The 57,671-nt window shown below is 44.2% G+C and carries 52 protein-coding genes and 1 pseudogene (2 of these 53 running past the window's edge); 39 read left to right on the top strand and 14 right to left on the bottom strand.

Translation table 11 applies throughout. The annotated features are described in order from the left end of the window. From MFP28_RS10325 to dtd, 3 genes are all read left to right on the top strand, one after another. On the top strand, window positions 1-243 hold the 3' portion of the coding sequence (locus MFP28_RS10325) for a DUF1310 family protein (RefSeq protein ID WP_002907403.1). 150 nt of this gene lie to the left of the window's left edge; only the last 243 of its 393 coding nucleotides appear in the window; the start codon falls outside the window, past its left edge; it ends in the stop codon at window positions 241-243. Window positions 244-510: 267 nt separating this feature from the next. Beyond that, window positions 511-2,730: a RelA/SpoT family protein gene (locus MFP28_RS10320; RefSeq protein ID WP_002907401.1), complete on the top strand. Its 2,220-nt coding sequence runs from the start codon at window positions 511-513 to the stop codon at window positions 2,728-2,730. A gap of 56 nt (window positions 2,731-2,786) precedes the next feature. Then, on the top strand, window positions 2,787-3,230 hold the full coding sequence (gene dtd / locus MFP28_RS10315; protein ID WP_002907400.1) for a D-aminoacyl-tRNA deacylase: 444 nt from the start codon (window positions 2,787-2,789) through the stop codon (window positions 3,228-3,230). A gap of 93 nt (window positions 3,231-3,323) precedes the next feature. On the opposite strand, the gene MFP28_RS10310 is transcribed toward dtd, so the two are convergent. Beyond that, entirely contained in the window at window positions 3,324-4,121 is a 798-nt protein-coding gene (locus MFP28_RS10310; protein ID WP_002907398.1) for a DUF4037 domain-containing protein, read from the bottom strand. A gap of 492 nt (window positions 4,122-4,613) precedes the next feature. Here MFP28_RS10310 and MFP28_RS10305 point away from each other — a divergent pair, with 492 nt between their 5' ends. Continuing rightward, window positions 4,614-5,228: a CPBP family intramembrane glutamic endopeptidase gene (locus MFP28_RS10305; protein WP_002907397.1), complete on the top strand. Its 615-nt coding sequence runs from the start codon at window positions 4,614-4,616 to the stop codon at window positions 5,226-5,228. 113 nt (window positions 5,229-5,341) lie between these two features. Here the strand turns inward: MFP28_RS10305 and MFP28_RS10300 are convergent, their stop codons facing one another. The 3 genes from MFP28_RS10300 to MFP28_RS10290 all read right to left on the bottom strand — a co-directional run bounded on the left by MFP28_RS10300 (window position 5,342) and on the right by MFP28_RS10290 (window position 6,974). Next, entirely contained in the window at window positions 5,342-5,767 is a 426-nt protein-coding gene (locus MFP28_RS10300; protein WP_002907396.1) for an EVE domain-containing protein, read from the bottom strand. After that, window positions 5,760-6,221 carry a MarR family winged helix-turn-helix transcriptional regulator gene (locus MFP28_RS10295; protein ID WP_002907394.1) on the bottom strand — a complete coding sequence of 154 codons (462 nt, stop codon included), beginning with the start codon at window positions 6,219-6,221 and terminating at the stop codon, window positions 5,760-5,762. The genes MFP28_RS10300 and MFP28_RS10295 overlap by 8 nt, the downstream gene beginning before the upstream one ends. 105 nt (window positions 6,222-6,326) lie before the next feature. Beyond that, window positions 6,327-6,974, bottom strand: coding sequence for a metal-dependent transcriptional regulator (locus tag MFP28_RS10290; protein WP_002907393.1), 648 nt, complete (start codon window positions 6,972-6,974; stop codon window positions 6,327-6,329). 99 nt (window positions 6,975-7,073) lie between these two features. On the opposite strand from MFP28_RS10290, the pseudogene MFP28_RS10285 reads away from it, so the two are divergent. The 3 genes and pseudogenes from MFP28_RS10285 to MFP28_RS10275 all read left to right on the top strand — a co-directional run. After that, window positions 7,074-7,565 (top strand): annotated as a pseudogene (locus tag MFP28_RS10285) (C39 family peptidase); the annotation flags it as partial. 278 nt (window positions 7,566-7,843) lie between these two features. Further along, the gene (locus MFP28_RS10280; RefSeq protein ID WP_002907385.1) at window positions 7,844-10,084 is read left to right on the top strand and encodes an SEC10/PgrA surface exclusion domain-containing protein; all 2,241 of its coding nucleotides are present in this window, start codon (window positions 7,844-7,846) and stop codon (window positions 10,082-10,084) included. Window positions 10,085-10,370: 286 nt separating this feature from the next. Next, window positions 10,371-11,468 carry a DUF3114 domain-containing protein gene (locus MFP28_RS10275; RefSeq protein ID WP_002907383.1) on the top strand — a complete coding sequence of 366 codons (1,098 nt, stop codon included), beginning with the start codon at window positions 10,371-10,373 and terminating at the stop codon, window positions 11,466-11,468. Between the two features lie 20 nt (window positions 11,469-11,488). Here MFP28_RS10275 and tpx read toward each other — a convergent pair whose 3' ends face one another. The 4 genes from tpx to MFP28_RS10255 all read right to left on the bottom strand — a co-directional run bounded on the left by tpx (window position 11,489) and on the right by MFP28_RS10255 (window position 14,650). Then, window positions 11,489-11,980: a thiol peroxidase gene (gene tpx, locus MFP28_RS10270; RefSeq protein WP_002896683.1), complete on the bottom strand. Its 492-nt coding sequence runs from the start codon at window positions 11,978-11,980 to the stop codon at window positions 11,489-11,491. 151 nt (window positions 11,981-12,131) lie between these two features. Then, entirely contained in the window at window positions 12,132-13,061 is a 930-nt protein-coding gene (gene ssaB, locus MFP28_RS10265; RefSeq protein WP_002907381.1) for a metal ABC transporter substrate-binding lipoprotein/adhesin SsaB, read from the bottom strand. Between the two features lie 19 nt (window positions 13,062-13,080). After that, window positions 13,081-13,929, bottom strand: a complete 849-nt coding sequence (locus tag MFP28_RS10260; protein WP_032913327.1) for a metal ABC transporter permease — start codon at window positions 13,927-13,929, stop codon at window positions 13,081-13,083. 1 nt (window position 13,930) lies between these two features. Continuing rightward, on the bottom strand, window positions 13,931-14,650 hold the full coding sequence (locus tag MFP28_RS10255) for a metal ABC transporter ATP-binding protein (RefSeq protein WP_032916105.1): 720 nt from the start codon (window positions 14,648-14,650) through the stop codon (window positions 13,931-13,933). Window positions 14,651-14,799: 149 nt separating this feature from the next. Between MFP28_RS10255 and MFP28_RS10250 the strand changes: the two genes are divergently transcribed. Together MFP28_RS10250 and MFP28_RS10245 are read left to right on the top strand one after the other, a co-directional pair. Continuing rightward, the gene (locus MFP28_RS10250) at window positions 14,800-16,692 is read left to right on the top strand and encodes a M13 family metallopeptidase (protein ID WP_002907379.1); all 1,893 of its coding nucleotides are present in this window, start codon (window positions 14,800-14,802) and stop codon (window positions 16,690-16,692) included. Between the two features lie 232 nt (window positions 16,693-16,924). Beyond that, window positions 16,925-17,821, top strand: coding sequence for a PEP phosphonomutase (locus MFP28_RS10245; RefSeq protein WP_002907378.1), 897 nt, complete (start codon window positions 16,925-16,927; stop codon window positions 17,819-17,821). A 90-nt stretch (window positions 17,822-17,911) separates the two neighbouring features. On the opposite strand, the gene MFP28_RS10240 is transcribed toward MFP28_RS10245, so the two are convergent. Continuing rightward, entirely contained in the window at window positions 17,912-19,108 is a 1,197-nt protein-coding gene (locus MFP28_RS10240) for an ROK family protein (RefSeq protein ID WP_002907377.1), read from the bottom strand. 204 nt (window positions 19,109-19,312) lie between these two features. On the opposite strand from MFP28_RS10240, the gene MFP28_RS10235 reads away from it, so the two are divergent. The 6 genes from MFP28_RS10235 (at window position 19,313) to MFP28_RS10210 (ending at window position 25,575) form a co-directional block, all read left to right on the top strand. Further along, on the top strand, window positions 19,313-19,630 hold the full coding sequence (locus MFP28_RS10235) for a PTS sugar transporter subunit IIB (protein WP_080556482.1): 318 nt from the start codon (window positions 19,313-19,315) through the stop codon (window positions 19,628-19,630). An 8-nt stretch (window positions 19,631-19,638) separates the two neighbouring features. Continuing rightward, window positions 19,639-19,956, top strand: a complete 318-nt coding sequence (locus tag MFP28_RS10230; protein ID WP_002907375.1) for a PTS lactose/cellobiose transporter subunit IIA — start codon at window positions 19,639-19,641, stop codon at window positions 19,954-19,956. A 5-nt stretch (window positions 19,957-19,961) separates the two neighbouring features. Then, window positions 19,962-21,323, top strand: a complete 1,362-nt coding sequence (locus MFP28_RS10225) for a PTS sugar transporter subunit IIC (protein ID WP_002907374.1) — start codon at window positions 19,962-19,964, stop codon at window positions 21,321-21,323. After that, the gene (locus tag MFP28_RS10220) at window positions 21,324-23,102 is read left to right on the top strand and encodes a glycoside hydrolase family 35 protein (protein ID WP_002907372.1); all 1,779 of its coding nucleotides are present in this window, start codon (window positions 21,324-21,326) and stop codon (window positions 23,100-23,102) included. A gap of 9 nt (window positions 23,103-23,111) precedes the next feature. Beyond that, window positions 23,112-24,041, top strand: a complete 930-nt coding sequence (locus MFP28_RS10215; protein ID WP_002907371.1) for an aldo/keto reductase — start codon at window positions 23,112-23,114, stop codon at window positions 24,039-24,041. A gap of 118 nt (window positions 24,042-24,159) precedes the next feature. Next, window positions 24,160-25,575, top strand: a complete 1,416-nt coding sequence (locus MFP28_RS10210; protein WP_002907369.1) for an LPXTG cell wall anchor domain-containing protein — start codon at window positions 24,160-24,162, stop codon at window positions 25,573-25,575. A gap of 79 nt (window positions 25,576-25,654) precedes the next feature. Here MFP28_RS10210 and MFP28_RS10205 read toward each other — a convergent pair whose 3' ends face one another. Next, window positions 25,655-26,596 (bottom strand): nuclease-related domain-containing protein, encoded by a 942-nt coding sequence (locus MFP28_RS10205; RefSeq protein ID WP_002907367.1) that lies wholly within the window; start codon window positions 26,594-26,596, stop codon window positions 25,655-25,657. Window positions 26,597-26,806: 210 nt separating this feature from the next. On the opposite strand from MFP28_RS10205, the gene MFP28_RS10200 reads away from it, so the two are divergent. Further along, the gene (locus tag MFP28_RS10200) at window positions 26,807-27,676 is read left to right on the top strand and encodes a glycosyltransferase family 2 protein (RefSeq protein WP_002907366.1); all 870 of its coding nucleotides are present in this window, start codon (window positions 26,807-26,809) and stop codon (window positions 27,674-27,676) included. A gap of 71 nt (window positions 27,677-27,747) precedes the next feature. Here MFP28_RS10200 and MFP28_RS10195 read toward each other — a convergent pair whose 3' ends face one another. Next, window positions 27,748-28,524, bottom strand: coding sequence for a glycyl-radical enzyme activating protein (locus MFP28_RS10195; RefSeq protein ID WP_032916103.1), 777 nt, complete (start codon window positions 28,522-28,524; stop codon window positions 27,748-27,750). A 124-nt stretch (window positions 28,525-28,648) separates the two neighbouring features. Between MFP28_RS10195 and MFP28_RS10190 the strand changes: the two genes are divergently transcribed. The 21 genes from MFP28_RS10190 to MFP28_RS10090 all read left to right on the top strand — a co-directional run bounded on the left by MFP28_RS10190 (window position 28,649) and on the right by MFP28_RS10090 (window position 53,248). Then, entirely contained in the window at window positions 28,649-29,392 is a 744-nt protein-coding gene (locus tag MFP28_RS10190; RefSeq protein WP_002907363.1) for a DeoR/GlpR family DNA-binding transcription regulator, read from the top strand. Between the two features lie 16 nt (window positions 29,393-29,408). Then, window positions 29,409-30,380, top strand: a complete 972-nt coding sequence (locus MFP28_RS10185) for a sugar-binding transcriptional regulator (RefSeq protein ID WP_002907362.1) — start codon at window positions 29,409-29,411, stop codon at window positions 30,378-30,380. Between the two features lie 102 nt (window positions 30,381-30,482). Then, entirely contained in the window at window positions 30,483-30,974 is a 492-nt protein-coding gene (locus tag MFP28_RS10180) for a hypothetical protein (RefSeq protein WP_002907361.1), read from the top strand. A gap of 333 nt (window positions 30,975-31,307) precedes the next feature. After that, window positions 31,308-31,631: a PTS lactose/cellobiose transporter subunit IIA gene (locus MFP28_RS10175; protein ID WP_002907360.1), complete on the top strand. Its 324-nt coding sequence runs from the start codon at window positions 31,308-31,310 to the stop codon at window positions 31,629-31,631. A gap of 20 nt (window positions 31,632-31,651) precedes the next feature. After that, entirely contained in the window at window positions 31,652-31,963 is a 312-nt protein-coding gene (locus MFP28_RS10170; protein WP_032916294.1) for a PTS sugar transporter subunit IIB, read from the top strand. A 17-nt stretch (window positions 31,964-31,980) separates the two neighbouring features. Then, complete coding sequence (locus tag MFP28_RS10165) at window positions 31,981-33,282, top strand: PTS sugar transporter subunit IIC (protein WP_002907358.1); 1,302 nt, start codon at window positions 31,981-31,983, stop codon at window positions 33,280-33,282. Window positions 33,283-33,450: 168 nt separating this feature from the next. After that, window positions 33,451-35,892, top strand: a complete 2,442-nt coding sequence (locus MFP28_RS10160) for a glycyl radical protein (RefSeq protein ID WP_002907357.1) — start codon at window positions 33,451-33,453, stop codon at window positions 35,890-35,892. A 14-nt stretch (window positions 35,893-35,906) separates the two neighbouring features. Next, window positions 35,907-36,575, top strand: a complete 669-nt coding sequence (locus tag MFP28_RS10155) for a fructose-6-phosphate aldolase (protein WP_002907356.1) — start codon at window positions 35,907-35,909, stop codon at window positions 36,573-36,575. 45 nt (window positions 36,576-36,620) lie between these two features. Next, complete coding sequence (locus MFP28_RS10150; RefSeq protein ID WP_002907355.1) at window positions 36,621-37,715, top strand: glycerol dehydrogenase; 1,095 nt, start codon at window positions 36,621-36,623, stop codon at window positions 37,713-37,715. A gap of 165 nt (window positions 37,716-37,880) precedes the next feature. After that, complete coding sequence (gene leuS / locus MFP28_RS10145) at window positions 37,881-40,382, top strand: leucine--tRNA ligase (RefSeq protein ID WP_032916098.1); 2,502 nt, start codon at window positions 37,881-37,883, stop codon at window positions 40,380-40,382. A 178-nt stretch (window positions 40,383-40,560) separates the two neighbouring features. After that, window positions 40,561-41,250 carry a VIT1/CCC1 transporter family protein gene (locus tag MFP28_RS10140; RefSeq protein ID WP_002907353.1) on the top strand — a complete coding sequence of 230 codons (690 nt, stop codon included), beginning with the start codon at window positions 40,561-40,563 and terminating at the stop codon, window positions 41,248-41,250. A 246-nt stretch (window positions 41,251-41,496) separates the two neighbouring features. Further along, complete coding sequence (locus MFP28_RS10135) at window positions 41,497-42,693, top strand: phosphoglycerate kinase (protein WP_002907352.1); 1,197 nt, start codon at window positions 41,497-41,499, stop codon at window positions 42,691-42,693. A gap of 319 nt (window positions 42,694-43,012) precedes the next feature. Beyond that, window positions 43,013-47,578, top strand: a complete 4,566-nt coding sequence (locus MFP28_RS10130; protein ID WP_002907350.1) for an antigen I/II family LPXTG-anchored adhesin — start codon at window positions 43,013-43,015, stop codon at window positions 47,576-47,578. Between the two features lie 171 nt (window positions 47,579-47,749). Next, window positions 47,750-48,415, top strand: coding sequence for a COG3942 and LysM peptidoglycan-binding domain-containing protein (locus tag MFP28_RS10125; protein WP_002907349.1), 666 nt, complete (start codon window positions 47,750-47,752; stop codon window positions 48,413-48,415). A gap of 177 nt (window positions 48,416-48,592) precedes the next feature. Continuing rightward, on the top strand, window positions 48,593-49,117 hold the full coding sequence (locus MFP28_RS10120) for an FUSC family protein (RefSeq protein ID WP_002898470.1): 525 nt from the start codon (window positions 48,593-48,595) through the stop codon (window positions 49,115-49,117). Between the two features lie 79 nt (window positions 49,118-49,196). Then, complete coding sequence (locus tag MFP28_RS10115) at window positions 49,197-49,562, top strand: MerR family transcriptional regulator (RefSeq protein ID WP_002907348.1); 366 nt, start codon at window positions 49,197-49,199, stop codon at window positions 49,560-49,562. 31 nt (window positions 49,563-49,593) lie between these two features. Then, window positions 49,594-50,940, top strand: coding sequence for a type I glutamate--ammonia ligase (gene glnA / locus MFP28_RS10110; RefSeq protein WP_002896640.1), 1,347 nt, complete (start codon window positions 49,594-49,596; stop codon window positions 50,938-50,940). 54 nt (window positions 50,941-50,994) lie between these two features. Continuing rightward, window positions 50,995-51,414 carry a GNAT family N-acetyltransferase gene (locus MFP28_RS10105; RefSeq protein ID WP_002907347.1) on the top strand — a complete coding sequence of 140 codons (420 nt, stop codon included), beginning with the start codon at window positions 50,995-50,997 and terminating at the stop codon, window positions 51,412-51,414. Window positions 51,415-51,503: 89 nt separating this feature from the next. After that, window positions 51,504-51,923, top strand: a complete 420-nt coding sequence (locus tag MFP28_RS10100; protein ID WP_002907345.1) for a VOC family protein — start codon at window positions 51,504-51,506, stop codon at window positions 51,921-51,923. Then, window positions 51,916-52,503 carry a TetR/AcrR family transcriptional regulator gene (locus tag MFP28_RS10095; protein ID WP_002907344.1) on the top strand — a complete coding sequence of 196 codons (588 nt, stop codon included), beginning with the start codon at window positions 51,916-51,918 and terminating at the stop codon, window positions 52,501-52,503. The genes MFP28_RS10100 and MFP28_RS10095 overlap by 8 nt, the downstream gene beginning before the upstream one ends. Next, entirely contained in the window at window positions 52,487-53,248 is a 762-nt protein-coding gene (locus MFP28_RS10090; protein WP_002907343.1) for a DNA alkylation repair protein, read from the top strand. Before MFP28_RS10095 ends, MFP28_RS10090 begins: the two co-directional genes overlap by 17 nt. A gap of 12 nt (window positions 53,249-53,260) precedes the next feature. Here the strand turns inward: MFP28_RS10090 and rnjA are convergent, their stop codons facing one another. From rnjA to MFP28_RS10075, 3 genes are all read right to left on the bottom strand, one after another. Further along, complete coding sequence (gene rnjA, locus MFP28_RS10085; RefSeq protein WP_002898451.1) at window positions 53,261-54,943, bottom strand: ribonuclease J1; 1,683 nt, start codon at window positions 54,941-54,943, stop codon at window positions 53,261-53,263. A 3-nt stretch (window positions 54,944-54,946) separates the two neighbouring features. Further along, window positions 54,947-55,177, bottom strand: a complete 231-nt coding sequence (locus MFP28_RS10080; RefSeq protein ID WP_002907342.1) for a DNA-dependent RNA polymerase subunit epsilon — start codon at window positions 55,175-55,177, stop codon at window positions 54,947-54,949. 347 nt (window positions 55,178-55,524) lie between these two features. Beyond that, window positions 55,525-56,577, bottom strand: coding sequence for an SDR family oxidoreductase (locus tag MFP28_RS10075; RefSeq protein ID WP_032916093.1), 1,053 nt, complete (start codon window positions 56,575-56,577; stop codon window positions 55,525-55,527). 132 nt (window positions 56,578-56,709) lie between these two features. Here MFP28_RS10075 and MFP28_RS10070 point away from each other — a divergent pair, with 132 nt between their 5' ends. Both MFP28_RS10070 and tsaB read left to right on the top strand, forming a co-directional pair. Continuing rightward, window positions 56,710-57,174, top strand: coding sequence for a MarR family winged helix-turn-helix transcriptional regulator (locus tag MFP28_RS10070; protein ID WP_000225125.1), 465 nt, complete (start codon window positions 56,710-56,712; stop codon window positions 57,172-57,174). A 9-nt stretch (window positions 57,175-57,183) separates the two neighbouring features. Beyond that, window positions 57,184-57,671, top strand: the 5' portion of a protein-coding gene (tsaB, locus tag MFP28_RS10065) for a tRNA (adenosine(37)-N6)-threonylcarbamoyltransferase complex dimerization subunit type 1 TsaB (protein ID WP_002907340.1). 199 nt of this gene lie beyond the right edge of the window; 488 of the gene's 687 nt are visible here — the first part of the coding sequence; its start codon is at window positions 57,184-57,186; its stop codon lies off the right edge, out of view.

The raw sequence follows: 57,671 nt of genomic DNA, 5'->3' as shown, positions 1-57,671 counted from the left end.
GAAAAGAAATTAAAAAAATTAGACCCTCATGCTTTAACGGATAAGGGGAAGATTCGCTCTTATAAAATAGATGACAAGACCATCCGTCATAATCCTATGAGCGGAATCATGTTTCATATTGTGATTAACAAAAACCGAGATATTATAGGTAAGTTTGGCATTCAAAAATATGGGGAAGACGAACCAATTAGTACAGTGGGAATGTCAAAATCAAAGAAATTTCAAGATTTACTTAAGGAGTGATTTCGATGTTTTACAATGATGAAGAAAAGAATAAGATTGCTTGGCAAGAATATACTAGTTATAAAATCGGTGACAAGTCAAAGAAAGTGCCCAGCAAAAGAGAAGTGGTATTCAGGAATTGCAGGATAATAAGTAAGGCTTTGTTTTTACCAGCCTCATACCGGATAACTCCCGCCCGTTTAAGGCGGGGTTTTATATGAACCGTCTTCTAGGTTTTCATATCGGGCTAAAAGTGATAAAATAGTAGGCAGGAATTGGAGAGACGAGATGCCAAAAGAAGTGAATTTGACGGGCGATCAGGTATTGGCCCTTACGAGAAAATATCTGGCTGCGGAGGATGTGGCCTTTATACAGAAAGCTCTGATCTATGCGATTGACTGTCACAGTGGGCAGTTTCGTAGGTCGGGTGAGCCTTATATCGTGCATCCTATTCAGGTGGCAGGGATTTTGGCCACACTCAAGCTAGATGCGGTAACGGTTGCCTGCGGCTTCCTGCATGATGTGGTTGAGGATACCCGTGCGACGCTGGATGATTTGGAAAGAGAGTTTGGGACGGATGTGCGCGTGATTGTGGATGGGGTTACCAAGCTGGGTAAGGTCAAATACAAATCTCACGAGGAGCAGCTGGCAGAAAATCACCGTAAGATGCTGATGGCCATGTCAGAGGATATCCGGGTTATTTTGGTCAAACTGGCAGACCGTCTCCACAATATGCGGACGCTCAAGCATCTGCGCAAGGATAAGCAGGAGAGGATTTCCCGAGAAACAATGGAAATCTACGCACCCTTGGCTCACCGCCTGGGGATTTCCAGTGTCAAGTGGGAACTAGAAGATTTGTCTTTCCGTTATCTCAATGAAGTGGAATTTTACAAAATTTCCCACATGATGAAGGAGAAGCGTCGGGAGCGTGAAGAACTGGTAGAAGAGGTGGTTCAGAAGATTGAGACCTATGCTTGCGAGCGCAATCTGCACGGTAAGATTTATGGCCGGCCCAAGCATATCTACTCGATCTATCGCAAGATGCAGGACAAGAAGAAACGTTTTGATGAGATTTATGATTTAATCGCTATTCGCTGTATCTTGGATACTCAAAGTGATGTTTATGCTATGCTGGGCTACATTCATGAGCTTTGGCGGCCGATGCCGGGGCGGTTCAAGGATTATATTGCCAATCGCAAGGCCAATGGTTACCAGTCTATCCATACGACCGTTTATGGCCCCAAAGGTCCGATTGAGTTTCAGATTCGGACCAAGGAAATGCATGAGGTCGCTGAGTATGGGGTTGCGGCTCACTGGGCTTACAAGAAAGGGGTCAAGGGACAGGTAGACAGCAAAGAATCAGCTATCGGGATGAACTGGATCAAGGAGCTGATGGAGCTGCAAGACCAGTCTAACAATGCCAAGGACTTCGTTGACTCGGTCAAGGAGAGCTATCTGGCTGAGGAAATCTACGTCTTCACACCGGATGGAGCAGTGCGCTCTCTGCCTAAGGACTCGGGCCCGATTGACTTTGCCTATGAGATCCATACCAAGGTCGGTGAGAAAGCCACAGGAGCCAAGGTCAATGGCCGCATGGTGCCCCTGACAACCAAGCTCAGGACAGGGGATCAGGTGGAAATCATCACCAATGCTAACTCCTTCGGACCGAGCCGCGACTGGCTCAATATTGTCAAGACTAGCAAGGCCAGAAATAAAATCCGTCAGTTCTTTAAAAATCAAGACAAGGAGCTGTCTATCTCCAAAGGGCGGGAGCTCTTGCAGGCTCAATTCCAAGAGCATGGCTATGTAGCTAATAAGTACATGGACAAGAAGCACATGGAAGAAGTGCTGCAGAAGACAAGTTATAAGACTGAAGAGGCGCTTTTTGCGGCGATTGGCTTCGGTGAGATTGGTGCCATTAGTATTTTCAATCGTTTGACAGAAAAAGAGCGCCGTGAGGAAGAGCGGGCCAAGGCCAGAGCAGAAGCAGAGGAATTGGTTAAGGGCGGCGAGGTCAAGGTCGAAAACAAAAAAGACACCCTCAAGGTCAAGCACGAAGGCGGTGTAGTCATTCAGGGGGCGTCTGGCCTCCTCATCCGGATTGCCAAGTGCTGTAATCCTGTACCGGGTGATGATATTGTCGGCTATATTACCAAAGGACGCGGTGTAGCCATTCACCGGCAGGACTGCATGAATCTCAAGGCTCAGGAAAATTACGAGCAGCGGCTGATTGATGTGGAATGGGAAGACAACAACACGACCAAAGAGTACACGGCTCACATTGATATATACGGTCTCAACCGGTCTGGTCTCCTCAATGATGTGTTGCAGGTTCTGTCTAATACCACCAAAAATATTTCAACAGTCAATGCCCAGCCGACCAAGGATATGAAATTTGCCAATATCCACGTTTCTTTTGGTATTGCGAACCTGTCCATGCTGACGACGGTGGTGGATAAAATCAAAAGCGTGCCGGAGGTCTACTCGGTCAAGCGGACTAATGGCTGATTCTTTTCGGAAATCATTATTGAGCTGTAAGTTACCGTTAAATCAAAGGAAAAGATATGAAAATAGTGATTCAGCGCGTGAAACGTGCTCAGGTCAGCATTGACCAGCAGCTGCACAACAGTATTGGACAAGGTCTCCTGCTCCTAGTAGGCGTAGGGTCTGACGATAGTCAAGAGGATATGGATTATGCAGTCAGGAAGATTGTCAATATGCGGATTTTTTCCGATGCTGAGGGCAAGATGAACCTGTCTATCAAGGACATTTCCGGAGAGATTTTGTCGATTTCCCAGTTCACTCTGCATGCAGATACCAAAAAGGGTAATCGGCCAGCCTTTGTCAAGGCTGCTCCGCCAGAGATGGCCAGCAATTTTTATGATGCCTTCAATCTTGCCTTGCAGCAGGAGGTGCCGACTCGGACGGGTATTTTTGGCGCAGACATGCAGGTAGAGCTAATCAATGATGGCCCAGTGACCATTATTCTGGATACGAAGAATCGCTGAGAATAAATATGAAAAGGAGTTTGAACACTAGTGTTCAAACTCCTAATTTTTTTGGCTTCTGTAGCAATGAGTGTATAGTTTTCTACAACATTACTAAAAATCATCAATAATTTCTTGAGGAATAACTTGTTTGATGGTCGTCACTAGCTGATTGATAAGGATTATGGCTTCAGCGGGCTCTGTGTAGAGTTTTTGAAAATAGGTCTGTATATTTTCTTCAAAATGCTGAGGTAATAGCGGGCAGTTGGTTTTTGCAAACTTCAGCATTCTCTTTTCTCCAGGGTGAGTCTGTTCGTTTAGGGCGAAGAGCAAGTCAAAATAGGAAGCAAAAAATTCACTGCTACGGTGATTGATACTGAGCAAGTCCTGACGCTTGAGCGCTTTTTCTATTTGTTTGGAGAAAGCTGGCATAGCTTGTTCGAGTAGGAGGAGCTGCTTCTTAATAATATTATTTTTCAGTTCAGCTGGATAAGGTCGTCTGTACTTGTTCTGAAGTGCTTCATAGCGACCATTTCGGTCGTAGATGATTTTGCTGTGGAGCAGATTGTGCCACATACAGGTGGTATAGGCATTCTGGGCTTGGTGGTCTAGGACTACAGTCTGCAGATCTTTATCAAAGCTATCCAGTGTACGGTAAATGAGCTCAATTTCGATCTTGCTCTTTAGCACACAGTCATCCTCTAGTTCCCAAAACTGATTGCCGATTTCCATGTAGGAGCAGTACTTGCTGAGGATATCGCGTCGAGTCAGGGGAGCAATAGAATCTGTTAAGTAGATATAAACATCATAGTCTGAGTCTTTGTCAAAATGCTGTCCCGCACGAGAGCCACCGAGAACAATAGCTTCCACTTGATCTAGCTGGGCAAATTCTTTAAAAAGTTGTTGAGGCATAATTTTTCCTTACTGATTTTTGACATCATTGTAGCAAAATGTAAGCGGGTTGGCAAGAAGGAAAAAAGCTTTTGGCATGGTTCCGAGCCTGTAAAATTAAGACCCCGAGGGGGATGAAATGAATGAGCAGGAGCTGGAAGTATTGGACTAAAAAGAAAATGATCTAGGATCGATAGGCTGAACATTTGACTTTGTGTGATAAAATTTTAGGAGTTTTTTCTTTCTTTAACTCATTGTCGGTTTTCTATTTTTTTAAACTCATCGCCTTATTTTTATCTGCAACTTTTCTTAGATTTTGAGATAAGTTTTTAAAGAGTTTTTTGACATCATTTAGTCCAAAAATAAGAAGCATAGCAAGCAAGAGGAAGTGGCGATAATCGTTGATTTGTTTATGTTTTCTTTCATTCTTTAGAAATATTTTAGAATTACTTTATAAATTCTTGAAGTTTGTCTTATATAATCATATTAAAGAAAAGAAAGGAGCCTCTTACCATGGGAAACCTAGTTCAACAGATGCTGAATGCTCTGATTCAAATTGCTTTGTTTGCGTTTCTTCCTTTTGTTTGGTGGTTGATAAGAGCTAGAAGAAAAAGTCCATTTTTAGAATGGCTTGGCTTAAAACCGCTAAAAGTTACTGGCAGCCGGAAGATCTGGCTGTGGATTTTGCTGGGTTCGCTATTTTTCTTGGTTCTTTCGTTTTTGCTACTATATACTACTGTAAAAGGTCTTAAGACAGCGACTTCAAACTTCTCAGGTCTCGGCTTTCAAGCCTTGCCAGCTATTCTGATTTATGGTCTGTTTCAAACTGCTCTGCCAGAAGAACTGCTATTCAGAGGTTTTCTTTTAAAGAGATTGGCTAGTCGCTTATCCTTTGTGGTAGCCAACACCATACAAGCTACTCTTTTTGGTCTGCTGCATGGCTTGATGTTTATAACAGTGCTCTCTTGGCTGCAAACCCTGCTCATCATTTTGTGTACGGCTGGCATCGCGGCCTATATGGGTTTTGTCAATGAAAAGAAATCCGATGGCTCCATTTTAGCCAGCTGGATCATGCATGCCCTAGCAAATTTGATTACGGGTAGTTTATCGGCTTTTATGCTGATTTAATCAATCGAGATTTTCACTGCAAATCAAAAAGTTCCGATTTCCCTTGAGAATCGGAACTTTAGATTTGATGACAGGTGAGCAAAGAGTTCGGTGTAAGTCAAACATAGCTGTTTCTACTGATTTGCAGGGCTGTCTAGTTTCATTTGCTCAAAAACATAAAGGAAGAAGTCTTTCGAAACTTCGAAATGTCCGTATCTTATCTGAGAAGCATACTGGCGCCACTGAGGATGCTGGCGGACTTGGTCAATGGGGCAGTCTCTGACAGGCTGGTAGTAGCTGACATCTCGCCGAAATGGGACAAAGCCTTCAAACATCTCTACTTGGTAGGCAGTGTCATCTAGAATCTTGCCAACTGCTGTAAAGGCCTGCAGCTTTTCCTGACCGCTCAGTTGATACTTGGGGCTGTAGTACAGAAGATAGTCCCCCTTTTTCATTCGGTTTAGCGGTGCTTTCTTTCCATGGCAGACTTGGCAAAATCTACCTTCTACACCTCTTAGTACATGTTCTTTTGATACGACACCAATCCAAAATCTAGTCATTTTCTGCCTCCAGTTTGATTAAGAGTTGGTTTAATATTTCTGTATTATTTCCTAATTTTCCAAAGAACGCCTGATCAATACCTTCTACTAGAGGAAGGGCTTGGTTGACCTTTTGCAGCCCCGTATCCGTTAGAAGTATGATGTTGGCGCGGCTGTCCTTGGGATGGACTTCCCGCATTATCAACCCTTTATTGACCAAGAGGCGGATGATTTGGGATATGGTCATAACATCCATGTCAGAAAATCGGGCAATATCGGTCTGACTCACCCATTCTTGCTGACGCAGGAGTGCAGCAAGAGTGGTCAGAACGACAAACTGGGGATGGGTTAAATCAATCGTTCTCAGTTTGGTTTTGATCAGCCCATGCCACTTGTGGTAGGCACGGATAAAGAGCAGACCGGTTGACTCTTGGTATTCATCCTTGTAGATGGAGTTAAACTGCGATTTTTCCATTAGCTTTCCCTCTAGGTATTTTGTAAGTATACTTATTATAATCTGACATCTTAGTTTTGTCAATAAAAACCCAGTTTAGACTAAAAAGTCCGAACTGGGTTCTGTTTATAGTTTTTCTACATAAATCTGCTGGGCAATCATAGGATTGATTTGGATTTCTTGGGTTTCTGTCTTGAGAAGATAAGCCTGAGCGAAAGAATCGTATTGGATGAAGGTGATGGTTTGGCCGATTTGCAGGTTATATTTTTCCAAGTATTTGAGCAAGTCAAAGTCGTCGTGTACGCGTTTGATAATATAGTCACCAGGGGCAGAAGCCTCTTCCAGAGTCAGTTGATTTTCTTCGTCCAGAAGCTCTCCCTTGGCTGGGATGGTACCCCCGTGAGGACAGATCTTGGGGTACTGGAGCATGGAATCCAGACGCTCAACAAAGCGCTCAGAAACATTGTGCTCTAGGACTTCGGCTTCCTCATGAATTTCATCAGTCGAGTAGCCGAGATGGTTGACCAGAAAGACTTCAATCAGCCGGTGCTTGCGGTAGAGGTCGGAAACTAGCCTTAGCCCCAAATCAGTCAGCAGGTAGCCGGCTTTTTTATCCTTGACCAGAAGTTCTTCCGCCAGCATTTTTTTCATCATTTCCGTCACAGCTGGAGGTGAAACCTGCATGAGCTGGGCGATTTCTTTATTGGTGATTTTTTTGTGGCGGCTGCCAATCTCATAGATACACTTGAGATAGTCTTCTTTATTTGGGGTCATCTTGCATCCTCGCTGAACTTTCTATCATTAGTATAACAAAAATCGCTGCAAGAATACAGTGTCTAAGCCTTTCTTTGATGTTTAGATTTTCTTCATTGTGACGGCCGCTGGGGCGGCAGGAAGTATGGTCCTTACAGCATGGATGCAACAGGATGCGTGCCGACAACGCTAGCCATGGTTATTTCTGGGATTACTGGGACAGAAGTGCTTCCGACAACTGTTGCGGATTACCTATATAACCATACCAATGAATTTAATAAAGATGAATTTGGCACCAGCAGCCGTGGTATTGTCCAAGCTGCCTAGCACCGGGATCTGACGACTGAGACCCTGTTTACAGCTTCTGCAGTCAAAGAAGTGCTTTCGCAGGGGTATCATGTCCTAGGTGCCGTTGGTACCAGCATCTTTGCCCATTATCCAGTCACTCATGAGCTGGTTCTCAAAGGCTATGACAATGGAAAAACCTATGTCCGTGACCCTTATAATGCAGCTAATAATGGCTGGTATCCAGTAGACTATCTCTTTGGAGTCAAGAGTGTAGATCCGACGGATAATACAGAGGGTTCACCCTTCATTGCCATCAAAGGATAAGAAATTCGTGAATAAGAAGACCGCTCGTTGCTTGACGGGCGGTTTTCTGCATTCTATGACTATTATGTTTGTAATCGGTTAAGACTTTATCATCGGCAAGGTCAGTAAGCGTAAAATTCATTATACAATTATAGCTAGACACACGGTTTTTTTGGAAGCGATGGGGACGGGATTCTATTTTTGGACATATTTGCGATAAACGTTCTCAAAAAAACATGTAAATAGTTTGACAAACAAAGCTTTTCTCATTATACTATTAACATATCAGGAGGAAAAACATGAAAAAAATCCAAAAACATGTCATTCTAGGGGCAGCAGTTCTTGCTAGTACTGGCATTGCTCACACTGTAGCTGCAGATACAACTCCAGTGGATGCAAAGGCCCCTGCAAACCAAGATAAGGCTCTATCTGCAAGTCCAGAAGCTCTTAAACAGCAGACTGAGCAGGTTAATCAAGCAAAAGCGTCTGTTGACCAAGCCAAAGAACAGGTTACAGCAGCTGAGACTAAGGTTGAAACAGCTAAGAAAGATAATACTGATACAAGTGCACAAAAAATTGCCGAAGCTCAAGCAGCTGTGACAGAAGCTGAGAAGAAAGTTGCTCCAGCAGAAAACGCGGCCAAGCAAGCCCAAGCAGCTCTTGATACAGCTAAAAAAGTAGAAAACACACAGGCAGCTGTAGCTCAGGATGCTCAAGCTCAAGCAGCTAAGGCACAAAACGAGACTGAAGCAGCTCAGGATGCTGTGAATGCAGCCCAAAAAGCTGTGGATAGCAAACTGGTGAGTGAAAAGGTAACGAAGGCAAAGGATGAGCTTGACAAGGCTAAAAACCACTTAGCTTCTTACGAAGACCAGTTGAAGACAGCTGAAGTGGAAGATGCCAAACGCCAAGCAGTGATTGATCAAGCCCAGGCTGATATCAAAGTAGCCCAAGCAGAAATCAAGGAAAAAGAAGCGAAACTTTCTTCCCAGGACCAAGTACACAATACCTTTACCCTATCGCAAGATTACATCAGGGCAGCAAGAACTATTGATAAAAAAGGATCGGGCCAGTTAACTCCTGAAGCGAAAGAAATGCTTGCAAAAGAGGCAGCGATTCTAAAATCAAGTAATAACTTCATTAGCAGTCAAAAGGATGTTCGACGTATAGTAGATATTAATAATATTCCTAAAGAGATCCTTTTGGAAATTAACTACTATGCTCAAGATTTAATCAACCAAATCCGTAAGCAAGTAGGCAATGCTCCTGTAACATTAACGCAAAATAGTATGGATTATGCGGCGGCCCTAAGCCAAGCAGCCCGTGAGCAAAAATATAGAGCCCAAGCAAAAGATCCTATAACTTCACAAGTGAATGTTCCAAAAGATGTGGTTGCTAAATTTGGGCTTGATCAGTTTGGATATAGAGTTACTGGTTTAAATGAGCTGGGTTTTTATCCTACCTTGGCCAGTCAAGAAAAAGTGTCCGTTGATTATTTGAAGAAGACTATCTATGACAATATTAAATTCCAATTATTTGACCTTGGAGATAGCTTTAGAGACCCCATTAGAACAACAATCTATGCTCAAAAAATAGTTGGCAGCCTAGATAGGCAGAAAAAGGGAGATTATGTAGCTGTTAACTTTAGCAACAACGGCATTATTAACCGAATTAACTTCCTTCTCTTCGCGAATAATGACGGTGATATTAAGGATCCTTCCAAAATCACACCAGCCTTAATCAATCCAAATGCTAATAATCAAGAGGCAGACGCTGCTCGTAAAGATTTGGCTGCTTCGCAGGCTAAGTTGGACGCTGCTCAACGTACGTTGACAAATGCTCAGAACAAGCAGGAGACAGCACCATTACTGCGTGAGGTTGTGAAAACTGCTAAGGACAAGTTGGCCAAGGCGGAACGTACTTACCAAGCTGAACTCGAAAATAGCAAGAATTCGGCTTCTGAAGAAACCAAGGCTAAACTTGCAGTTTTAGCTAAAGCTCAAGCAAGCTTGAAAGAAAAAGAAGCAGCCCAAACAACTGCGCAAAAAACAGCTGAGGAAGCTAATGCCAAACTTGAGGCTTTGAAAGCAGCTACAGCGACCGCTCAAGAAAAGGCAACTGCTGCGGCTACAGCTCTGGAAGAGGCTCAACGCGCTGTTCAAGCTGCTAAAGACTATGTTACTCGCTTGCAAAACGCCCCTGCTCTTCTAAAAGAAGCAGAAGCGTCTCTCAATGATGCTAAAGCAAACTTGGCAAGTAAGGAAGAAACCTATAGAGTCGAAAATGCCAAACTTGAAGCTTTGAAAGCAGCTCTTGCAGCCCTTGAGACAGACGACCCAACCAACCTCGTTTCTAAGAATGAGCGAAAGGTTCTGAAAGTCACTACAACAGGAGTGAAGAACGGAAAGAAACCAGTTCAGACCTATCAGGCTCCAGCAGCTCTTCCAAAAACAGGATCTGCTGAATCTTCTCTAGCGCTTGCAGGATTGGGATTGCTCTCTATGCTGGGACTGGCTTTTGCAAAACGTCGTAAAGCTTAAGAGCATTTATTGATAAAATCGAATTCTAGATGAATTGTAGCAAAATCAAAGTTGGAACAGCTCATTTAAACAAAACTCATACTGAGAGAGGACCAGTTTGGTCTTCTCTTTATTTATTGAGTAATTTGTTAAGAACATCTTTATTGTTAGCACTCCAAGGGTTCATATTTTGTTCTTTGCTATCATGTGAGTTTGTGATAAAATCTAATTGTTCTATGTAGATTAGATTTTTTATTATAATCCCTACAGTTTTGAACTATTAGAGCTAACAGAAAGGAGGGAAGCCATGTATCCGAAAGAAGGGAAAGAACATCTCTTTCAGCAATTGCAATCAATCGGCTGGTCTCAGGTAGCACTGGAACAAGTTTTTGCAGAGATTAGTGTGCAAGGGAAAACAGTGCCAGAAGAAGGATATTACCTGCAGGAGGCTCAGCTTTTTGGCAGTCCCTTTTTTCAAGATCTTTGGCTGGCTGAGGATGCTCAGAACAGCAGGTTAGGAGCTCAGGAGCTGCTGGTTCTGGCTATGAATCTTGTTAATATGCCTGAGGAGCTGAGTGGAGATAAGGCAGAGACGGATCTTTTACTGGCTCGGATTGCTCCAAACCTAACACCTCATGATGGCTTTTGGAAAATTTTCTCAAGGACCTTGCGCCAGGCTTTTCCAGCAGATGATTTCAGCCAAAGGGATGGCAATCAAAAGCTTAAAAGACAGCTACATCAGTTTCGCTATGTCATTTCCTGCCAGCAGGCCCAGTGGGTCAGAGATCACTACCGTCAGACTGGTATGACAGATGCAGAAGCCTTGGCCTCCTATCTAAAGGATTGGTCTGCGCTGCCTTATAGCTTTCAAGAATCCTCTCGCTTGCACAATAAAGCCCATATTGATAAGAGGTCAGAGCAAGCTATCTATCCGGATGGTCAAGCAAGTCAGGCTAATATAAAAATCCTGATTGATTTTCATACAGAGTTTATTTTGGATCAGACAGGTCGTTTTCTCAATATTATCGATCCAGAGAGGGCTAGCCAAAATGGTATTGTGAATGGCGCCAGCTTTAACTATGGTGAGCATAACCGGCCGGGCAATCAGGCTTCTCATACTCGCTATGATGTCAAAACGCCTGCAGTTTGGGATCCTCGCTTTCGCAGGCTTGGCATTGAAAATGGTGGCCGCAAGTTCAAATCACCTCAGAATAATCGTGGTCCGCTGGGCTATCGTTCGGCTAAGAGCCCTTATGCTCGAAAGGGGCGGAGTGCTTATAAACAGGTAAAGGCAGAGATTGCTCGGTTCAAGAAATTACTGAATCGACCATCCTTTCTCTTGCGTTCTTGGGCTTGGTTCCGTCAGTTTTGGCAGAAGTTTTTTGTACAAAAAAATACGGACTAGCAAATCCGTATTTTTATCTCTTACAAGCTCTTAACTGCGGCGATAGCTGCTTCGAAGTCAGGCTCGGTATTGATATTGTCGACATATTCAGCGTAGGTCACAGTGTTATTTTCATCCAGAACTAGAACTGCGCGAGCCAAAAGGTGCCATTCATTGATGAGGACAGCATAGTCACGGCCGAAAGAATGGTCGAAGTAGTCAGAGAGCATGACAGCATTCTCAATGCCTTCAGCAGCACACCACTTGCCTTGAGCAAAAGGCAAATCAACTGAAACCGTGATAACAACGGTATTGTCCAAGTCAGAGAGTTCTTGGTTAAAGCGACGAGTCTGAGTCGAGCAGACACCAGTATCGATAGATGGGATGATGCTCAGGACTTTCTTTTTGCCAGCAAAATCAGCCAGAGTTTTCTTTGAAAGGTCAGTTGCTGTCAGGCTAAAATCGTGTGCGGTGTCGCCGACTTGCAGTTGCTTTCCAGTAAAGGTTACAGGATTTCCGAGAAAAGTTGTCATAAGGAGTCTCCATTCATATTTGATAGCTTCATTGTACAGCGAATAGTGATTTTTTTCGAATAATTTGACTGGAAATTTGAAATCTACTCCATGTGAAGCTCCTTCTCCAAAAATAAAGAGGTTAGGATTTTGTCTCCCTAACCTTTTATCGTTATTTGGCCAATCCTTCAGAAATTTTATCCAGATTGTATTTCATCATGCTATAGTAGCTGTCACCTTCTTCTCCCTTTTCAGCGATTGAGTCTGTGAAGATTTTAGCGTGGATTGGGATGTTGGTGTCTTTAGAAACAGTTTTCATCGGACGGTCGTCCACACTTGATTCGACAAAGAGAGATGGCACTTTGGTCTTGCGTAGTTTTTCAACCAAGCTTTTGATTTGGTCTGGAGTTCCTTCTTCTTCAGTGTTGATTTCCCAAATGTAGGCTGATGGCACATTGTAGGCCTTAGAGAAGTACTTGAAGCAGCCTTCGCTAGTCACAATCATTTTCTTTTCTTCTGGGATATTGTTGAATTTCTCCTTGGCTTCCTTATCCAAAGCGGTCAGTTTTTCTACATAGGCTTTGAGATTTTTCTCGTAAGTGGCCTTATTGTCAGGGTCTTTTTCAATCAAACGTTTGGCAATGTTCTGTGCATAGATAATCCCGTTTTCCAAGTTGAGCCAAGCATGAGGGTCTTCTTTGCCCTTTTCACTTTGCCCTTCAAGGTAAATGATGTCAACGCCATCACTGACAGCATAGTAGTCCTTGTTTTCTTTCTTATTGGCATTTTTGACCAACTTGGTAAACCAAGCATTGCCGCCAGTTTCCAGGTTGATACCGTTGTAGAAGATGAGATCAGCTTGAGAAGTCTTTTTGACATCCTCAGGCAGGGGCTCGTATTCGTGGGGGTCTTTGCCGACTGGTACAATGCTGTGCAGGTCAATCTTATCGCCAGCTATATTTTTGGTAATATCAGCGATAATTGAGTTGGTCGCAACAACCTTGAGCTTGGACGAGTCACTGGATGCCTTCTTCTGACCGGAGCAGGCAAGGAGAGTGCAGACTGCTAGCAAAAGCAGGGATAAAAAACCTAATTTTTTCATGGGATTCCTCCATCAAATTTTATTTTAGTTTAGGTTGGTTTTTAAGTTTTAAATAGCGTTGCTTAGGGGCAATAAAGAAAGAGATGAGAAAGATGATGGCTGAGGTCAGGACAATGCTGGAACCTGCAGCGACATTAAAGCTGTAGCCGATAAAGAGGCCCAGTACAGAAGCTAGAGCGCCCAGTCCTGAGGACAGCAGAATCATGGTTTTCAGACTGTTGGCATAGAGGTAGGCCGTTGCTGCCGGCGTTATCAAGAGAGCGACAATCAGAATGGTTCCCACGCTCTGCATGGCTGTCACAGAGACCAAGGTCAAGAGAATCATCAGCAGATAGTGATAGAAGCTGACCGGCATGCCCATGGCTTGAGCCAGCAGGGGGTCAAAGGAGGTAATCAATAGCTGCTTGAAAAAGAGGATGATGATTAAGAGCACAGCTATTCCGACTCCGATACTGATCCACATATCAATATCCTGCACGGCCAAAATATTCCCAAAGAGAATATGAAAGAGGTCAGTGGAGCTATTGGCAACGCCGATTAGGATCACACCCAGAGCTAGGAAGGAAGAAAAGGTAATCCCAATGGCAGTATCGCTTTTGATAATGGAATTGCCCTTGATGTAGGTGATAATAATCGAGGCCAAAAGTCCGAAGGTGATGGCTCCGATAAAGAAATTAATCCCTAAAATGTAGGACAGGGCCACACCGGGCAGAACCGCATGAGAGATAGCATCCCCCATGAGCGACATGCCGCGCAGAATGATAAAGCAGCCGACAGCTCCAGCAACAATCCCAATGACGATGGCTGTGATGAGGGCGTTTTGCAGGAAGTGAAAGTCCCGCAGCCCTTGGAAAAATTCTAAAATCATCCTAGGCACCTCCATTCATAAAGATCTGGGAACCGTAAGTCTTTTTCATATTGTCCTTGGTAAAGCTAGTCTCGGTAGGCCCAAAGGAAATCAGCTTACGATTGAGCAGGATGACCTGATCAAAATAATCAACAACCTTGCTCAGGTCATGATGGACAATCAGGATGATCTTGCCTGCAGCTTTGAGACTGCGTAGTGTAGACATTATAATCTCTTCACTGACAGAGTCAATCCCGACGAAGGGCTCGTCCAAAAAGATACAATCCGCCTCTTGAACCAAGCAGCGAGCAATCAAGACCCGCTGGAATTGGCCGCCGGATAGCTGGCTAATCTGGCGCTCAGCCAAGTCTTCTAAACCGACAATTTTCAATGCTTCAGCCACCTTGTCCCAATGGGAATTCTTTAGCCCTTGAAAGAGCTTGAGCTGCGGGTAAAGTCCCAAAGAGACACACTCTTTGACCTTGATAGGAAAATGATAATCAATATTAATCTTTTGCTCTACATAGGCAACCCGTTGGAGAGAGTTCTGCAGCGGCTTTTGATCCAGCAGAGTCTGGCCTTGGTGGTCAATAATCCCTAGCATGCCCTTGAGCAGGGTGGATTTTCCGGCTCCGTTAGGACCGATAATCCCAGTAATGGTTGGCTCCTTAATGGTTAATGAAAGGGGCTCAAGAGCCAGCGTATCCTGATAGCTGACAGTCAAATCTTTAATCGTAATCATCTCATACACCTCTATGGTTTTAATATACATTAAAATAAAAATTAAGTCAAGTTAATTTTCAACAAATTTCTAAAATTAATATAAGAAACGTTTGAAAAAATAAGTAGATTTTGATAAGGTTATATCAAAAGCATGAAAGCGAGAAGAAGATGACACGACTACAAGATGATTTCTATGATGCGATTAATGGTGAGTGGGCCAAGACGGCGGTTATTCCTGATGATAAGCCAGTGACGGGCGGCTTCATGGATTTGGCAGATGAGATTGAGGAACTTATGCTTGCCACGACCGACAAATGGCTGGCTGGCGATGGAGTGCCAGAAGATGCCATTCTGCAGAACTTTGTTGCTTACCATCGCTTGGCAGCGGATTATGACAAGCGGGAAGCAGCAGGGATTGAGCCTGCGCGTGCCTACATTGATGAAATTCGCAACCTAGCGTCTTTTGAAGAATATGCTTCTAAGATTGCTGATTTTGAGTTGGCTGGTAAGCCGACTTATTTCCCTTTTGGTGTGGCGCCTGACTTTATGGATGCCCGTATTAATGTCCTTTGGGCAGACGGACCGGGAACGATTTTGCCAGACACAACCTACTATGCAGAGGACCATCCGCAGAAGGCTGACCTGCTTGCAAAATGGCGCAAGGCTCAGGAAGATTTGCTGGCAACATTTGACTTTGCTGAAGAGGAAATCAAGGATATTTTAGACAAGGTTTTAGAGCTGGATGCTGTTTTTGCTCAGTATGTTCTGTCTAGTGAAGAAAGCTCTGAGTATGCTAAGCTCTATCATCCTTATAAGTGGGAAGATTTCAAAGCCTTGGTGCCGGAGTTGCCTTTGGCGGATATTTTCACCAAGTTGATCGGTCAAGAACCCGACCAAGTCATTGTGCCGGAAGAGCGTTTTTGGCAGGCAGCTAAGGATATCTATACAGCCGCTAACTGGGATAAACTCCATGCTCTGCTGATTCTGTCTGCGGTCCGTAATACGACGCCTTATCTAACGGATGACATCCGTGTCTTGGCAGGAGCTTATCATCGTGCTCTATCAGGGACTCCTCAGGCTCAGGATAAGAAAAAAGCAGCCTTTTACCTGGCCCAAGGTCCCTTTAATCAAGCTGTCGGTCTCTGGTATGTCGGTCAGAAGTTCTCTCCAGAAGCCAAGGCTGATGTGGAGCAGAAAGTAGCGACGATGATTGAAGTTTACAAAAACCGACTGGCAAAGAATGACTGGCTGACACCAGAAACTCGGGACAAGGCAATTGTCAAACTCAATGTCATCAAGCCTTATATTGGCTATCCTGATGAACTTCCTGAGCGTTACTCTCGAAAGGTTGTAGATGAAAAGCTGACTCTCTTTGAAAATGCTCAGAAGCTGAGCCAGATTGATATTGCTTACAGCTGGAGCAAGTGGAATCAGCCGGTGGATTACGAGGAATGGGGAATGCCAGCCCATATGGTCAATGCCTACTATAATCCACAGAAAAACCTGATTGTCTTTCCAGCGGCTATCCTGCAGGCGCCTTTCTATGACTTGCACCAGTCCTCGTCAGCCAATTACGGTGGTATCGGAGCGGTCATTGCCCATGAGATTTCTCATGCTTTTGATACCAACGGAGCTTCCTTTGATGAAAATGGCAGCCTTAATAATTGGTGGACGGAGCACGACTACCAAGCCTTCACCGAGCGGACTCAAAAGGTCATTGACCAGTTCGAAGGACAGGATTCCTATGGTGCTAAGGTCAACGGCAAGCTGACCGTTTCAGAAAATGTGGCAGATCTGGGCGGCATTGCAGCAGCCCTAGAAGCAGCTAAGAAAGAAGCAGATTTCTCTGCTGAGGAATTCTTCACCAACTTTGCCCGTATCTGGCGGATGAAGGGCCGGGAGGAATATATGAAGCTCTTGGCAAGCGTTGATGTCCATGCGCCGGCCAAGCTTCGGACCAATATACAGCTGCCTAACTTTGACGATTTCTTTACGACCTTTGATGTGCAAGAGGGAGATGGCATGTGGCGGAGCCCAGAAGAGCGGGTGGTCATCTGGTGATGCAGAGATAAGACGCTTATCGCATCTTGCTCAGTTCAAAAATAATCGAGTGCATTTCAATAGTCTGCTTTTGTTTGCGAAAGCAGGCTATTTTGTCAAAGAAAATATAAAGCGTTTACATTTCTATAACCTTGTGCTATACTGTAGTTGATAACAAAAAATAAACAAAATGTCCAAATAGAATAGATTTCAAAGTGTTTATTAATGAATAATAAAGAAAAGAGATGTTCTTATGGTAAAACGATTCATTAGTTCAAATGCTTCAGAAATTTTAAGTATGACTGCGCCGGAGCTGAAACAGAGCATCAAGGCCAGTGAGGGCCGCGTTATCCTGTCTGAAAACGTAGCTTTCAAAGAATCTTATATTGGCGATGTGACCAATGCAGAAATTGCTCGGTCTTTTGGTGCTGACTTGATTCTGCTGAATGGGATTGATATCTTCCAGCCTTTTGTAGCTGGTCTGGATGCCAAGGAAGATTTTGTTCAGGAACTTCATCGCTTGGTGGGTCGTCCTATCGGTATCAATCTAGAGCCGGTGGATAGCCAGGCCCAGATGGCGGGAGAACGCCTGATCATTAATGAAGGCCGTCAAGCTAGTCTAGCAACCATTCAGAGAGCGGAAGAGCTGGGGGTTGACTTTATCTGTCTGACGGGTAATCCTGGAACTGGTGTCACCAATCAGGCCATTATAGACACCATTCGAGTGGTCAAGGAGAATTTTTCAGGCCTCCTGATTGCTGGCAAAATGCATGCTTCAGGTGTGGATGAGCCGGTAGCAGACCTAGAAGCAATCGCTCAATTTATCGAAGCAGGTGTTGATATTGTCCTAGCACCGGCAGTCGGCAGTGTGCCTGGTTTTGACGAGCAGGACTTGAAGCAGATTGTCCGACTGGCCCATCAAAAAGGGGCTCTGGTTATGAGTGCGATCGGTACCAGCCAGGAGAGTGCTGATGAGGATATAGTCAAGCAAATGGCCATCCGCAACAAAATCTGCGGTGTAGATATCCAGCATATCGGGGATTCAGGTTACGGCTGTCTGGCTCCAGTGGAAAATATCTTTGCCATGAGTAAGGCTCTTAGAGGACAGCGCCACACCATTTCCATGATTTCACGTTCGATTAATAGATAGTAAAATGAGACAGTCTTTTAGGGGGTAAGCTTCTAGAAAGCCTGTCTCTTTTTTTTTGTAAAAAAAAGACCGAGATTCTTGTCTCGGCTTTTATAGGTTTCCTTTTTTATCTAAAAATTCATGATAGACACAGAGGCTGACTGCAGAGCGGGCAATACTGTATTTAGAGTAGGGGATAATGACAATCTCTGCTTGTTTTTGTTTTGGAAAGAGAGGTACTTCCTGCTCTAACTGAGCCAGGACCTGTTCGGCAATAATCGGGTAGGAGAATATTTGGCCGTCCAGATAAATCCTTTCGCTATCAATAAGCTGGCAGAGGTTGGAAATGGAAATGGCCAGATAGCGGCAGGCAGTATGAATCAACTCAATGCTGCCCAGGTCTCCTAAGCGATAGGCAGTCATCAGACTTGTCAAATCAATGTCATTGACGTCCTCTACAAGAGTCTTTAAGAGCGAGGTCTGGGAAGCACGATACAGGATAGCTGCTTTGTCAATCAGAGCGCTCTCGCTGGCATAGACCTGTAGGCAACCGTGCTTGCCGCAAGGACAGCGCTCGCCTTCAGGATTGATAACGGTATGCCCCACCTCCCCGATAAGATAATTATCCTGACTGTAAATGCTGCCCTTGTACATGTAAGAGCAATGAATACCTCTGGCGACATGATAGACGATAAAATTACTGTCTGTCGGATGATAGCTAAAGAGGCGTTCAGCCAGTGTCAGGCAGTGGGACTTATTGGCAAAGTAGACAGGAAGGTCAAAAGCTTCTTGAATAGTCTGCAGGTTAATCTGTCCCCAGTGGGGGTTTTTAGAAATAATAAAATCACTCTCAGAGAGATTCACATGCCCAGGCAGCCCGAGGGCAATCGCTGAGATGGGGTATTGGCTGTTCTTTTTCAGAAAATCTTGAATGAGCCGGATGATTTCCTGGTCAGACGGCCCGCCTGTCACCTCGACCTGATAAGTCCGAATGCTGCTTTCTGCAATCTCACCGGTATTGTCAGCGATGACGATGGCCAGCTGTTTTTCAGAAATCTCAAAGCCCAGATAGTAGCGGCTACGAGGCGCAATATCTAGCAGGGTTTTCTTGCGGCCTACGCTCTCGTCATTGAGCTCGCCTAGCTCCAGTACCAAGCCTTCCTTGATCAGTTCATTGATGATGCTGCCGGTCGTGGCTGGTGTAATTTGAGTTTCTTTTGAAATATCAATTCGAGAAATTGGTCGTTTGGCATAGAGCTGATCCAGAACAGTTGCCCTTAGCTCGTTTTGTTTTCTAGTTCGTGTCATCTTGTTTCCTCTGCTGCTATACTATCAAAAAAAGCTAGAAATCTCAAATGTAAGCGTTGACATAGTACAGAAAAATAGTTATAATGTTTATAGAATATTAATAACATAGTAGAAAATATTCTATTTTTGGATTTTTGTTTATATATTAAAAATAAATGGTAAGCGTCGTTGCAGTCTAGGTCAGATTCATAAAGGAGGATGCCGATGGAAACAAAACAGATTATGTTAGTCTGTGCGGCTGGGATGAGCACCAGTCTCATGGTCAATAAAATGCAGAAAGCTGCAGAGGAGCGAGGCTTAGCTGCGACGATATTTGCGGTGCCAGTGTCAGAAGCAGAAGACTATCTAAGCGAGAAAAAGGCTGATGTCCTTTTGCTGGGGCCTCAGGTCCGCTATCTATTGGAGGATTTACAGGAAAAACTAACTTCAAAAGGCATTCCGGTCGATGTTATCCCTATGACGGACTACGGAATGATGAAGGGGGATAAGGTCCTGGATCTGGCAGAGTCGCTCATGAAGTAGGTGCTCCTATGGAAAATAAAGAATCCTTAGAGGTCGCTATGACCCTCATTATGTATGGCGGAGAGGCTAAGTCTTGTGCTATCGAAGCCATTGCGGCAGCTAAAAAGCAGGACTTTGACCGAGCTCAGGATAGACTGAGTCAGGCTCAGAAGGCCCTACTGCAAGCCCATCACGCTCAGGCTGAAATGCTGAGCAAGGAGGCACAAGGAGAGGAGACAGAACTTAGTTTATTTATGGTGCATGGGCAGGATCATCTCATGACCAGTATCGCCTTTGTTGATTTGGCAAAGGAGATTGTTGATTTGCATAAAAAATTTGATGAATAGGAGAAATGCAGATGAGTAGTTTGGTTGATAAATGGCAAGCGCGTCTCATGCCTATTGCCAATAAAATCGGCAACCAAAAATTTCTGGTTGCCCTACGGGATTCTTTTATCGGGACCATGCCTGTGATTATGACGGGCTCTTTCGCCCTCATGGTCAACGCCTTTCTATCTGACTTGCCAGGACAGTTCGGCTGGACCTGGATTTCCTCTACCTTCCAGTGGCTGATTGATATTAACTGGCTGGTATTTAAGGGCAGTATTCCTATCGTTACCCTCTTGTTCCTCTTTACCTTCGGGGTCAATATCGCTAGGATTTACAATACTGATAAGGTATCTGCTGGTCTGGTGGCAGTTGCTTCCTATATCATTACCATTGGTGGATCAGTTACTAAAACCTTTGAGTTGGCTGGCAAAACACCAGGGCTGAGCAAGGCGATTTCAAAACTTCCAGAGCTAAAACTTGACGGCAGTGACCTGTCTGTGACAATTAACAGTGTCATTCCAGGGGACCAGATCAGTGCGCGTGGCTATTTTACTGCTATTCTGATTGGTTTTGTGTCTGTCATCATCTTTTGTAAGGTCATGAATCGTAACTGGACGATCAAGCTTCCAGATTCTGTTCCGCCAGCTATCATGAAGCCGTTCCTGTCTATCATTCCGGCTGCGATTGCTATGTATGTCGTGGGAATTGCGACCTATCTCTTTAATCTGGTAACAGGCGAGCTGTTGATTGACTGGATTTACAAGATTCTTCAGGCGCCGCTTCTCAGCTTGTCTCAAAGCTTCTGGGCTGTGCTGCTCATTGTCTTTCTCAATAAGATTTTCTGGTTCTTCGGACTGCACGGCGGTAATGTGCTAGCGCCAGTTATGGCCAGTCTCTTTGGTGTGACCATGCTGGCTAATCTAGAAGCTTATCAGGCTGGGCATGCGATTCCTTATATGTGGACGGATAATTCTTTTGGTGCTTTTGTCTGGTTTGATGCGATTGGGGTTGCCATTGCCATTCTCTGGCAATCTCGGAACAAGCACTATCGCGAAGTGGCCAAATTGGGAATTTTCCCAATGGTCTTCAACATCGGTGAGCCAGTCATGTACGGCCTGCCAATTGTTTTGAATCCAATTATGTTTATTCCATACGTCCTGACGCCAATGGTCATGGTAACAGTAGCCTACTTTGCAACCTCTATGGGCTTGGTTGCGCCGGTTACTCAAAACGTCACCTGGGTCATGCCGCCGATTCTCTATGGTTTCTTTGCGACAGCCTTCGACTGGCGGGCAATTATTCTTTCGCTGGTTAATATCGCTATTTCAACCGCTATATATCTGCCCTTTGTCAAGATGGCAGATAAACAGGAGGAGCTTGGATAGATGGCAAAATTTGAAATTAAAGAAGAATTTTACCTGGATGGCAAGCCTTTTAAGATTTTATCGGGAGCTATTCAGTATTTCCGGCTTCATCCAGATCAGTGGCGAGATACCCTTTACAATCTCAAAGCTCTAGGCTTTAATACGGTAGAAACCTATATTCCTTGGGCATTGCATGAGCCTCAGGAAGGACAGTTTCAGGCAGAGGGCATGCTGGATTTTGAAGCATACTTCAAGTTGGTTGAGGAGATGGGGCTTTATCTCATTGTCCGGCCGACGCCTTACATCTGTGCAGAGTTTGACTTTGGTGGTCTCCCGGCTTGGCTCTTGAGATATCCTTCGATGCGCCTGCGGGTCAATCATCCGCTTTTTCTGGAAAAGGTCAGTCATTTCTATGACTGGCTATTTCCCAAGCTTCTGCCCTATCAGAGTGATCAAGGCGGCCCTATCCTCATGATGCAGGTGGAAAATGAATACGGTTCTTACGCCGAGGACAAGGCCTACATGCGCAGTATTGCGCAGATGATGAAGGTACGTGGCGTTACGGTTCCCCTCTTTACCTCTGATGGAACATGGATAGAGGCTTTGGAGTCTGGGACCTTGATTGAGGATGATATTTTTGTAACGGGGAATTTCGGATCTCAGCCCAAGGAAAATACAGACAATCTGCGAGCTTTCATGGAGCGCTATGGCAAGAAATGGCCACTTATGTGTACCGAGTTTTGGGACGGCTGGTTCAGCCGCTGGAGCGAGGAAATCGTTCGGCGTGAAGCCGAAGATTTGGCTCAGGATGTCAAAGAAATGCTGCAGCTGGGCAGCATGAACCTTTTCCTACTAAGAGGTGGGACCAATTTTGGTTTTATCAGCGGCTGTTCGGCACGAAAGACCAAGGATTTGCCACAGATTACCTCCTATGATTTTGACGCACCCATTACTGAGTGGGGGCAGCCAACCGAGAAATACTACGCTGTTCAGCGGGTGACCCACGAGGTCTTTCCAGAGCTTGAGCAGATGGAGCCTATTAGCCGACAGGCCAAGGCCTATGGCAATTTTCCGCTGCTTGGGACTGCAAATCTGCTGGATGTGGCAGCGGACATCACAGAGGAAATTCTGCTGGATTATCCGCAGCCTATGGAGCAGATTGGGCAGAATCATGGCTATATCCTCTACCGTTCCGATATCAAAAATCAATACCATGAGGAAAGGCTCAAGGCATTGGAGACTCATGACCGCTGCCATTTCTATGTCAATCAGGAGCACCTGGCTACTCAGTATCGTGAAGAAATCGGCGATGAGATGCTCTTCTCAGCTGACACCGAGCGGATTCAGATTGATGTGCTGGTGGAAAATATGGGGCGGGTCAACTATGGTTACAAGCTGGGCGCACCCAGTCAATCCAAGGGAGTCAAGGGCGGTATCATGATTAACCACCAGTTCCGTAAGGGCTGGAAGCATTATGCGCTCAAGTTTGACCAGGAAATGCTGGCCAAGCTAGACTGCTACTCAGCTCCACCGGAAAGAGTCAAAGCACCGACCTTCTATCGCTTTGAAGCAGAGTTAGATGATATCGCTGATACTTTTATTGACTGCTCTAAGTATGGGAAGGGGTGTATTTCGGTCAACGGCTTCAACCTTGGCCGCTACTGGAATGAAGGGCCAATTCACTATCTCTATGTGCCGTCTGGCTTGCTTAAGGAAAAGAATGAATTTATCGTCTTTGAAACTGAAAATGTCAAGATTGAAGAGTTGACCTTGCTTGACCATCCAGTCTATAAGAAATGAGGTGTTGCGATGAAATATATAACAGTCGGGAATGAACTGGAGGGAGCCAGTCAGCTGATTTTGGGCTGCATGCGACTGGCAGAGCACGATCCCGAAGAGGTTGTTTCCGTTCTTGAAACAGCCGTAGAAGTGGGAATTAATTTCTTTGACCACTCAGATGTTTATGCTGGTGGGCAGTCAGAGGCCAAGTTTGCGCAGGCTCTTCGCTTGGCTAAGATTCCCCGGGACCGAGTTCTCATCCAGTCTAAGTGCGGACTGCGGGATGTTCACACCAACTACCATTTTGACTTTTCTAAGGATTATATTATTCGTTCAGTTGAAGCCAGCTTGGAGCGTTTGCAGACAGACTATCTGGATGTGCTCCTCCTGCACCGGCCAGATGCTCTTGTGGAGCCGGAAGAGGTGGCCGAAGCTTTCTCACAGCTGCATCAAGCTGGGAAGGTCCGCTATTTCGGAGTCAGTAATCAAAATCCTTATCAAATAGAGTTGCTGCAAAAAAGTGTGGAGCAGCCCTTGATTGCCAACCAACTGCAGTTTGGTCCTGCCCATACTCCGATGCTGGATGCTGGGCTCAATGCCAATATGCTCAATCCTTTAGCAATCGTTCGGGATGGTAGTGTGCTGGACTATTGTCGATTGCATCATATCACGATTCAGCCTTGGTCACCATTTCAGGTTGACTTGAACCAGGGACTCTTTACAGAGCATCCTAAATATGCTCAGCTTACAGAAACTCTGCATGCCTTTGCGTCAGACTATCAAGTTTCTTTTGAAGCCCTAGTTCTCGCCTGGATTTTGCGTCATCCGGCACAAATGCAGCCGATTGTTGGATCCATGAATCCGCAGCGAATTCGCTCAATGGTGGCTGCTTTTGATATTGAGCTCTCTCGGGCTGACTGGTATAAGATTTACAAGAGCGCGGGGAATCCTCTGCCCTAAGCTTGTTTTTGCAGGGAGATTATTTGTTATTCAGAATCAATGAAGCCTAAGAGTAGCGAATCGGTCTGCATATTTCATTGATTAAGCTCGACTCTGTGCCTTATGAAAGGAGAATGATATGAATAATAAGTTTTCTTGGCAAGCTATAACAAAATCTGCTTCTGCTGCCAAGTATGGGAGCGGCTTGCTGCTATGTGCTTCCCTCTTGTCCTTAGCAGCTTTTACAGCTGTCTCAAGAGTTGAAGCAGAAGATGTTGCGCCTGCCCCTGCCGCAGTGGCTGAAACGCCGGCTTCTCCAGCACCGCAAGCAAGTCCTGAGGCTGAAAATCCAGCTGTGGCTGAACCCCAAGCAGCTCCTGCAAATCAGGTCGAATCAGCTGCAGCCGCTAGCGAATTGCCAGCCAATCAGGTTATGTCCGATGAGCAGAAGCAGCGCGCCATTGCTCAGATGGGAGCCAATCAAGGGGATGTCTGGGTTTGGTCGGAGGAAAATGTCGTTGAAGAAAATGGGGAGCGTCAAAAGCGCGGTCCTAATGGCGGTCCTGGCCAATTTAATGGCGGAGCCGTCGTATTAGGCGGCCGTCCAACTTATGACCCAGCAGCGGATTGGTACTACCTTGCTTATAAAGGCGAAGGGATGACCGACGAAGAAGCGAAGGCTGTCTTTGACAAGGAACGCGGCAAATGGATGAATGAATTTGATCCTTGGGGCGTTGTGATGGAAATGACGGACAATAAGGCCAGCAATGCTTGGGCGGATATTCGTAACATGCAGGCTTTCGTGCTCCGGAAGGACTCCAATGTCTGGGAGAAAATTGTGGATCACCCTCAAGGAGTTCAATGGGTCTCTCAATTCAAGGGAAATATGTCCAGCAACGTAGGAGATGCACGGCAGGAAGCCTTGGCTGGCGGGGGAACAGCTATTGAGGTATTACCTAAGCAGGATCGGGTTGCCCACTGGGGCTCTGATCAGGCCCGTGATATTCCAAATCCTCAAACCATTCGGGCTGTTTTAGTTTCCGTAGAAGCTCGTATTTCTGAAAAATCTGACCCAGATGCCAAGCTTGGTATTCAAGTTGGCGGTGACTGGAAATTTGCTGAAGAAGTGAGCAAGCCGCTCTGGTATCCAGGAGCTGGTCTGGCTGGTATTCAGCGACTGACCAAGGATTGGGCTCGTTACTATTTTGTCAGCCTCACTGGTATTCAAGATGCAGTTGAAGAAAGGGCCATTTCACAAGATGTATTCATGAAGAGTATCGTGCCGTTAGCCGATATGGAGCAGGCCTCTCAAAATCAAGCCCAGCAGCCAACCCCTGCAAGGCCTGATCCAAAGAGTGGCCAAGCAGAAAATCTGACCTACAGAGTAAGCGGCCAGACGGATTCTCAAGAAGCGTCTCAAGAGCCAACTCTTGAGCAAGCTTCTTCCAAACAACTGCCTAAAACCGGCAGCCAAAGCAGCCTATTGAACAATCTGCTTGGGCTCGGGCTCTTAGGGCTGGGTGCTGGCTTACTTGGCTTAAAGAAAAAATCTTAGTTTTGCAAGCTAGAGAAAAAAATAATCTACAAAAAAGCAACAGCAGTTTCTAGCTGTTGCTTTGTGTTTGGCTTAGGTTTTACATGACAGGATGTTCAAAATTAGGTTCTTGCGCAGCGGGCGGACTGCAGACAGGTTCCTGGTATTTTTGAGTAAAGCGGCATCTCGGGAAGTTGGAGCAGCCCCAAAATTTCTGACCGGCATTAGAACCTTTGACTGCTGTACGGAGCACCAATCCATGCTGGCAGCGAGGACAGATCTTTTCTGCTTCTCTACGCTGTTTATTCTGAGTAATGCTGTTAATATGGCGCTCTTTGATGACCTGCTTTCGTTTGGTCAAAGGTAGCAGCATACGATAGAGGTCGTCAATCTGCTCGGGCGACAGGTAGACTGGACTTTGGCAGGCCTGCCGGTCAATTGCTCCTATCACTTGCCAGGTCTGAATAACCTTATGCCTGTCACTGTTTAGATGGATTTCCTTAAGCTGACAGTCATTGCCAAAGACGATATAGGAATAAAGGTTTGGCGTGTATTGGTTGAGATAGTAGCTGAGCCATTTGAGATGGACCTTATTTTGAATAATGGGATTGAAAAAAGAATGTTTGTAAGATTTTCCACGGCCTCCGGAAAGAACCTGAGTCCAGTATTGCTGATTTTCTGAGCCGAAGATCCAGCCCTTGTAGTTTTTTGACTCAAAAATGTAAATTCCAGATGGATGAATCAGCAGGGCATCAATCTCAGTGGTAGATCCATCTTCTTTGAAAATATAGAGATTGTACAAAATCTTTTTATAGCCATAGAGCTGGTTCAAGACCTGACCAAGCTGGTACTCTCCCTGTTTTCCCTTGTTATATTTGAGTTCCCAAGGGGCAGTCTGGGTTTGCTGGAAATAGTCAGGCTCTGGGCTTTGGCTGGACGACCAATCCGAGTCCCTATCTTCCCTGTCTTCAAGTAGCTTATAACTGATAAAAAAGACGATGCCAAAGACAGCCACAAATGCAACTAAAAAGAATCCAAACATTTCCTAATCTCCCTTAAAATCCCTAATTCGAGTATAGCACAAAATAAAGGACGGAAGATTTTTATAAGTGTAAAAACAAAACAATTGAACAATGAATCAAAATATGTCTAAAAAACGGAAACTACCCTTTAAAAACTTATTTTCCAAAAACACCTCACAAACCTAAAAAATCATGTATAATAAAAAGACAGGAAAAGAATAGGAGTTATCATGTCTCAGGAATTAATCAGTGTTATCATCCCTGTTTACAATGTTGAGCAGTATTTAGCAGAATGTGTGAACAGCGTCTGTCGTCAGACCTATCAAAATCTGGAAATTATTCTAGTCAATGATGGTTCAACAGATGCTTCTGGTCAGATTTGCCAAGAGCTAGCTGATCAGGATGCGAGGATTCATCTCATTCATCAGGACAATCAAGGCTTGTCCGGTGCCCGCAACACAGGGATTGAGCACTCTAGTGCAGACTATTTGATTTTTGTGGATTCGGATGACTGGCTGCCTGAGCAGCATGTTGCCCGCCTCTATGAAAAGCTCAAGGAGTATGATGCGGACATTGCTATTGGTCACCACTGTAGCTTTCGTGCAGAGGATTCAGCCTTCCTCTACTATTCGACAGAGCATTTTGAAACCCTCTATACGCGAGAAGAGATAATCGAGGAGTACCCTAGACGGCGCATGCTAGACGGTGTCTTTCTCTGTGCCTGGGCCAAGCTCTATAAGCGTGAGCTCTTTGATACAGTGCGCTATCCAGTCGGCCGAGTGGCCGAAGATGCCTTCACAACTTATAAGCTGTATCTTCAGTCAGAGAAGATTATCTACCTCAATGAACCGCTCTATTACTATCGCTTGCGGCCAAATAGCATCTCCATGACTTGGAATGAGCAGTGGTTCCGAGACTTGATTGTAGGTTTTGAGGAGCAGCTAGCCATTTTGGGTAAACTGGGCTATGACCTGAGCTTCTACTACAAATACTACACTTTCCTGCTCCAATATTGTCGCGACAGCGCTGCAGCTGTCGGCATGCAGTCCAGTCTGGTCTATCAGGAAATTGAAAGCAAACTCAAACTATTTGGAGAATAAACAAAACAAGCCACCTTTCAACCATAGGGCTGAAAGCGTAGCTTGTTTTTTAGTGTTTGAAAAATTAAAGACTAAAAATAACAATTAATGTCATGCTTCAAAAAGACGTCTTGGTATTCAAATAAGTCTTCAGGGTGCAAGGCCTTGACATTTTCCATGGCATACTTTCGGCCAAGTAATTTGTATTTATTTTCGCCAAATTGATGGAAAGGCAATAGCTGGACTTGATTGATGGATAGTTCATTAAACAAAGTCGCAAACCGCTCTGCATCTTCTAAGGAGTCGTTAAAATCTGGAATGACAGGAATGCGCAGAACAATCGTCTTTTGATGAGTGAAGGCGTAGTGGATATTCTGAACAATCAATTCGTTTTTTACTCCAGTCACCTTGCGGTGGTTGACAGAGTTATAATGTTTCAGGTCTGTATAGATAAAATCAACGTACTGGATGAGATCCACGAATTTTTCATGTTCTACAAAGGCAGTTGTTTCAATAGCGGTATGAATCCCTTTTTCCTTAGCCGCTTTGAGAATGGCCTTGGCAAATTCAAACTGGGCGAAAATCTCTCCGCCAGATAAGGTCAGGCCGCCGCCAGATTCTTCATAAAAATCTCTGTCCTTTAGGACTTCGTTGATAATCTCCTCGACACTTCTTTCCTCCCCCATAGTGATGCTTTTTTTGGTAGTAGCATCCAGCATAGGCTCGGGTCTGAATTGCTGTGATTCTGGATTGGAGCACCAAGGGCAGCGCAGAGGACAGCCCTTGAGGAAAACCGTTGTACGAATCCCTGGTCCATCATGAATACTGAAATGTTGGATGTTGAAAATAATTCCTTTTGTTGTTTCCATACTCAGGCCTCCTTTGGATACAATCATTATAACTTATTTTAGAAAGAAAAACAATTACGAATGAAAGGTATTTTTATTTTATTTTTAAGGCGTCTTTTGTTACAATAATAGCAGAGGTGATAGAATGGAACGTTTAGATGAAATTGTTAAATTAGTATCTGAATTTGAACGAATCGATGTCAATACTTTGTCTGACCGCTTAAAAGTGTCCAAAGTAACGATTCGCAAAGACTTGGATAAGCTGGAAACCAAAGGTCTGTTGCGCAGAGAGCATGGCTATGCTGTTTTAAATAGCGGCGATGATCTGAATGTCAGGCTTTCCTTTCATTATGATACCAAGCGCCGAATTGCCCAGGAAGCAGCAAAAATCGTTCAGGATAATGAAACCATTATGATCGAATCAGGTTCGACCTGTGCCTTGCTAGCTGAGGAAATCTGCCGAACGAAGAAGAATGTCAAGATTATTACCAATTCTTATTTTATTGCGGATTATATAAAACAAACTGATTCTTGTAAAATTATCTTACTGGGCGGAGAATTTCAGAAAGATTCTCAAGTGACAGTAGGGCCTCTTCTCAAGGAAATGATTCGGTTTTTCCACGTAGAACATGCTTTTGTCGGAACAGATGGCTATGATGAAAATCTAGGCTTTACAGGCAAGGATTTGATGCGGAGTGAGGTTGTGCAGTATATGTCAGAGGCATCTGACCGGATGATTGTTTTGACGGACTCAAGCAAGTTTACCAGAAAAGGTACGGTTAAGAGATTTGGCTTCAAGCAGATTGCTCAAGTGGTGACTGACAAGGCGATTCCGAAAGAGGCTGTTGAGCGCTTGAAAGCTGCCGATATCAAGCTGACTCTGATCTAGCAGAGAAGGAGATAAGATGAAAAATGAAAGAAAAAAACTATTGGCAAAAATTGCTTATCTCTACTATATCGAAGAAAGAAGCCAGTCTGACATTGCGGCTGAGACAGGGATTTATCGCACCACCATTAGCCGAATGCTGGCAGAAGCTAAAAAAGAGGGCATTGTAAAGATTGAGATTGAAGACTTTGATACCCGCTTGTTCCATTTGGAAAACTATGTAAAAGAAAAATATGGGCTCAAGGGAATCGAAATTGTCAGTAATTTAGTGGATGAATCTCCAGCAGACCTGGAAGAGAGGTTGGCTCAAGCTGCTGCAGGTATGCTGCGCAGCCTGATTAAAGACAATGATAAAGTAGGATTTTCTTGGGGCAAGAGCTTGAGCCTTTTAGTAGAGCACTCCAGCAACAAGCATTTGACAAATGTTCATTTCTTTCCTTTGGCAGGTGGTCCCAGTCATATCCATGCTCGCTATCATGTGAATACCCTCATCTATAGCATGGCTGGAAAATACCATGGGGACTGCCGTTTTATGAATTCCACGATTATTCAGGAGAATGAGCAACTGACAAATGGAATATTGGCGTCTAAATACTTTGAAGATCTAAAAAGCAGCTGGCAGGAGCTGGATGTGGCTGTGGTTGGTATTGGCGGGCAGGTTGACACGGGAAATCGTCAATGGCTGGACATGCTGACCCCAGAGGATTTTCTTGCTCTAGAGAGTCAGGATGCTGTCGGAGAAATCTGCTGTCGCTTCTTTAATAAAAAAGGGGAGATGGTCTACCAGCATTTGCAAAATCGAACGATTGCCATCTCTTTGGAAAATTTGAAAAAGGTGCCGCTTAGTCTAGCCTTTGCTTATGGCAGTCAAAAATCTGCTGCTATCTTAGCGGTGTTGCGAGCTGGCTATGTCAATCACTTGGTCACAGATGAAGCGACGATTTTAAAAATGCTAGAACTAGATGGAGATAGGAGTTTCCTCACTTCTTGATGGCAGTAGAATCTCAGGTGAAATAAGATTTCCAAAACTAAATTCAGGAATCCTATTTTTTAATAGTGGATTAGCGGCTATGTATGGAGGTGGATTGTTGATTTGAAAAAGCCGATGAAACAAAAATTGACTAGTTTAGCCACAGGGGAGCTAGTCGCTGTGCTAGTATTTTGGATAAATTTTTTCCTGCTAAAAAAATGGTTTTTTACTACTGGAGCTTTGATTTCTATTTCTTTCTCCTTGTTTGTACTGAGTTTTATTCTGATACAGGGCTCTGTTTTCTGGTGGATTTTGATAAAAAGGATTTCCAATCCAAGATTTGCTGAAATATATGCAGGCAAAATTTACAGGATACTAAAGAGCTTAGACCTTATTTTACTGGGTGTGGGAGCACCGATAATTATGTTAAATTACAGTGAATTTCCCACATTCATAATCTCTTTTGCAATTTGGTTTTTTGCTGTCATCGAGTGGATGAATTATTTTAAATTGCAATTATCCTACAGTCTGAATCCTGTTGTTTTATTGAAGTATATCCTCCAGAGGAAATTGCGGAAAAGTAAAATAGCAAAGGAAATTGAGAAAGCCGCATAAAAAAATAAGTTCCGGTTTCTTAACATAACACAATATGAGGAAGAAGAAGCGAATAGCTGCTGCTTCTTTTTTTGTGCCGAATCTGCTTATCGTTCTTATCTAATAGAGTGCCTTTGATTCGCAGTTGCATAAAGCTGTACAGAATTGTCCTTTATGGGGGAGTTTTTATTTTTTGCACAAATGTGCGAAAAAATTTAAATAAGCTAATTTGTTCTATAATATATTGACGGACTGAGATAAAGGTGATACATTCTAGTTACAAACAAAAATAAATCACTTTCAAACAAAAGAACAGGTTTTTGTTAATTATAAAGATAGGAGCGGTTGTAACATATGGAAATGATTGTAGCAGATCAAATTATCATGGGCCTTATCCTAGATGCCGGTGATGCCAAGCAGCATATTTATCAAGCTTTATCACTAGCTAAAGATGGTAAGTTTTCAGAATGCGATGAGCAGATTGAGCTTGCAGATAAGGCGCTGTTAGAGGCCCATAACTTGCAGACCAAGTTCCTAGCTCAGGAAGCTGGAGGAACGAAAACAGAGATTACAGCGCTGTTTGTCCATTCTCAAGATCATTTGATGACCAGCATTACAGAGATTAATCTCATCAAGGAAATCATCGACTTGAGAAGAGAATTACAAGGGAAAAAATGAATCATAAGGAGGGTGAAAAGATGCTTAAAATTGGTTTGTTTTGCGCGGCAGGTTTTTCAACAGGAATGTTGGTCAACAATATGAAGATAGCTGCAGCTGAAAAAGGGCTGGAAGCTGAGATCGAAGCCTACTCTCAGGCTAAGCTGGCTGATTATGCAGCGGATCTGGATGTCGCTTTATTGGGTCCGCAGGTAGCCTATACACTAGACAAATCTACAGCTATTTGCGACAGCTGCCATACTCCGATTGCAGTTATTCCGATGGCTGATTACGGTATGCTAGATGGTAAAAAAGTGCTAAACCTCGCTTTGAGTTTGTTGGATAAACATTAAAATCAAGGAGCTTCGTCATGTCTAAAGTGGATACTCAAAAAATCATTGCGCCGATTATGAAGTTTGTCAATATGCGCGGGATTATCGCCTTAAAAGATGGTATGTTGGCAATTTTGCCTCTTACAGTTGTGGGAAGTCTATTCTTGATTGTAGGGCAATTACCGTTTGAAGGTCTAAATCAAGCCATTGCTGGTGTGTTTGGGGCTGACTGGACAGAACCGTTTATGCAGGTTTATTCAGGGACCTTTGCCATTATGGGGCTGATTTCTTGTTTTTCAATTGGTTATTCTTATGCCAAGAACAGCGGTGTAGAGCCTCTGCCGGCAGGAGTGCTGTCTCTTTCTTCCTTCTTTATCCTTTTGAAATCCTCCTACATACCAGAAAAGGGTGAGGCGATTGCAGATGCGATTGCCAAGGTCTGGTTTGGCGGACAAGGAATCATTGGGGCCATTCTCATTGGTCTGGCAGTTGGCAGTATCTATACGATTTTCATTCAAAAGCATATTGTCATCAAAATGCCAGAGCAGGTTCCGCAAGCGATTGCCAAGCAGTTTGAAGCCATGATTCCGGCTTTCGTTATTTTCTTGCTGTCGATGCTTGTTTACATTATTGCCAAGATAGCGACTGGTGGTGGTACATTTATTGAGATGATTTACGATGTCATTCAGGTGCCTTTGCAAGGTCTGACGGGCTCTCTGTATGGAGCTATCGGTATTGCTTTCTTCATTTCTTTCTTATGGTGGTTTGGCGTTCATGGGCAGTCCGTTGTCAATGGTGTCGTAACAGCCTTGCTGTTATCAAATCTGGATGCTAATAAGGCTCTGCTTGCTGCAGATAAGCTGTCTGTCAGTCAAGGCGCTCATATTGTGACCCAACAGTTCTTGGATAGTTTTCTTATCTTATCGGGATCCGGTATCACTTTTGGAGTGGTCGTGGCCATGCTCTTTGCTGCCAAGTCCAAACAGTATAAGGCTCTGGGGAAAGTTGCTGCTTTCCCGGCAATCTTCAATGTCAATGAACCAGTTGTCTTCGGTTTTCCGATTGTGATGAATCCAGTCATGTTCCTGCCCTTCGTTTTGGTTCCGGTTCTGGCTGCTTTGATTGTCTACATGGCGATTGCGGTTGGCTTTATGCAGCCATTCGCAGGTGTGACTTTGCCTTGGAGTACACCGGCTATCATTTCTGGCTTTATGGTCGCTGGCTGGCAAGGGGCAGTCATTCAAATTGTCATCCTAGCTATGTCCGCCTTTGTCTATTTCCCATTTGTGAAGTTTCAGGATAAGATTGCCTATAATAACGAATTGGAAAATGAAGAATAATCTGACTTTGATGAATAAAAACACAAAAGTTTCTTGGCTCAGATGGCACAAATGTGCAAAAAATCTTTAATTCAGTAATCGCCTATAAATGATTGAATTCTAGAATTTTGCATGTTACAATAGTTACGAAAGAAATAAATTAAATTTCATAAGAAAGGTCGTGACCAAATGATCCAAGTAAAAGAAGTAGAAAAAACAACAATAAAAACAGACTATTTTGGCAGCTTAACAGAGCGGATGAATAAATATCGGGAAGATGTTTTAAATAAAAAGCCCTATATTGACGCAGAGCGTGCTGTCCTAGCTACTAAGGCCTATGATAAGCATAAGGAAAAACCAAATGTGTTGAAACGTGCTTACATGCTCAAAGAGATTTTGGAAAATATGACGCTCTATATCGAAGATGAAACGATGATTGTCGGTAATCAGGCTTCATCTAATAAAGATGCACCTATTTTTCCAGAGTATACTTTAGAGTTTGTACTCAATGAACTAGATCTTTTTGAGAAGCGGGACGGAGACGTCTTCTACATCACAGAGGAAACCAAAGAGCAGCTCCGCAGCATCGCTCCTTTCTGGGAAAACAATAATCTCCGTGCTCGAGCAGGGGCTCTACTTCCAGAAGAAGTTCAGGTTTATATGGAAACTGGCTTCTTTGGTATGGAAGGAAAGATGAACTCTGGGGACGCCCACTTGGCGGTCAACTATCAAAAACTCTTGGCTTATGGACTGAAAGGTTTTGAAGAAAAAGCTCGCGCAGCTAAGGAAGCTTTGGATTTGACCGATCCGGCTAGTATTGATAAACACCACTTCTATGATTCCATTTTCATCGTAGTAGATGCTGTGAAAGCTTATGCGGAGCGTTTTGTAGCCTTAGCCAAACAACTGGCTGAAAAAGCAGAGCCTAAGCGCCGTCAAGAGCTCTTAGAAATCGCTAGAATCTGTTCTAAAGTGCCTTACGAGCCAGCATCAACCTTTGCTGAAGCTGTTCAGTCTGTTTGGTTTATCCAGTGTATTCTTCAGATTGAGTCCAACGGACATTCACTCTCTTATGGCCGCTTTGACCAGTACATGTATCCTTATGTCAAGGCAGATTTGGAAGCTGGACGTGAAACAGAGGCTAGCATTGTAGAACGCTTAACCAATCTCTGGATTAAGACGATTACCATTAATAAAGTCCGCAGTCAGGCCCATACATTCTCATCTGCGGGCAGTCCCCTTTATCAAAATGTGACAATCGGGGGCCAAACGAGAGATAAGAGAGATGCAGTCAACCCACTTTCCTACCTTGTGTTGAAATCTGTAGCTCAAACTCATCTTCCTCAGCCGAATCTGACCGTTCGTTATCATGCAGGCTTGGATGCTCGCTTTATGAATGAGTGTATCGAAGTCATGAAGCTTGGTTTCGGTATGCCAGCCTTCAATAATGATGAAATCATCATTCCGTCCTTTATCGCCAAAGGCGTTTTAGAAGAAGATGCATACGACTATAGTGCTATCGGCTGTGTGGAAACTGCTGTGCCTGGTAAATGGGGCTACCGTTGTACAGGCATGAGCTACATGAACTTCCCTAAGGTGCTCCTCATCACTATGAACGATGGGATTGATCCAGCATCTGGCAAGCGCTTTGCGCCAAGCTTCGGTCATTTTAAAGATATGAAGAGCTTTGCTGAGCTGCAAACGGCTTGGGACAAGACCTTGCGCCATTTGACCCGCATGAGTGTCATCGTGGAAAATTCTATCGACCTGTCTCTTGAAAGAGAAGTGCCGGATATCCTCTGCTCAGCTTTAACAGATGATTGTATCGGACGCGGTAAGCATTTGAAAGAGGGTGGAGCTGTCTATGACTATATTTCTGGCCTTCAAGTCGGTATTGCCAATCTATCAGACTCATTGGCGGCCATCAAGAAGCTGGTCTTTGAAGAAGGCAGGCTGACTCCGGCTGAACTCTGGCATGCACTTGAAACAGACTATGCAGGTGAGCGTGGTAAAGAAATTCAAGAGATGATGATTCATGATGCACCAAAATATGGTAATGATGATGATTACGCAGATAAGCTAGTGACAGATGCTTACGATATTTATGTGGATGAAATCGCTAAATATCCAAATACCCGTTATGGCCGTGGTCCAATTGGCGGTATCCGCTACTCTGGAACATCTTCTATTTCAGCCAATGTTGGTCAAGGTCGCGGTACCTTGGCGACACCAGATGGCCGCAATGCTGGAACACCGCTCGCTGAAGGCTGCTCTCCATCCCACAATATGGACAAGAACGGCCCGACCTCTGTATTGAAATCTGTTTCCAAATTGCCGACAGATGAAATCGTAGGAGGCGTTCTGCTCAATCAAAAAGTGAATCCTCAGACCCTGTCTAAGGAAGAAGATAAAGTGAAACTTATTGCCTTGCTTCGTACATTCTTTAACCGTCTGCATGGCTATCATATCCAATACAATGTCGTTTCTCGGGAAACCTTGATTGATGCTCAGAAGCATCCTGAAAAACACCGCGATTTGATTGTTCGCGTTGCAGGCTACTCTGCTTTCTTCAATGTGCTTTCCAAGGCGACACAAGATGATATTATCGGGCGTACGGAGCACACATTGTAAAAGAGGTCCAATTTATGGAATTCATGCTTGATACCTTAAATTTAGAGGAGATAAAAAAATGGTCGGAAGTCCTCCCCTTGGCGGGAGTGACTTCTAATCCGACCATCGCAAAAAAAGAAGGAAAAATAGATTTCTTCGAACGGATTCGCGCCGTTCGGGAAATCATAGGAGAAGGTCCATCTATCCATGTGCAGGTTGTTGCCAAGGATTATGAGGGAATCTTGAAAGATGCTGCTGAAATTCGAAAAAAATGCGACGATGCTGTCTATATTAAAGTTCCAGTCACACCGGCTGGGCTGGCAGCTATCAAAACTCTCAAAGCAGAAAGCTACAAGATTACAGCGACAGCCATTTATACAACTTTTCAAGGGCTATTAGCTATTGAAGCGGGGGCTGACTATCTTGCTCCTTACTATAACCGCATGGAAAATCTCAATATTGATTCAGATGCTGTGATTAGCCAGCTGGCTCAGGCGATTGAGCGGGAACATTCCGCTAGCAAAATATTGGCAGCTTCCTTTAAGAATGTTGGCCAAATCAATCGTGCTTTTGCTGATGGGGCCCAAGCCATTACAGCAGGACCTGATGTCTTTGCAGCAGCCTTTGCCATGCCGTCTATCGCTAAGGCAGTAGATGACTTTGCTGCTGACTGGTCAGCAATTCACAATCAGGAATACATTTGAAAGGCATATATAATGCTCTATCTATAAAAAAGAAAGAGGTGTTCTATGAGAATTTTTGCAAGCCCGTCTCGTTATATTCAGGGAGAAAATGCCCTGTTTGAAAATGCAAAACAGATTCTTCAGTTAGGCAGCCATCCAGTCTTGCTTTGTGATGATATGGTTTACCAGATTGTTGGGGAAAAGTTCAATGACTATCTTACCCGTTATGGCTTTCATGTGCTGCATGTCGCTTTTAACGGAGAAGCTTCTGACGCTGAAATTGATCGGGTCGTTGCTTTGGCTGAAAAAGACGGAGCAGACTTGGTTATTGGTCTAGGCGGTGGGAAAACGATTGACAGTGCGAAGGCGATTGCAGACATACTAGGACGCCCTGTGGTCATTGCGCCAACCATTGCCTCTACAGATGCTCCAACTTCAGCACTTTCTGTTATCTATACAGAAGATGGTGCCTTTGAAAAATACATTTTCTATAGTAAAAATCCTGAACTTGTCTTGGTGGATACGAAAGTGATTGCTGGGGCGCCAAAACGGCTTCTGGCTTCTGGGATTGCAGATGGTTTAGCGACTTGGGTAGAAGCTCGTGCTGTCCAGCAAAAAAATGGCACTACCATGCTGGGACAAAGACAGAGCCTAGCTGGTGTAGCGATTGCGAAGAAGTGTGAAGAAACACTATTTGCAGATGGCCTGCAGGCTATCGCAGCCTGTGAAGCGAAAGTCGTGACCCCAGCTCTGGAAAATATCATTGAAGCCAATACCCTTCTCAGTGGCGTCGGATTTGAGAGCGGCGGTTTAGCGGCAGCCCATGCTATCCACAACGGCTTTACAGCTCTCACAGGCGATATTCACCACCTGACCCACGGCGAAAAAGTTGCCTATGGGACCTTGACCCAGCTCTTCTTAGAAAACAGACCTAAAGAAGAATTGGAAAAATATATTCGCTTCTATCAAAAGATTGGTATGCCGACAACTCTGAAAGAAATGCATTTAGAAAATGCTAGCTATGAAGATTTGCTCAAAGTTGGTCAACAAGCGACGATTGAGGGTGAAACCATCCATCAGATGCCATTTGAGATTTCAGCTTCTGACATTGCAGGTGCCATTCTAGCAGTCGACCAATATGTCAAGGATTTGGATAAATAAAAGCAAAATACAAAACAAGCCACCTTTCAACCGCAGGGTTGATAGCGTGGCTTATTTTTTGGTGGAGAGCTCCCTTGTCTGATGTGTCTGGCAGTCATGAAATTCCGTCTTTCAAAATCCCTTGAAAATGGTATAATAGAAACAGTACAAAAAATGGAGAAAAGAATGGCTTATTATAATCACAAAGAAATCGAGCCCAAGTGGCAGAAATATTGGGCAGAGCACCATACATTTAAGACAGGTACGGACAAGGACAAGCCTAACTTTTATGCGCTGGACATGTTTCCTTACCCATCAGGAGCAGGGCTCCATGTAGGGCATCCGGAGGGCTACACGGCGACAGATATCCTCAGCCGCTACAAGCGCGCGCAAGGCTACAATGTCCTCCACCCTATGGGCTGGGACGCCTTTGGTCTTCCGGCTGAGCAATACGCCATGGATACAGGCAATGACCCAGCTGACTTTACAGCGGAAAACATTGCCAACTTTAAGCGTCAAATCAACGCTCTTGGCTTCTCCTATGACTGGGACCGAGAAATCAATACAACTGACCCCAACTACTACAAATGGACCCAGTGGATTTTCACCAAGCTTTACGAAAAAGGCCTGGCTTATGAAGCTGAAGTGCCAGTAAACTGGGTTGAAGAGCTGGGAACGGCTATCGCCAATGAGGAAGTTCTTCCAGACGGAACATCTGAGCGTGGTGGTTATCCAGTTGTCCGAAAACCCATGCGTCAGTGGATGCTGAAAATCACAGCCTATGCAGAACGTTTGCTTAATGACTTGGAGGAACTGGACTGGCCAGAGTCTATCAAGGATATGCAGCGCAACTGGATTGGTAAGTCAACCGGTGCTAATGTAACCTTCAAGATTAAGGACACAGATAAGGACTTCACCGTCTTTACAACTCGTCCGGACACCCTTTTTGGAGCGACCTATGCTGTTTTGGCTCCTGAGCATGCTCTCGTTGATGCTATTACAAGTGCAGAACAAGCCCAAGCAGTAGCAGACTACAAACACGCAGCCAGCCTCAAATCCGACCTGGCTCGGACTGATTTGGCTAAGGAGAAGACCGGTGTCTGGACAGGAGCTTATGCTATCAATCCTGTCAATGGCAAGGAAATCCCAATCTGGATTGCCGACTATGTGCTTGCAAGCTACGGAACAGGGGCTATCATGGCCGTTCCTGCGCACGATGAGCGCGACTGGGACTTTGCTAAGCAGTTTGATTTAGAGATTATTCCGGTTCTAGAGGGTGGCAATGCTGCTGATGCTGCTTACACAGAAGACGGTCCGCATATTAACTCTGGCTTCTTAGATGGCTTGGACAAGGCTGCCGCTATTGATAAGATGATTGCTTGGCTGGAAGCGGAAGGAGTCGGAAATGAAAAAGTCACCTATCGCCTGCGCGACTGGCTCTTTAGCCGTCAGCGTTACTGGGGTGAGCCGATTCCAATCATTCATTGGGAAGATGGGACTTCAACGACTGTTCCTGAAAATGAATTGCCGCTTGTCTTGCCTGTAACCAAGGATATCCGCCCTTCTGGTACCGGTGAAAGCCCTCTGGCCAATCTGACTGACTGGCTGGAAGTGACTCGGGAAGATGGTGTCAGAGGACGCCGTGAAACCAACACCATGCCCCAATGGGCTGGTTCTAGCTGGTATTATCTGCGTTACATTGACCCGCACAACAATGAGAAATTAGCAGACGAAGACTTGCTCAAGGCTTGGCTGCCAGTTGACATTTATATCGGTGGTGCAGAGCACGCCGTGCTCCATCTCCTCTATGCTCGCTTCTGGCACAAGTTTCTCTATGATATCGGAGTGGTGCCAACCAAAGAGCCTTTCCAAAAACTCTTTAACCAAGGGATGATTCTGGGGACTAGCTACCGTGACAGCCGCGGTGCTCTTGTCGCGACAGATAAGGTGGAAAAACGCGATGGTTCTTTCTTCAACATCGAAACAGGAGAAGAGCTGGAGCAGGCGCCTGCTAAGATGTCTAAATCCCTGAGGAATGTGGTCAATCCAGATGATGTAGTGGAGCAATATGGTGCCGATACATTGCGTGTCTATGAAATGTTCATGGGGCCGTTGGACGCGTCTATCGCTTGGAGCGAGGAAGGTCTGGAAGGCAGCCGCAAGTTCCTAGATCGGGTCTACCGTTTGATTACAAGTAAAGAAATCGTTGCGGATAACAATGGTGCTCTTGACAAGGTCTACCATGAAACAGTCAAGTCTGTCACAGAGCAGATTGAGGAGCTCAAGTTTAACACAGCTATTGCCCAACTCATGATCTTTGTCAATGCAGCCAACAAGGAAGAAAAACTCTATGTCGAATATGCTAAAGGTTTCATTCAATTGCTTGCGCCTTTTGCACCGCACTTGGCTGAAGAACTCTGGCAGTCACTAGCTCAAACAGACGAGAGCATCTCCTACGTAGCCTGGCCAACTTATGACGAAAGCAAGCTTGTCGAAGCAGAGGTCGAAATCGTCGTCCAAATCAAGGGTAAAGTTCGTGCTAAGCTAGTCGTAGCTAAGGAACTGAGCCGTGAGGAACTGCAGGAAATCGCTCTGGCAGATGAGAAAATCAAGTCTGAAATCGCCGGCAAAGAAGTCGTGAAAGTGATTAGCGTTCCAAATAAACTGGTTAATATCGTGGTGAAATAATACGTTTGCTACAGCATTATAGTGATTATAAAGAAAGGAGTCGTTTAAAACGGCTCTTTTTTCAATGCCTCTCTTCTCTTAAATAGTAGAACTTTTCTCATTTTTCGATTTTCTCTTGTATTAGTTCTAGATTTTATTTATAATCATTATAAATAAAAAGAAAGAGAAAATTTAAATAGTGGAAGAACATAAAATTGATACGAACTTTAGCGGTCGGCTGAATATATTGCGGGCTGGGGTTTTAGGAGCCAATGATGGTATTATTTCCATAGCAGGTGTGGTTATTGGGGTGGCTAGTGCGACGGACGATATCTGGATTATCTTTCTGTCTGGTTTGGCAGCAGTCTTTGCGGGTGCCTTTTCTATGGCTGGCGGAGAGTATGTATCAGTTTCTACTCAAAAGGATACAGAAGAAGCTGCTGTTGCCAGAGAGCGGGAGCTTTTAGAGAAAAATCCGGATATCGCTAGGCAGTCTCTCTATGCTGCCTATGTTCAAAATGGCGAGTGTGAGACTTCTGCCCAGCTCATGACTAATCGGGCTTTTCTCCAAGAACCGTTGGAGGCTTTGGTGCAGGAAAAATATGGAATCGAGATTGAGGAGTTCACTAATCCCTGGCATGCTGCCGTATCAAGCTTTTTAGCCTTTGCTGTTGGTGCGCTTTTCCCTATGATTACCATTATCCTGCTTCCAGCTACTATCCGTATCTGGGCAACTGTTCTAATCGTGGCCTTAGCCCTCTTGGGAACAGGCTATACCAGCGCTAGATTGGGTAAAGCACCACTCAAAAATGCTATGATTCGCAACCTCGTGATCGGTCTTTTAACCATGGCAGTCACCTATGCAGTAGGGCAAGTCTTTGCAATTTAGATAGTAGAAAAAGTTGAAGTCAGTAGTTTTACTGACTTTTTGAATTGTTAAATCTAGAGAAAAAATCCAGCTTTAACTATTGTCTGAATGAGTTCAGCGCACTTTTTTCTATTCTCTAATTCCAAAGTTCGAGAGAAAGAAGTGCGTGGCACTTCTTTTTTGTGAAAATTTTCCTTATATCAAGAAAACTTTTGGAAAATATGATATAATAGTTGCGTATAAAATATGAAAAGGAGTTTTTGTAACATGGCAAAACTTACTGTTAAAGACGTTGATTTGAAAGGTAAAAAAGTCCTCGTTCGTGTAGACTTTAACGTACCATTGAAAGACGGAGTGATTACGAATGACAACCGTATCACTGCTGCTCTTCCAACTATTAAATACATCATCGAGCAAGGCGGTCGCGCAATTCTCTTCTCTCACCTTGGACGTGTAAAAGAAGAAGCAGACAAAGAAGGTAAATCACTTGCACCAGTAGCTGCAGACTTGGCTGCTAAATTGGATCAAGACGTTGTTTTCCCAGGTGTCACTCGTGGTGCTGAATTGGAAGCAGCTATCAATGCTCTTGAAGATGGGCAAGTTCTTTTGGTCGAAAACACTCGTTTTGAAGATGTTGACGGCAAGAAAGAATCTAAAAACGATCCTGAACTTGGTAAATACTGGGCATCTCTTGGAGATGGTATCTTCGTAAACGATGCATTTGGTACAGCTCACCGTGCACACGCATCAAACGTTGGTATCTCTGCAAACGTTGAAAAAGCTGTTGCTGGCTTCCTTCTTGAAAATGAAATTGCCTACATCCAAGAAGCAGTTGAAACTCCAGAACGTCCATTCGTAGCTATTCTTGGTGGTTCAAAAGTATCTGACAAGATTGGTGTTATCGAAAACTTGCTTGAAAAAGCTGATAAAGTTCTTATCGGTGGTGGTATGACTTACACATTCTACAAAGCGCAAGGTATCGAAATCGGTAACTCACTTGTAGAAGAAGATAAATTGGATGTTGCGAAAGCTCTTCTTGAAAAAGCAAACGGCAAATTGATCTTGCCAGTTGACTCTAAAGAAGCAAACGCATTTGCGGACTACACTGAAGTGAAAGATACTGAAGGTGAAGCAGTGGATCCAGGCTTCCTTGGTTTGGATATCGGTCCTAAATCTATCGCTAAATTTGATGAAGCGTTGACTGGTGCGAAAACTGTTGTCTGGAATGGCCCTATGGGTGTATTTGAAAACCCAGACTTCCAAGCTGGTACAATCGGTGTTATGGACGCTATCGTGAAACAACCAGGTGTGAAATCAATCATCGGTGGTGGTGACTCAGCTGCTGCAGCCATCAACCTTGGCCGTGCAGACAAGTTCTCATGGATTTCTACTGGTGGTGGAGCATCAATGGAACTCCTTGAAGGTAAAGTATTGCCAGGACTTGCAGCACTGACTGAGAAATAAGCAGTAAGCTTAGAAACTTTGATTTTGTAGATAACAAGTACAAAACTGTAATAAGGAAAGACTAGTGAAAGCTGGTCTTTTTCTTGTATTCTTATTGTTCATTTAAAGAAAGATAGAGCAAAAAAAGATAAAAATAGGCAATATATGGGTAAATGTCCAAATTTATTCTAAGGTAAATAAAAGGAGCAAAAAATGCTTGCAAAACGAGGGAAAACTTGATAGCATTAAGATACATATTTATTCTGATGTTTAAAGAGAGTCAAAATGAGAAAGAAACTTCCTATTGGTGGTTCCCATTACTTTTTGATTTTCTGAAGGCATGGGAAAACTGCTGACTGTAGAAGTTAGCAGAGGGAGGAGAAAAATGAAGAAAAAAGAAGTTTTTGGTTTTCGGAAAAATAAGGCTGTTAAAACTTTATGCGGTGCTGTTCTGGGTGCGGCTTTTTTAACGTCAACGATGCAAGCAAGAGCAGATGAAGTAGTATCGGATACCAATAGTCCTATCAATACTGAAATAGCGAGCCCTGGAAATGCAGCGACCAATCTGCCTCAAGCCCAAGGACTAGCTAGTCAGGTATCTAAAGAGAGTCAGGCGCGAGCAAGTCAGGCAGATGGCGGTGTGACAGTGACTATTTCAACAGCTGATTTAGATGAAAGCGTCAAAAAAGCTCAAGAAGCTGGGCTGACAGTGGTCAAAGACCCAACTGTTGACAAAGGAGTAGCTCAGACTGCTCAAGAAACAGCAGACAAAAAAGCGGAGATTGCAGCAGATTATCAAGCGCAGGTAACCGAGATTGATACCAAGGTCAAGGAGTACAAAGAAAAAGTATCAGCCTACGAGGCGGAAGTAGCTCGGATTACAGCAGAAAACAAGGCGATAGCGGAGCAATATGCTAAAGATTTGTCTGCTCATCAAGCAGAAGTAGCTCGGATCACAGCAGAAAATGCTCAGCTGAAAGCAGATTATGAAGCTGCCCTTAGTAAATACAAAACAGATTTAGCAGCGGTTCAAAAGACCAATGCTGATAATGCGGCGGCTTACCAAGCGGCAAAAGCGGCCTATGATGCAGAATTAGCTCGTGTTCAAAAACTGAATGCGGAAACAAAGGCTAATTATGATGCGGCCCTGGCGGCTTATGCAAGTGAGCTTGATCGTGTTCAAAAAGCGAATGCGGCAGCTAAGGCCCGGTATGAAAAAGCTTTGGCTGACACTCAAGCTGCCAATGCTAAGATTGCTACTGATAATGAAGCTATTAAACAGAGGAATGCGGCTGCAAAAGCGGCCTACGAGGCAGCACTTGCCCAATATCAAACAGATTTAGCTACTGTCCGAAAGACCAATGCTGATAATGAAGCGGCATATCAAGCGGCTCAGGCGAATTATCAGGCAGAATTGGCCCGTATCCAAAAGGAAAATCAAGATAAAAAAGCTCAATATGAAGCAGATTTAGCAGCTTATGAAGCTAAAAAGGCTCAAGTTGAAGCTGAAAATGCGGCAGCTAAAAAAGAATATGAGCAAAAGCTAGCAGAGAATCAAGCTAAGAATGCCACTATAGCAGCTGAAAATGAAGAAATCAAGAAGCGTAATGCTCAATCCCAAGCAAATTATCAAGCTCAGTTGGCCCAGTATAATGCAGATTTGGCTGTCTATAACACAAAATTAGCCAAGTATCAGCAAGATAAGGCTAAATATGATGCTGAACAGGCCAAGATTAAGGCTGGACTGGCTATCGCAGAAACAAAGAAGACTGAAGACGGTCATTTGAGCCGTCCAATTGCGCAAAGCCTGGTTTTCAAATCAGAACCTAATGCTGATCTGTCACTGACTACAACTGGCGAGTTCGTCAGCTATGCTGGCATGGAAGCCGCTGTGAAGAATACTGCAGAGTTTTCTAAGAAACTCTTCCAGTTGGACAACTTCAAAGTAACGGATATTCAAAATGCTAACTATCAGACCAACCAGCAGGAAAGTTTTGGTACAGTTGGTAAGTATGCAGACTATAGTTCTAACGTAACAAGTGGTAAAGGGCCGACTGAATGGTCTTCTGTTTTGCTCAGCCGTGGTCAGTCTGCAACTGCAACCTATACAAATCTTCAGGGAACTTATTATCGAGGGAAAAAAGTTTCTAAAATCGTTTATACTTATACCCTTGATCCAAGCTCTCAATTCCGCAATGATAAGGCCTGGTTAGGTATTTTTAAAGACCCGACAATGGGAGTTTTTGCTTCAGCTTATACAGGAAATTTTGAAGATGCAACCTCTCTCTTTGTGAAGACGGAATTTGTCTTTTATGATGATAAAGGCCAACCGATTAATTTTGATCAGGCCTTGATGTCCGTGGCTTCCCTCAACCGTGAAGCTAATTCTATCGAAATGGCCAAAGATTATACCGGAACTTTCAACAAGATTTCAGGTTCATCTATTGGTGAAAAGAACGGCCAAATTTATGCGACTGAGTCTGAAAACTTCAAAAAAGGAGTTGGCGGATCTCGCTTTACCATGTATAAGAATGCTCAGCCGGACTCAGGCTGGGACACTACAGATGCTCCTAACTCATGGTATGGAGCAGGAGCGGTAGAAATTTCTGGCACAACCAACAGTATGACGATTGGAACAATTTCCTCTTCTGAAGTGTTAGGCCAGCCAGAGGCTACTGATCCACGTAGGGCTGACAAACTAGCTCCTAAGAAGCCAAATATTTGGTTTGCGATTAATGGTGATGTTCGAGCGAATGATCTGCCAATCATCACAGTAGAAGAACCGGAAGCGCCAGTAGCTCCTACAGCTCCTGCAGTGCCAAGCGAAGAAGCGCTTAAGCCTTTGGATCCAGCTCCAACTACACCAACACCGAAGGCTCTTCCAACACCTCCGGCAGCACCGACTTATGAAAAAGATCCGACGCCACCGACGCGTACACCGGAAACACCAGAGCCTAGTAAGCCATCTGAGCCAAGCTATGAAGTAGAAAAAGCTGTCCGGCCAGCAGTGGTAGAACCGACCTATGAAAAGGAGCCAACACCTCCGGCAGCACCGACTTATGAGAAGGAGCCGGCAGCGCCAACTCCTACACAAGATACACCGGAGCCTAATAAGCCGGTAGAACCAACTTATAGCCCGCTGCCAACCTTACCAGCAGAGCCTGTTTATCAAAAAGAGCCAGCAGCGCCCGTAGCTCCGACTGTGCATTATCATTATCATCTCTTGCAATCTCAACCGCAGATTAACAAAGAGATTCACAATGAGCAAGGCATCAATATTGATAAGACTCTTGTAGCTAAGCAGTCCATCGTTCAGTTTGCCTTAAAGACAGAAGCTCTTCCAGCTGGACGCAGCGAGACGACTTCTTTTGTCATTGCTGATCCGTTGCCAAGTGGTTATGAAGTTGACTTAGAAGCAACAAAAGCTGCTAGTGCAGGTTTTGAAGTCAGCTATGATAAGGCTAGTCACACAGTAACATTCAAGGCAACTGCAGCAACCTTAGCTACTTATAACGCTGATACGACCAAAGAAGTTGCTACGCTCTTTACAACAGTGGTTGGCCGAGTACTCAATGATGGCGCAACCTATACTAATAATTTCACCCTGACCGTCAATGATGCCTATGGTATCCGTTCAAACGTTGTTCGCGTGACCACGCCAGGCAAACCTGATGATTCAGACAATCCTAGCAATAATTACATCAAGCCAACCAAGGTCAATAAAAATAAGGCGGGATTGGTGATTGATGGTAAGGAAGTCTTGGCTGGTTCGACCAATTACTACGAGCTGACTTGGGATTTGGATCAGTATAAGGGTGACAAGTCATCTAAGAGCACGATTCAAAAAGGTTTCTACTATGTAGATGACTATCCGGAAGAAGCACTTGAACTTCGTCCGGAATTAGTCAAGCTAGTAGATGCAGATGGCAAGGCTGTGGCAGGTGTGACAGTGACCCACTACGAGAGCCTTGAAAAAGCCCCTGCAGCAGTTCGAGAGCTCCTTCAAAAGGCGAATATCACTGTCAAAGGTTCTTTCCAACTCTTTGCAGCAGACGATGCCCAAGTCTTTTATGACCAATATGTCGTAACAGGTAAGTCTTTGACCATAACAAGCCCTATGGCAGTCAAAGAAGGAATGGGTCGCACAGGCGGTAAATTCGAGAACCGGGCTTATCAAATTGACTTTGGAAATGGTTATGCGACAGACGTAGTCGTCAACAATGTTCCTAAAATCAGTCCTGAAAAAGATATTACCCTGAGTTTGGATCCAACAAGTGCAGAGAACTTGGATGGCAAGGAACTGACTTTGGGACGGCATTTTAACTATCGTCTCATCGGAGGCTTGATCCCTGCTAACCACTCTGAAGGTTTGACAGACTATAGCTTTATGGATGATTATGACCAACGAGGAGATGAGTACACGGGTGTTTACAAAACCTTTGCCAAAGTGGACATCACGCTCAAAGATGGTAAGGTGATAAAGGCTGGTACAGATTTGGCTGAGTATACAGCTGCGAATATTGATCTTGAGAAAGGCTTGATTTCTATTCGTTTCAAGGAAGAATTCTTAGAGACTATTTCTCTGGATTCAGCTTTTCAGGCTGAAACTTATCTTCAGATGAAGCGGATTGCTGCGGGTACTTTTGAAAATACCTACATCAATACCGTCAATCGTATGGTCTATGCTTCAAATACAGTGACAACAGTCACTCCTAAGTCACAGCATCTGATTGTTTCAGATGTAAACGATCCAAGAAGAGCCAATCCAACTCCAGTGGCTAAAAAGATTCCTGTTTCTCTTCTGCCAGAAACGGGAGCCAAAGATGTAGTCTATCTGCCATATCTAGGTTTAGCAGCCATTATTGGTGCTTTAGGTCTAGGAAAATTGAAAGGTAAGGAAGACTGATAATAGATGAGGCTAGGGAATCCCTAGCCTTTTATCTTTAAAAATACTGCAAAATCTCATGTAGCAAAAGTCTAAATTATTTGTAACATGACAAAAACATAACTCTAAAAAAACTGACATGTAAATGAGGTATGATTTTTTTATCATCAAATTATACGGAGAAACACATTTATGAAAAAAACATTTGCTAAAGCGACTCTTGGTTTAACTTCCACAGCTTTGTTAGCGACAATCGGCGCTCAAGCTGTCAATGCAGATTCTTACGTTGTCCAGCAAGGGGACTCTTTTTTTGCCATTGCTAGTGCCAATGGGATGAATCCTTACGAACTTGCTGCCAATAATGGAAAATCAATTTTTGATACGATTAACCCAGGAGATGTGCTGCAAGTAAATGGCACTGCTTTGGCTCAGACATACAATCCTTACAGCGCTCCAGCTTATGAAGCGACAAGTGATGCTGCTTTGGTATCTGATACTGAAGATGTTGTCTTAAATACACCAACTGACTATGGCAATTCTTACCCAATCGGCCAATGTACTTGGGGCGTGAAAGAAATGGCTCCTTGGGCAAGCAACTGGTGGGGCAATGCTAATACTTGGGCAATCAATGCTGGTGCTCAGGGTTATGCAACAGGAAATGTCCCAGTAGCCGGCGCTATTGCAGTTTGGGATGGTGGCGAATACGGACATGTTGCTTATGTGACAGATGTGCAAAGCGACAGCTCTATCCAGGTCTTGGAAGCGAACTACAATCGCCAAAAGCAGATTAACAACTATCGTGGCTACTTTAACCCCAATGAATTTATGGGTGGTGTTACCTATATCTATCCAAACTAAAGATAATAACAACGAGGCTGGGACAGATAATGTCTCAGCTTTTAAATAGTCGATAGCTCTTGAAGCGCTAGCTGATAGGGCTTTTTCTTTGTGCGGGAAAAGTCCTGAGCAGAAAGAGTTTTTTTGAGACGAAATATGTTAAAATGAAGAGAGGGAGGATTTCCTGGAAGGAGACTAATGAGTTATTTCAATAAGTACAAGTTTGATAAATCGAAATTTCGTCTGGGCATGCGTACCTTTAAGACCGGTCTGGCTGTATTCATCATCCTTCTGCTCTTTGGCCTTTTTGGTTGGAAAGGGCTGCAAATCGGTGCTTTGACGGCAGTCTTTAGTCTTCGTGAGGATTTTGATAAGAGTGTCCACTTCGGGACATCGCGAATCTTAGGAAACAGCATCGGTGGTTTTTACGCTCTGCTATTTTTCATTGTCAATAGTGTTTTTAAGGAGCAGTATTGGGTCACCCTCCTTTTGGTGCCGGTCTGTACCATGCTGACAATTATGACCAATGTAGCTATGAACAACAAGGCGGGAGTCATTGGCGGAGTATCTGCCATGCTGATTATTACCCTGTCCATTCGGCCGGAAGATACCATCTTGTATGTTTTTGCTAGAATCTTTGAAACCTTCATGGGAGTCTTTGTTGCGATTCTGGTAAATTCTGATATAGATCGGCTGCGAACCATTTTTGAAAAGAAAAAATAAATCTGTGTAAGAAAATCTAACATTATTTCTTGACATAAGATTTATTTCGTCCTATAATAGTGCGTAGAGAGGAATTTGAATGAAGGAAAAAGAGTTTCGCCGAAACATGGCAGTCTTTCCCATCGGCAGTGTTATGAAACTAACGGACCTATCTGCCCGTCAGATCCGTTATTATGAAGACCAGAATCTGATTACCCCTGCTCGGAATGAGGGCAATCGTCGGATGTATTCTTTGAATGATATGGACCGCCTTTTAGAAATTAAGGATTATATTTCGGAAGGCCATAATATCGCTGCGATTAAGAGGAAATATGCTGAGCGTGAAGCCAAGTACCGCAAGACCATTAGTGACAAAGATGTCCGCCGTGCCCTGCATCATGACATCTTGCAGCAAGGCCGTTTTGCTTCTTCTCTGCCAACCTTTGGTCAGATGCGTCGACCATAGCTATTTTGTTTGAATTACAAGGAGAAATTTAATGTCTATTACAGCAGCTGATATCCGTCGCGAAGTAAAAGAGAAAAATGTTACCTTTATTCGTCTTATGTTCTCTGATATTTTAGGGACTATGAAGAATGTGGAAATTCCTGCCACGGATGAACAGCTTGACAAGGTCTTATCCAATAAAGCCATGTTTGATGGTTCTTCCATTGAAGGTTTTGTCCGTATCAATGAATCAGATATGTATCTTTACCCTGATCTGGATACTTGGACAGTCTTTCCCTGGGGAGATGAAAACGGCAGTGTAGCGGGTCTGATTTGTGATGTTTACACGACAGATCATGTACCGTTTCTAGGGGATCCTCGCAGTAACCTCAAGCGCGCCCTCAAGCATATGGAAGAGCTGGGCTTCAAATCCTTTAACCTCGGACCAGAGCCAGAGTTTTTCCTCTTTAAGCTGGATGAAAATGGCGATCCGACGCTGGAAGTAAATGACAAGGGCGGTTATTTTGATTTGGCACCGACAGATTTGGCAGACAATACTCGTCGGGAAATCGTCAATGTTCTGACCAAGATGGGCTTTGAAGTAGAAGCTAGCCACCATGAGGTAGCTGTCGGCCAGCACGAGATTGACTTTAAGTATGATGAAGTGCTTCGGGCTTGTGACAAGATTCAGATTTTTAAGCTGGTTGTGAAAACTATTGCTCGTAAGCACGGCCTTTATGCGACCTTTATGGCTAAGCCTAAGTTTGGCATTGCGGGATCTGGTATGCACTGTAACATGTCCCTCTTTGATCAAGACGGAAATAATGCCTTCTTCGATCCAGAAGATCCAAAGGGTATGCAGCTGTCAGAAACAGCCTACCATTTCTTGGGTGGTTTGATTAACCATGCTTATAACTACACAGCAATCATGAATCCAACGGTCAACTCATACAAACGTCTGGTTCCTGGATATGAAGCACCAGTTTATATTGCCTGGGCAGGACGCAATCGTTCACCGTTGGTGCGCGTGCCAGCCTCTCGTGGTATGGGTACTCGCTTGGAGCTGCGTTCGGTTGATCCGATGGCCAATCCATATATCGCTATGGCAGTTCTCTTGGAAGTTGGCCTGCACGGTGTCGAAAATAAAATCGAAGCTCCAGCCCCAATCGAAGAAAACATCTATATCATGACTCCAGAGGAGCGTAAGGAAGCAGGAATTACAGACTTGCCATCAACTCTTCATAATGCCTTAAAGGCCTTGACAGAAGATGAAGTTGTGAAAGCAGCTCTTGGCGAGCATATCTATACGAGCTTCTTAGAAGCTAAGCGTATCGAGTGGGCTAGCTATGCAACCTTTGTCTCCCAATGGGAAGTGGATAATTATCTGGATTTATACTAAACTTAGAGCAGGAGGATTGGCATATCCCCTGCTTTTTCGTGGAGGAGGAGAAAGATGGAAAAATTTCATGATTTTATTAAGCGTGTTTTTGATGAGCAATATGAGGCTTGTTTTGGTCCAGATATGCTTGAAAAACTTGAACCTCAAGATTATTATCTAAGGCGGGAGGAAGATGGCCAGTTAATTGCCTTGCTCCATGCCCAACAGGTGTTGGAAAATATTCATGTCAAGGCTTTGGTGGTGGATAAAGAACATCAGAAAAAAGGTTTGGGAGCCAGTCTGCTGGTAGAATTAGAAGAAAAGGCCGTAGAAGCTGGAGTAACTAGCATTACCTTGTCCACTAAATCTTATCAGGCCAAGGATTTTTACATCAAGCAAGGTTATGAAATCTACGCCAGTCTATCAGATGTCCCACAAAAGGACATTACCAAATATCATTTTATCAAGCGATTAAACGAAGCCATTTTCAAATAGATGGAAGTCAATTTGGCTTCTGTTTTTTAATATTCATTTGCATACATTCAGTATGTATGTTAAAATAAAGTTTAAGAAAAGGAGAACAAATGATTACCAGTTTATACCCCGTTTTAATGAGCGAAGATGTCCATCAAGCTGCACAATTTTTCATTGACTATTTCCAATTTCAGGAAACCTTCCGTTCAGATTGGTATATTAGTTTAAAGAATATCGAGAGTGGTTTTGAGCTTGCTTTTATTGATAGCAAGCATGGGACAGTGCCACAAGCCTACCAGTCTAAGGCGAGTGGTCTAATCATCAATATCGAAGTTGACAATGTGGATTTTCTTTATGAAGAATTGCGTCAGCAAGAAGAAATGGAGTTCCTTCTTCCTATTAAGAGTGAAGATTTTGGTCAGCGCCATTTCATTGTGGAAGCGCCGGGTTCTGTTTTGGTTGATGTGATTCAAGTAATTCCACCTAGCGCTGAGTTTGCGGCAAATTATTTGGAGAGTGAAGATGAATAAAAAACAGCAGGCTTCTCTAGAGACAAGCAAGAAAATATTAGCTATCGCCCGGAAACATTTTTCTTTAAAGGGTTATGCAGAAACTTCCTTGGAAGAAATTGTAGATGAATTGGGAATGACAAGAGGCGCACTTTATCATCATTTCGGGAATAAGAAAACTTTATTTACCGCCGTACTGGCACAAATTCAGTCCGAACTGGGATTTTATGTAGAAAAAAATGCCCTGGAAGCACACGATTCTTGGGAGCAGTTGGTGGAAGGCTGTGTTGCTTTTGTTCGTTTTGCGACCTTGACCGAAAATAGACGTATTCTCCTGCTCGATGGTCCCAATGTCGTTGAGTGGAAAGAGTGGCGTCGTCAGGACGAGGCTAATTCTTTCTTTCATTTGAGAGAACAATTAGACATTTTATCTAAAGAAAGAAGACTTATCTCTATTGATTTGGATATGGCAGCTCATATGATTTCAGGCGCCTTGAACGAGTTGTCTCTTTTTCTGGCTGAGAAAGAGGAAGAAGCAGAAGTCAGAGGAGCAGTGAGAAGTCTGTTAAGGGGATTTAGAAATTATGGCGAAAAAGGTTAAAGATTATTATGATTTGGTTTATGCGGAGGATTTGAGCCGTCGCTTGCAAGAAGTTACAGATAAGTTTGATGCTCAGTATTTTATGTCTCTAGTTGAAAGCGACTTAGAGGCTTTGGAATTTACTCAGCGTCAAGAGCTGCTTGCAAAGAGTATCAAAGAATGCTTGCCGCTTTCTTATGCTGATTCTCTGAAGATTTTTGAGCAGATACTTGGGCCAGAGTTAGAGGGCGGCCTGGGGATGTTCTCAGAGGGGTACTGGTTGTGGCCGATTGGCAAATACGTAGAACTTTATGGAGGTCAGGAATTCGATCTAAGTGCAGCCTTCAGCAAGGAATTAACCAAGCGATTTACTGGAGAATTTTCCATGCGGCCCTTGCTGGCTAATTATCCTAAAGCTACCATGGATTTACTGCTAGAGTGGAGCCAAGATGAGAATATGCGCGTCCGCAGATTAGCCAGTGAGTGTATGCGTATCCGACTGCCTTGGGCTAAGAAGCAGACTGTGGTCTTAGATTATTTTGATAAGTTTACTGCTATTTTAAGGAATCTAAAGGATGATGCGGATAAATCAATCCAAAAAAGTGTCGCTAATAATCTGAATGATTTATATAAAGAAGATCCTGAAAAATTTGAGAGTGTGATTGGAGCTTGGCAAGAGGAAGAATTGAGTCCGAGTTGCGCTTGGATTATTAAGCATGCTTCGCGAACAAAAAATAAAGCAGAAAAACAAGCTTTGCTGATCTAGCAAAGCTTGTTTTTAGTTATCTTCGTCTGGTGTAAGCACCATCGGAATAATAATAGGTTCGCGCTCGGTGCTTTCGTAGAGGAAAGGACGCAAGGCGTTGACGATAGCGCCGCTGACAGATTGGACGCTGGCGTCTTTATTCTTGAGTGCAATGCGAATGGCATTGAAGAGGATGCGCTGGCTTTGGCGAATGAGGTCACCTGATTCGCGCATGTAGATAAAGCCACGGCTGAGAATATCTGGACCAGCTAAAATCATCTTGGACTCAAAGTCAACCGTTGCGACAGCCAGGACAACGCCGTCCTCTGATAGGTCTTTACGGTCGCGCAGGACAGCAGCTCCGATTTCACCAATGCGGTTCCCATCAACATAAATATCCTGAGCGTTGAAGCTGCCGGCAATACGAGCTGAGTCAGCTGTCAGAGCCAACACATCACCATTACTCATGATGAAGATATTGTCTTTTGGTACTCCAGTATCAACTGCTAGACCTGCATGGACTTTCTGCATACGGTATTCACCATGGACTGGCATGAAATATTTAGGCTTGATCAAGCGGAGCATGAGTTTCTGCTCTTGTTGGCCACCGTGTCCAGAGGTGTGGATGTTGTTAATCTTGCCGTGAATCACTTCTACACCGGCTTCGGAAATAATGTTAATCAGCTTGTTAACGCTGGTCGTATTACCAGGGATAGGGCTGGATGAGAAGATGACTGTATCTCCTGGTTGCAGTTGAACCTGACGGTGGGTACCATTGGCAATCCGAGACAGGGCTGCCATCGGCTCACCCTGACTTCCGGTACACATAATCAGCACTTCGCCAGCTGGGTAGTCCTTGAGTTCATTTGGCTCGATGAAGGTATCTTTAGGAACCTTGATATAGCCCAACTCAATCCCGTTGACAATAGCCTTTTCCATGGAGCGGCCAAAGACTGCAATCTTACGGCCGGTCTTGACAGCAGCATCTGCTGCCTGCTGGAGCCGGAAGATGTTTGAGGCAAAGGAGGCGAAAATAATCCGTCCATGTATGCCTTCGATAATCTTCATGATAGATTGCCCGACCACTTTTTCGGAATTGGTAAAGGTCGGAACTTCAGCATTGGTCGAGTCAGATAGGAGGCAGAGAACGCCTTCCTCGCCCAGAGCAGCCATGCGGTGCAGGTCGGCCGGCTCACCGACTGGTGTAAAGTCAAACTTGAAGTCACCGGTACAGACAATCTTACCCTGCGGCGTATGGATGACAATTCCCAAAGGCTCTGGAATAGAGTGGGTTGTCCGGAAGAAAGTAGCTTTCAGATGCTTGAACTGCAGTTCTGTGTTTTGATTGATTTCATAGAGCTTGGCATCACGCAAAAGTCCATGCTCTTCTAACTTGCCGCGAATGAGGGCCAGGGCCAAAGGACCAGCATAGATAGGAACATTGGCTTGCTTGAGCAGGAAAGGAATACCGCCGATATGGTCCTCGTGCCCGTGGGTGATGAGGACAGCTTTTACGCGGTCAATATTTTCCACGATATAAGAGTAGTCGGGAATGACATAGTCAATTCCTAGTAGGTCGTCTTCTGGGAACTTGATACCGGCATCCACGATGATGATTTCATTTTGGTATTCAATCCCGTAGGTGTTTTTACCGATTTCGCCTAACCCACCAATCGCAAAAACGCCAACTTCTTTGGGTTTTAAGGTATATGCCATGGGTTAGAACTCCGTCAATTCAAAAGTGCCTGACTCTTTTTCGTATTCGAGGTGTTTGTCAGACAAGAGCTCGATAAATTCAATATTGTAAGGGGTATTTTCTTCGACTAACTTACGAGCCTGAATACGGCCTTCCAATTGATTAGCTGCTTCAATCTCTAAATAAAGGGCACGTGTCTTTTCACGGCGCGGACTGCGCTCTTTTGTTTCCTGATAAAAAACTTTGTAAATCATAAGATTCCTTTCTGTGATAAGGTCTAAAAAATAAAAGAAGGCAGGCGTTAGCGCATTTCTTCACATGATAAATTAAAAATGATAAATGGAAAGTGAGCGATTGCTGTGACTTCTGATAGGGCTTACTCAAATGAAGAGGCTAAAATGCTGTTTTAGCCTTGTATCTTATGGAAAAGTAAGAGTAATGAAATTGACCTGATGTTTAATTATTATTGTAATTATACCATAGAATGAGCTTAGGAAGCAAGTCGGGACGGTGAATTTCAGAGACGGTTTTTCAGCCAAAGCGGCTTGACAAAAAGAAAAATCAAGCGATGAACATTTGGTCACTTGATTTTGAGGGCTGCTTATTTGGCGAAATAGCCGTGCTTGCGGTACCAATCTACCACGTCAGCTATGCTTTCTTCGAGAGGGCGATGCTGTCCGCCTAGCTCGCTCTCGGTTTTGGCAAAGCTAAAATTACTTTTGAGATATTCTTCGGCCATGAGATGAGCGAGCTCATTGGTAATCAAAATTGGTTTTTTGGTGAGCCGGTGGTAGAGCTCACTTGCTTGGGCATAGATTTTGACGAAAAGAGGGGAGATCTTGCGCTTGGGGGCGGGAACGCCAGTAATTTTTTCCAGTATTTGGTACAATTCTGTCATGGTCACTTGCCGTCCAACTGCCAGATAGCGCTCCTTTGAGCGTCCGTATTTCATGGCGCGGAGATGAATATCTGCTACATCTCTAGCATCCACCATATTATAGCTAGCCTTTAAGATACCTGGAAGTTTTTGCTCTACAAAATTGATAATCAGCTGCCCACTGGAGGTCGGACCAAGGTCTCTAGGACCCAACATTACACTCGGCAAGATAAAGCAACCGAAAACATCTGAATGCTTGTCCAAGAAATCACGAACGGCCTCTTCACTCAAAATCTTGCTGCGATAGTAATCAAAAGGAGTATCTTTTGAGCGAGACATGCTTTCATCGATTAGCTGATTGGCCTCACCTTCCAGTACGACACAGGAGGAAGTATGGACAAATTGGCGGATACCAGCCTCGTAAGCAGCTTCTAGGAGGTTATTTGTGCCTATAATATTAGTGTCGTAGAGCTCCTGCCAGTGCTTGCCGCCTTTATAATTATCGCGGAAAAAAGCAGCGGTATGAAAGAGGCTGTCGCAGCCTGCTAGATAGTCACGATAGCTTTTGGGCTCTAAAATATCCCCCTTGACAATCTGGATAGGCAGGTCGGCAAATTGTTTGCGCGCTTTTTCCTCGGAGCGAACGAGAGCGGTCACTTGAATGTTTTCTTTTAGCAGAGCACGCACGAGATTATTTCCTAAAAGACCGGTCGCACCAGTCACAAAAGCGTGGGTCATTGTTCTAGCTGGTTTTTGATTTGTAGGGTTTGGGGTCATCCGTTTTTCCTCCTTTTGCAAATAGATGATATATCATCTATTTAAGATTTTATATTTTTTAACTAAAATTGTCAACAATTTACCTAATCTAGTGTAAAATAGTATAGAAGTGATTTTTGAAAGGAGAGCAGCGTGGTAGCAGAAGGAATTCGATTTGGCTATTTGTTTAGAAGTGCAGAGAGCTTAGCGACGAGAGAATATGGGAAGTTGCTAGAGCCTTTGGGAATTACGCCCAATCAAAGCGAGGTCTTGCTCGTTTTGGGCGAACATGCTCCGCTGTCTCTCAAGGGCTTGGGGGAATCCCTGATTTGTGAGGAAAAAAGCCCTAGTCGCTTGGTGCAGGCTTTGATTAAAAAAGGCTTGGTCAAGAAGGAAATTTCTAGCAAGGACAAGCGCAGTTCTCGCTTGAGCTTGACTGCTGCTGGAGCGGATTTGCTGCCCAAGATTGCTGAGCAAGAAGCGATTTTTGGGAAACACTTGGCGCAGCAAGTGCCTAATTTGGAGGCTTTTAGCCAGATTTTAGAGGAATTTTTGGTAGATAGTTTCTACGAAGACAAATTAAAACGCCGCTCACTTTGGCGGCAAGAGGAAAAATAGAGGATAAGCATGAAGATTGCAGCTTTTGATACGTCAAGTAAGGCGCTGACGCTCGCGATTTTAGAGGACGAGACCTTGCTGGCGCAGATGACTTTAAATATAAAGAAAAACCACAGCATTACCCTGATGCCGGCTATTGATTTTCTGATGAATAGTCTGGACATGAAGCCGACGGATTTGGATCGTATCGTAGTTGCTCAGGGTCCGGGCAGCTACACAGGTCTGCGAATGGCGGTGGCGACAGCCAAGACTCTGGCTCATACCCTCAAGATTGAGCTGGTCGGTGTGTCTAGTTTGCTGGCTTTAGTCCCAGAGCAGGTGGAAGGTTTGGTCATTCCTGTCATGGATGCCCGCCGCAATAATGTCTATGCTGGCTTTTATCAGTCTGGTCAGTCTGTACGGCCGGAGGATCATCTGCCATTGGCAGAGGTTTTGGAAATAGCTGGCGTTGCTGATCAGCCAGTCACCTTTGTCGGAGAGACTGCAGTGTTTGCGGA

Source organism: Streptococcus sanguinis, assembly GCF_050234405.1.
GTDB classification, from domain to species: Bacteria; Bacillota; Bacilli; order Lactobacillales; family Streptococcaceae; genus Streptococcus; species Streptococcus sanguinis_W.
The sequence above is the reverse complement of the archived record's forward strand: the minus strand, read 5'-3'. Positions and strand labels throughout refer to the sequence as shown.

What these genes read in the sequence shown, in the direction of transcription:
- MFP28_RS10320 (WP_002907401.1), top strand. Translation starts at nt 511, where the DNA reads ATGCCAAAAGAAGTGAATTTGACGGGCGATCAGGTATTGGCCCTTACG.
- dtd (WP_002907400.1), top strand. Translation starts at nt 2,787, where the DNA reads ATGAAAATAGTGATTCAGCGCGTGAAACGTGCTCAGGTCAGCATTGAC.
- MFP28_RS10310 (WP_002907398.1), bottom strand. Translation starts at nt 4,121, where the DNA reads ATGCCTCAACAACTTTTTAAAGAATTTGCCCAGCTAGATCAAGTGGAA.
- MFP28_RS10305 (WP_002907397.1), top strand. Translation starts at nt 4,614, where the DNA reads ATGGGAAACCTAGTTCAACAGATGCTGAATGCTCTGATTCAAATTGCT.
- MFP28_RS10300 (WP_002907396.1), bottom strand. Translation starts at nt 5,767, where the DNA reads ATGACTAGATTTTGGATTGGTGTCGTATCAAAAGAACATGTACTAAGA.
- MFP28_RS10295 (WP_002907394.1), bottom strand. Translation starts at nt 6,221, where the DNA reads ATGGAAAAATCGCAGTTTAACTCCATCTACAAGGATGAATACCAAGAG.
- MFP28_RS10290 (WP_002907393.1), bottom strand. Translation starts at nt 6,974, where the DNA reads ATGACCCCAAATAAAGAAGACTATCTCAAGTGTATCTATGAGATTGGC.
- MFP28_RS10280 (WP_002907385.1), top strand. Translation starts at nt 7,844, where the DNA reads ATGAAAAAAATCCAAAAACATGTCATTCTAGGGGCAGCAGTTCTTGCT.
- MFP28_RS10275 (WP_002907383.1), top strand. Translation starts at nt 10,371, where the DNA reads ATGTATCCGAAAGAAGGGAAAGAACATCTCTTTCAGCAATTGCAATCA.
- tpx (WP_002896683.1), bottom strand. Translation starts at nt 11,980, where the DNA reads ATGACAACTTTTCTCGGAAATCCTGTAACCTTTACTGGAAAGCAACTG.
- ssaB (WP_002907381.1), bottom strand. Translation starts at nt 13,061, where the DNA reads ATGAAAAAATTAGGTTTTTTATCCCTGCTTTTGCTAGCAGTCTGCACT.
- MFP28_RS10260 (WP_032913327.1), bottom strand. Translation starts at nt 13,929, where the DNA reads ATGATTTTAGAATTTTTCCAAGGGCTGCGGGACTTTCACTTCCTGCAA.
- MFP28_RS10255 (WP_032916105.1), bottom strand. Translation starts at nt 14,650, where the DNA reads ATGATTACGATTAAAGATTTGACTGTCAGCTATCAGGATACGCTGGCT.
- MFP28_RS10250 (WP_002907379.1), top strand. Translation starts at nt 14,800, where the DNA reads ATGACACGACTACAAGATGATTTCTATGATGCGATTAATGGTGAGTGG.
- MFP28_RS10245 (WP_002907378.1), top strand. Translation starts at nt 16,925, where the DNA reads ATGGTAAAACGATTCATTAGTTCAAATGCTTCAGAAATTTTAAGTATG.
- MFP28_RS10240 (WP_002907377.1), bottom strand. Translation starts at nt 19,108, where the DNA reads ATGACACGAACTAGAAAACAAAACGAGCTAAGGGCAACTGTTCTGGAT.
- MFP28_RS10235 (WP_080556482.1), top strand. Translation starts at nt 19,313, where the DNA reads ATGGAAACAAAACAGATTATGTTAGTCTGTGCGGCTGGGATGAGCACC.
- MFP28_RS10230 (WP_002907375.1), top strand. Translation starts at nt 19,639, where the DNA reads ATGGAAAATAAAGAATCCTTAGAGGTCGCTATGACCCTCATTATGTAT.
- MFP28_RS10225 (WP_002907374.1), top strand. Translation starts at nt 19,962, where the DNA reads ATGCAGATGAGTAGTTTGGTTGATAAATGGCAAGCGCGTCTCATGCCT.
- MFP28_RS10220 (WP_002907372.1), top strand. Translation starts at nt 21,324, where the DNA reads ATGGCAAAATTTGAAATTAAAGAAGAATTTTACCTGGATGGCAAGCCT.
- MFP28_RS10215 (WP_002907371.1), top strand. Translation starts at nt 23,112, where the DNA reads ATGAAATATATAACAGTCGGGAATGAACTGGAGGGAGCCAGTCAGCTG.
- MFP28_RS10210 (WP_002907369.1), top strand. Translation starts at nt 24,160, where the DNA reads ATGAATAATAAGTTTTCTTGGCAAGCTATAACAAAATCTGCTTCTGCT.
- MFP28_RS10205 (WP_002907367.1), bottom strand. Translation starts at nt 26,596, where the DNA reads ATGTTTGGATTCTTTTTAGTTGCATTTGTGGCTGTCTTTGGCATCGTC.
- MFP28_RS10200 (WP_002907366.1), top strand. Translation starts at nt 26,807, where the DNA reads ATGTCTCAGGAATTAATCAGTGTTATCATCCCTGTTTACAATGTTGAG.
- MFP28_RS10195 (WP_032916103.1), bottom strand. Translation starts at nt 28,524, where the DNA reads ATGGAAACAACAAAAGGAATTATTTTCAACATCCAACATTTCAGTATT.
- MFP28_RS10190 (WP_002907363.1), top strand. Translation starts at nt 28,649, where the DNA reads ATGGAACGTTTAGATGAAATTGTTAAATTAGTATCTGAATTTGAACGA.
- MFP28_RS10185 (WP_002907362.1), top strand. Translation starts at nt 29,409, where the DNA reads ATGAAAAATGAAAGAAAAAAACTATTGGCAAAAATTGCTTATCTCTAC.
- MFP28_RS10175 (WP_002907360.1), top strand. Translation starts at nt 31,308, where the DNA reads ATGGAAATGATTGTAGCAGATCAAATTATCATGGGCCTTATCCTAGAT.
- MFP28_RS10170 (WP_032916294.1), top strand. Translation starts at nt 31,652, where the DNA reads ATGCTTAAAATTGGTTTGTTTTGCGCGGCAGGTTTTTCAACAGGAATG.
- MFP28_RS10165 (WP_002907358.1), top strand. Translation starts at nt 31,981, where the DNA reads ATGTCTAAAGTGGATACTCAAAAAATCATTGCGCCGATTATGAAGTTT.
- MFP28_RS10160 (WP_002907357.1), top strand. Translation starts at nt 33,451, where the DNA reads ATGATCCAAGTAAAAGAAGTAGAAAAAACAACAATAAAAACAGACTAT.
- MFP28_RS10155 (WP_002907356.1), top strand. Translation starts at nt 35,907, where the DNA reads ATGGAATTCATGCTTGATACCTTAAATTTAGAGGAGATAAAAAAATGG.
- MFP28_RS10150 (WP_002907355.1), top strand. Translation starts at nt 36,621, where the DNA reads ATGAGAATTTTTGCAAGCCCGTCTCGTTATATTCAGGGAGAAAATGCC.
- leuS (WP_032916098.1), top strand. Translation starts at nt 37,881, where the DNA reads ATGGCTTATTATAATCACAAAGAAATCGAGCCCAAGTGGCAGAAATAT.
- MFP28_RS10135 (WP_002907352.1), top strand. Translation starts at nt 41,497, where the DNA reads ATGGCAAAACTTACTGTTAAAGACGTTGATTTGAAAGGTAAAAAAGTC.
- MFP28_RS10130 (WP_002907350.1), top strand. Translation starts at nt 43,013, where the DNA reads ATGGGAAAACTGCTGACTGTAGAAGTTAGCAGAGGGAGGAGAAAAATG.
- MFP28_RS10125 (WP_002907349.1), top strand. Translation starts at nt 47,750, where the DNA reads ATGAAAAAAACATTTGCTAAAGCGACTCTTGGTTTAACTTCCACAGCT.
- MFP28_RS10120 (WP_002898470.1), top strand. Translation starts at nt 48,593, where the DNA reads ATGAGTTATTTCAATAAGTACAAGTTTGATAAATCGAAATTTCGTCTG.
- MFP28_RS10115 (WP_002907348.1), top strand. Translation starts at nt 49,197, where the DNA reads ATGAAGGAAAAAGAGTTTCGCCGAAACATGGCAGTCTTTCCCATCGGC.
- glnA (WP_002896640.1), top strand. Translation starts at nt 49,594, where the DNA reads ATGTCTATTACAGCAGCTGATATCCGTCGCGAAGTAAAAGAGAAAAAT.
- MFP28_RS10105 (WP_002907347.1), top strand. Translation starts at nt 50,995, where the DNA reads ATGGAAAAATTTCATGATTTTATTAAGCGTGTTTTTGATGAGCAATAT.
- MFP28_RS10100 (WP_002907345.1), top strand. Translation starts at nt 51,504, where the DNA reads ATGATTACCAGTTTATACCCCGTTTTAATGAGCGAAGATGTCCATCAA.
- MFP28_RS10095 (WP_002907344.1), top strand. Translation starts at nt 51,916, where the DNA reads ATGAATAAAAAACAGCAGGCTTCTCTAGAGACAAGCAAGAAAATATTA.
- MFP28_RS10090 (WP_002907343.1), top strand. Translation starts at nt 52,487, where the DNA reads ATGGCGAAAAAGGTTAAAGATTATTATGATTTGGTTTATGCGGAGGAT.
- rnjA (WP_002898451.1), bottom strand. Translation starts at nt 54,943, where the DNA reads ATGGCATATACCTTAAAACCCAAAGAAGTTGGCGTTTTTGCGATTGGT.
- MFP28_RS10080 (WP_002907342.1), bottom strand. Translation starts at nt 55,177, where the DNA reads ATGATTTACAAAGTTTTTTATCAGGAAACAAAAGAGCGCAGTCCGCGC.
- MFP28_RS10075 (WP_032916093.1), bottom strand. Translation starts at nt 56,577, where the DNA reads ATGACCCCAAACCCTACAAATCAAAAACCAGCTAGAACAATGACCCAC.